At 35.6% G+C, this 57671-nt stretch carries 50 protein-coding genes, 4 pseudogenes, 1 riboswitch and 4 other annotated features (2 of these 59 running past the window's edge); of the genes and pseudogenes, 41 read left to right on the top strand and 13 right to left on the bottom strand.

What is annotated here, in order from left to right; all coding sequences use genetic code 11:
• The 6 genes from AC0IXC_RS14035 to AC0IXC_RS14010 all read left to right on the top strand — a co-directional run.
• Positions 1 to 1116, top strand: the 3' portion of a protein-coding gene (locus AC0IXC_RS14035) for a cation:dicarboxylate symporter family transporter (protein WP_002012230.1). 156 nt of this gene lie to the left of the window's left edge; the window shows 1116 of its 1272 coding nt (coding positions 157-1272); the start codon falls outside the window, past its left edge; the stop codon is at positions 1114 to 1116.
• 24 nt (positions 1117 to 1140) lie between these two features.
• Entirely contained in the window at positions 1141 to 2580 is a 1440-nt protein-coding gene (gene aspA / locus AC0IXC_RS14030; RefSeq protein ID WP_002012229.1) for an aspartate ammonia-lyase, read from the top strand.
• Positions 2581 to 2654: 74 nt separating this feature from the next.
• On the top strand, positions 2655 to 4367 hold the full coding sequence (gene malS / locus AC0IXC_RS14025) for an oxaloacetate-decarboxylating malate dehydrogenase (RefSeq protein WP_002012227.1): 1713 nt from the start codon (positions 2655 to 2657) through the stop codon (positions 4365 to 4367).
• Positions 4368 to 4431: 64 nt separating this feature from the next.
• Positions 4432 to 5730, top strand: coding sequence for a sensor histidine kinase (locus AC0IXC_RS14020; protein WP_326996421.1), 1299 nt, complete (start codon positions 4432 to 4434; stop codon positions 5728 to 5730).
• Positions 5731 to 5732: 2 nt separating this feature from the next.
• Entirely contained in the window at positions 5733 to 6665 is a 933-nt protein-coding gene (locus AC0IXC_RS14015; protein ID WP_326996548.1) for a response regulator, read from the top strand.
• Between the two features lie 119 nt (positions 6666 to 6784).
• Positions 6785 to 9991: a DEAD/DEAH box helicase gene (locus tag AC0IXC_RS14010; protein WP_326996422.1), complete on the top strand. Its 3207-nt coding sequence runs from the start codon at positions 6785 to 6787 to the stop codon at positions 9989 to 9991.
• Positions 9992 to 10126: 135 nt separating this feature from the next.
• On the opposite strand, the gene AC0IXC_RS14005 is transcribed toward AC0IXC_RS14010, so the two are convergent.
• Entirely contained in the window at positions 10127 to 10258 is a 132-nt protein-coding gene (locus tag AC0IXC_RS14005) for a DUF3934 family protein (RefSeq protein WP_000047589.1), read from the bottom strand.
• A 408-nt stretch (positions 10259 to 10666) separates the two neighbouring features.
• Positions 10667 to 10926 (top strand) — a binding site (T-box leader).
• A 70-nt stretch (positions 10927 to 10996) separates the two neighbouring features.
• Between AC0IXC_RS14005 and asnA the strand changes: the two genes are divergently transcribed.
• The 3 genes and pseudogenes from asnA to AC0IXC_RS13990 form a co-directional block, all read left to right on the top strand.
• Positions 10997 to 11980 carry an aspartate--ammonia ligase gene (gene asnA, locus AC0IXC_RS14000; RefSeq protein ID WP_471652975.1) on the top strand — a complete coding sequence of 328 codons (984 nt, stop codon included), beginning with the start codon at positions 10997 to 10999 and terminating at the stop codon, positions 11978 to 11980.
• 144 nt (positions 11981 to 12124) lie between these two features.
• Entirely contained in the window at positions 12125 to 12238 is a 114-nt protein-coding gene (locus tag AC0IXC_RS13995) for a helix-turn-helix transcriptional regulator (RefSeq protein WP_002031128.1), read from the top strand.
• Positions 12239 to 12366: 128 nt separating this feature from the next.
• Positions 12367 to 12708, top strand: a pseudogene (locus AC0IXC_RS13990) (helix-turn-helix domain-containing protein); the annotation flags it as partial.
• A gap of 289 nt (positions 12709 to 12997) precedes the next feature.
• Here AC0IXC_RS13990 and AC0IXC_RS13985 read toward each other — a convergent pair.
• A complete protein-coding gene (locus AC0IXC_RS13985; RefSeq protein ID WP_326996424.1) occupies positions 12998 to 13450 on the bottom strand; it encodes a VOC family protein in 453 nt (150 codons plus the stop codon).
• A gap of 280 nt (positions 13451 to 13730) precedes the next feature.
• Entirely contained in the window at positions 13731 to 14960 is a 1230-nt protein-coding gene (locus AC0IXC_RS13980; RefSeq protein WP_326996425.1) for an aspartate kinase, read from the bottom strand.
• A 201-nt stretch (positions 14961 to 15161) separates the two neighbouring features.
• Positions 15162 to 15348: riboswitch (Lysine riboswitch) on the bottom strand.
• 192 nt (positions 15349 to 15540) lie between these two features.
• On the opposite strand from AC0IXC_RS13980, the gene AC0IXC_RS13975 reads away from it, so the two are divergent.
• The 3 genes from AC0IXC_RS13975 to AC0IXC_RS13965 are packed head-to-tail and all read left to right on the top strand — an operon-like array spanning position 15541 to position 18696.
• On the top strand, positions 15541 to 16449 hold the full coding sequence (locus AC0IXC_RS13975) for a DoxX-like family protein (RefSeq protein WP_471652974.1): 909 nt from the start codon (positions 15541 to 15543) through the stop codon (positions 16447 to 16449).
• A 4-nt stretch (positions 16450 to 16453) separates the two neighbouring features.
• Entirely contained in the window at positions 16454 to 17065 is a 612-nt protein-coding gene (locus AC0IXC_RS13970) for a DUF4166 domain-containing protein (protein ID WP_326996426.1), read from the top strand.
• Between the two features lie 5 nt (positions 17066 to 17070).
• Complete coding sequence (locus AC0IXC_RS13965) at positions 17071 to 18696, top strand: YndJ family protein (protein WP_326996427.1); 1626 nt, start codon at positions 17071 to 17073, stop codon at positions 18694 to 18696.
• Between the two features lie 28 nt (positions 18697 to 18724).
• Here AC0IXC_RS13965 and AC0IXC_RS13960 read toward each other — a convergent pair whose 3' ends face one another.
• Positions 18725 to 19210: an 8-oxo-dGTP diphosphatase gene (locus AC0IXC_RS13960; protein ID WP_326996428.1), complete on the bottom strand. Its 486-nt coding sequence runs from the start codon at positions 19208 to 19210 to the stop codon at positions 18725 to 18727.
• Between the two features lie 137 nt (positions 19211 to 19347).
• On the opposite strand from AC0IXC_RS13960, the gene AC0IXC_RS13955 reads away from it, so the two are divergent.
• Both AC0IXC_RS13955 and AC0IXC_RS13950 read left to right on the top strand, forming a co-directional pair.
• Positions 19348 to 20610, top strand: coding sequence for an MFS transporter (locus AC0IXC_RS13955; protein WP_326996429.1), 1263 nt, complete (start codon positions 19348 to 19350; stop codon positions 20608 to 20610).
• 29 nt (positions 20611 to 20639) lie between these two features.
• Complete coding sequence (locus tag AC0IXC_RS13950; RefSeq protein WP_002135550.1) at positions 20640 to 20918, top strand: hypothetical protein; 279 nt, start codon at positions 20640 to 20642, stop codon at positions 20916 to 20918.
• A gap of 19 nt (positions 20919 to 20937) precedes the next feature.
• Here AC0IXC_RS13950 and AC0IXC_RS13945 read toward each other — a convergent pair whose 3' ends face one another.
• Positions 20938 to 21402, bottom strand: a complete 465-nt coding sequence (locus AC0IXC_RS13945; protein ID WP_002086342.1) for a hypothetical protein — start codon at positions 21400 to 21402, stop codon at positions 20938 to 20940.
• Positions 21403 to 21647: 245 nt separating this feature from the next.
• On the opposite strand from AC0IXC_RS13945, the gene AC0IXC_RS13940 reads away from it, so the two are divergent.
• The 4 genes from AC0IXC_RS13940 to AC0IXC_RS13925 all read left to right on the top strand — a co-directional run bounded on the left by AC0IXC_RS13940 (position 21648) and on the right by AC0IXC_RS13925 (position 26282).
• Positions 21648 to 23090, top strand: a complete 1443-nt coding sequence (locus AC0IXC_RS13940; protein WP_326996430.1) for a carbon starvation CstA family protein — start codon at positions 21648 to 21650, stop codon at positions 23088 to 23090.
• 90 nt (positions 23091 to 23180) lie between these two features.
• The gene (locus AC0IXC_RS13935) at positions 23181 to 23993 is read left to right on the top strand and encodes a polyphosphate kinase 2 family protein (protein ID WP_326996431.1); all 813 of its coding nucleotides are present in this window, start codon (positions 23181 to 23183) and stop codon (positions 23991 to 23993) included.
• A gap of 531 nt (positions 23994 to 24524) precedes the next feature.
• Entirely contained in the window at positions 24525 to 24860 is a 336-nt protein-coding gene (locus tag AC0IXC_RS13930; protein WP_326996432.1) for a YrdB family protein, read from the top strand.
• Between the two features lie 153 nt (positions 24861 to 25013).
• Complete coding sequence (locus AC0IXC_RS13925) at positions 25014 to 26282, top strand: MFS transporter (protein WP_326996433.1); 1269 nt, start codon at positions 25014 to 25016, stop codon at positions 26280 to 26282.
• Between the two features lie 231 nt (positions 26283 to 26513).
• On the opposite strand, the pseudogene AC0IXC_RS13920 reads toward AC0IXC_RS13925, so the two are convergent.
• Positions 26514 to 26591: pseudogene (locus AC0IXC_RS13920) on the bottom strand (3-oxoacyl-ACP synthase); the annotation flags it as partial.
• 180 nt (positions 26592 to 26771) lie between these two features.
• On the opposite strand from AC0IXC_RS13920, the gene AC0IXC_RS13915 reads away from it, so the two are divergent.
• The 6 genes from AC0IXC_RS13915 (at position 26772) to AC0IXC_RS13890 (ending at position 33016) form a co-directional block, all read left to right on the top strand.
• Positions 26772 to 27338: a cobalamin biosynthesis protein CbiN gene (locus AC0IXC_RS13915; protein WP_471652973.1), complete on the top strand. Its 567-nt coding sequence runs from the start codon at positions 26772 to 26774 to the stop codon at positions 27336 to 27338.
• A gap of 480 nt (positions 27339 to 27818) precedes the next feature.
• Positions 27819 to 29078: a GTPase HflX gene (gene hflX, locus AC0IXC_RS13910; protein ID WP_002012171.1), complete on the top strand. Its 1260-nt coding sequence runs from the start codon at positions 27819 to 27821 to the stop codon at positions 29076 to 29078.
• Positions 29079 to 29368: 290 nt separating this feature from the next.
• Positions 29369 to 30580, top strand: a complete 1212-nt coding sequence (locus AC0IXC_RS13905; RefSeq protein WP_002168666.1) for an MFS transporter — start codon at positions 29369 to 29371, stop codon at positions 30578 to 30580.
• A gap of 10 nt (positions 30581 to 30590) precedes the next feature.
• Positions 30591 to 31508: a cysteine synthase A gene (cysK, locus tag AC0IXC_RS13900; RefSeq protein WP_002189164.1), complete on the top strand. Its 918-nt coding sequence runs from the start codon at positions 30591 to 30593 to the stop codon at positions 31506 to 31508.
• 77 nt (positions 31509 to 31585) lie between these two features.
• Positions 31586 to 32098: a GNAT family N-acetyltransferase gene (locus tag AC0IXC_RS13895; RefSeq protein WP_471652972.1), complete on the top strand. Its 513-nt coding sequence runs from the start codon at positions 31586 to 31588 to the stop codon at positions 32096 to 32098.
• A gap of 93 nt (positions 32099 to 32191) precedes the next feature.
• Entirely contained in the window at positions 32192 to 33016 is an 825-nt protein-coding gene (locus AC0IXC_RS13890; protein WP_098636106.1) for a DUF4037 domain-containing protein, read from the top strand.
• 40 nt (positions 33017 to 33056) lie between these two features.
• Here the strand turns inward: AC0IXC_RS13890 and AC0IXC_RS13885 are convergent, their stop codons facing one another.
• Positions 33057 to 34691, bottom strand: a complete 1635-nt coding sequence (locus tag AC0IXC_RS13885) for a putative polysaccharide biosynthesis protein (protein ID WP_471652971.1) — start codon at positions 34689 to 34691, stop codon at positions 33057 to 33059.
• Positions 34692 to 34911: 220 nt separating this feature from the next.
• Positions 34912 to 35134, top strand: a binding site (T-box leader).
• 298 nt (positions 35135 to 35432) lie between these two features.
• Between AC0IXC_RS13885 and AC0IXC_RS13880 the strand changes: the two genes are divergently transcribed.
• Positions 35433 to 36776, top strand: coding sequence for a sodium-dependent transporter (locus AC0IXC_RS13880; RefSeq protein WP_326996435.1), 1344 nt, complete (start codon positions 35433 to 35435; stop codon positions 36774 to 36776).
• 38 nt (positions 36777 to 36814) lie between these two features.
• Here the strand turns inward: AC0IXC_RS13880 and AC0IXC_RS13875 are convergent, their stop codons facing one another.
• A complete protein-coding gene (locus AC0IXC_RS13875; protein WP_471652970.1) occupies positions 36815 to 37519 on the bottom strand; it encodes a polysaccharide deacetylase family protein in 705 nt (234 codons plus the stop codon).
• 326 nt (positions 37520 to 37845) lie between these two features.
• Here AC0IXC_RS13875 and AC0IXC_RS13870 point away from each other — a divergent pair, with 326 nt between their 5' ends.
• The 5 genes from AC0IXC_RS13870 to AC0IXC_RS13850 all read left to right on the top strand — a co-directional run bounded on the left by AC0IXC_RS13870 (position 37846) and on the right by AC0IXC_RS13850 (position 41193).
• On the top strand, positions 37846 to 38109 hold the full coding sequence (locus AC0IXC_RS13870) for a CD3324 family protein (protein ID WP_471652969.1): 264 nt from the start codon (positions 37846 to 37848) through the stop codon (positions 38107 to 38109).
• 155 nt (positions 38110 to 38264) lie between these two features.
• Positions 38265 to 38951 carry a DUF421 domain-containing protein gene (locus AC0IXC_RS13865; RefSeq protein ID WP_002126773.1) on the top strand — a complete coding sequence of 229 codons (687 nt, stop codon included), beginning with the start codon at positions 38265 to 38267 and terminating at the stop codon, positions 38949 to 38951.
• A gap of 110 nt (positions 38952 to 39061) precedes the next feature.
• Positions 39062 to 39703: a FusB/FusC family EF-G-binding protein gene (locus tag AC0IXC_RS13860; RefSeq protein WP_002012159.1), complete on the top strand. Its 642-nt coding sequence runs from the start codon at positions 39062 to 39064 to the stop codon at positions 39701 to 39703.
• A gap of 164 nt (positions 39704 to 39867) precedes the next feature.
• Positions 39868 to 40764 carry an RCC1 domain-containing protein gene (locus AC0IXC_RS13855; RefSeq protein WP_471652968.1) on the top strand — a complete coding sequence of 299 codons (897 nt, stop codon included), beginning with the start codon at positions 39868 to 39870 and terminating at the stop codon, positions 40762 to 40764.
• A gap of 228 nt (positions 40765 to 40992) precedes the next feature.
• A complete protein-coding gene (locus AC0IXC_RS13850) occupies positions 40993 to 41193 on the top strand; it encodes a hypothetical protein (RefSeq protein ID WP_471652967.1) in 201 nt (66 codons plus the stop codon).
• Between the two features lie 167 nt (positions 41194 to 41360).
• Here AC0IXC_RS13850 and msrA read toward each other — a convergent pair whose 3' ends face one another.
• Positions 41361 to 41897 (bottom strand): peptide-methionine (S)-S-oxide reductase MsrA, encoded by a 537-nt coding sequence (msrA, locus tag AC0IXC_RS13845; protein WP_002012154.1) that lies wholly within the window; start codon positions 41895 to 41897, stop codon positions 41361 to 41363.
• Positions 41898 to 41987: 90 nt separating this feature from the next.
• Positions 41988 to 42733, bottom strand: a pseudogene (locus tag AC0IXC_RS13840) (SDR family oxidoreductase).
• Between the two features lie 258 nt (positions 42734 to 42991).
• Positions 42992 to 43237, top strand: a binding site (T-box leader).
• Positions 43238 to 43304: 67 nt separating this feature from the next.
• Positions 43305 to 43543 (top strand) — a binding site (T-box leader).
• Between the two features lie 151 nt (positions 43544 to 43694).
• Between AC0IXC_RS13840 and ilvE the strand changes: the two are divergent.
• Genes ilvE through ilvA form a run of 6 tightly spaced genes read left to right on the top strand, consistent with a single transcriptional unit; the run spans position 43695 to position 50602 of the window.
• The gene (gene ilvE, locus AC0IXC_RS13835) at positions 43695 to 44594 is read left to right on the top strand and encodes a branched-chain-amino-acid transaminase (protein WP_215591135.1); all 900 of its coding nucleotides are present in this window, start codon (positions 43695 to 43697) and stop codon (positions 44592 to 44594) included.
• Positions 44595 to 44616: 22 nt separating this feature from the next.
• Entirely contained in the window at positions 44617 to 46332 is a 1716-nt protein-coding gene (gene ilvB, locus AC0IXC_RS13830; RefSeq protein ID WP_326996438.1) for an acetolactate synthase large subunit, read from the top strand.
• Positions 46329 to 46559 carry an ACT domain-containing protein gene (locus AC0IXC_RS13825; RefSeq protein ID WP_002165980.1) on the top strand — a complete coding sequence of 77 codons (231 nt, stop codon included), beginning with the start codon at positions 46329 to 46331 and terminating at the stop codon, positions 46557 to 46559. The genes ilvB and AC0IXC_RS13825 overlap by 4 nt, the downstream gene beginning before the upstream one ends.
• A 14-nt stretch (positions 46560 to 46573) precedes the next feature.
• A complete protein-coding gene (gene ilvC, locus AC0IXC_RS13820) occupies positions 46574 to 47587 on the top strand; it encodes a ketol-acid reductoisomerase (RefSeq protein WP_002012152.1) in 1014 nt (337 codons plus the stop codon).
• Between the two features lie 46 nt (positions 47588 to 47633).
• On the top strand, positions 47634 to 49307 hold the full coding sequence (gene ilvD, locus AC0IXC_RS13815) for a dihydroxy-acid dehydratase (protein ID WP_471652966.1): 1674 nt from the start codon (positions 47634 to 47636) through the stop codon (positions 49305 to 49307).
• A 32-nt stretch (positions 49308 to 49339) separates the two neighbouring features.
• A complete protein-coding gene (ilvA, locus tag AC0IXC_RS13810) occupies positions 49340 to 50602 on the top strand; it encodes a threonine ammonia-lyase IlvA (RefSeq protein ID WP_002012149.1) in 1263 nt (420 codons plus the stop codon).
• Between the two features lie 96 nt (positions 50603 to 50698).
• On the opposite strand, the pseudogene AC0IXC_RS13805 reads toward ilvA, so the two are convergent.
• Positions 50699 to 50927, bottom strand: a pseudogene (locus AC0IXC_RS13805) (hypothetical protein).
• A 52-nt stretch (positions 50928 to 50979) separates the two neighbouring features.
• Entirely contained in the window at positions 50980 to 52083 is a 1104-nt protein-coding gene (locus tag AC0IXC_RS13800; protein ID WP_215591138.1) for a CapA family protein, read from the bottom strand.
• Positions 52084 to 52296: 213 nt separating this feature from the next.
• Between AC0IXC_RS13800 and AC0IXC_RS13795 the strand changes: the two genes are divergently transcribed.
• The 3 genes from AC0IXC_RS13795 to AC0IXC_RS13785 all read left to right on the top strand — a co-directional run bounded on the left by AC0IXC_RS13795 (position 52297) and on the right by AC0IXC_RS13785 (position 55223).
• Positions 52297 to 53016, top strand: a complete 720-nt coding sequence (locus tag AC0IXC_RS13795; protein ID WP_002031194.1) for a DUF554 domain-containing protein — start codon at positions 52297 to 52299, stop codon at positions 53014 to 53016.
• 15 nt (positions 53017 to 53031) lie between these two features.
• A complete protein-coding gene (locus AC0IXC_RS13790) occupies positions 53032 to 53892 on the top strand; it encodes a GNAT family N-acetyltransferase (protein WP_471652965.1) in 861 nt (286 codons plus the stop codon).
• 116 nt (positions 53893 to 54008) lie between these two features.
• Positions 54009 to 55223 carry a multidrug efflux MFS transporter gene (locus AC0IXC_RS13785; protein WP_002086285.1) on the top strand — a complete coding sequence of 405 codons (1215 nt, stop codon included), beginning with the start codon at positions 54009 to 54011 and terminating at the stop codon, positions 55221 to 55223.
• A 55-nt stretch (positions 55224 to 55278) separates the two neighbouring features.
• Here the strand turns inward: AC0IXC_RS13785 and AC0IXC_RS13780 are convergent, their stop codons facing one another.
• Positions 55279 to 56040, bottom strand: a complete 762-nt coding sequence (locus AC0IXC_RS13780) for a DODA-type extradiol aromatic ring-opening family dioxygenase (protein WP_002012144.1) — start codon at positions 56038 to 56040, stop codon at positions 55279 to 55281.
• Positions 56041 to 56249: 209 nt separating this feature from the next.
• On the opposite strand from AC0IXC_RS13780, the gene AC0IXC_RS13775 reads away from it, so the two are divergent.
• Both AC0IXC_RS13775 and AC0IXC_RS13770 read left to right on the top strand, forming a co-directional pair.
• The gene (locus AC0IXC_RS13775) at positions 56250 to 57173 is read left to right on the top strand and encodes an alpha/beta fold hydrolase (RefSeq protein ID WP_002086283.1); all 924 of its coding nucleotides are present in this window, start codon (positions 56250 to 56252) and stop codon (positions 57171 to 57173) included.
• A 56-nt stretch (positions 57174 to 57229) separates the two neighbouring features.
• Positions 57230 to 57671: the 5' portion of a pentapeptide repeat-containing protein gene (locus tag AC0IXC_RS13770; protein ID WP_002031189.1), read on the top strand. 164 nt of this gene lie beyond the right edge of the window; 442 of the gene's 606 nt are visible here — the first part of the coding sequence; the start codon lies at positions 57230 to 57232; the stop codon falls past the right edge of the window.

Raw genomic sequence — 57671 nt, 5'->3', positions numbered from 1 at the left:
GTTATTTCAGCATTAATTGTTGCGGTAGCTGGTGTAGGTGATATGAAAAAGCTTGGGAAACTGGGCGGTAAGACAATTCTTTATTTCGAAATTATTACGACGATTGCTATTTTAATGGGATTACTTGCAGCAAATATATTCCAACCAGGTACTGGCGTTGATATGAGTAATTTACAGCAAAGTGATATTTCTTCTTATAAACAAACAGCAGATGCAACAGAGAAGAAAGGCTTTGCAGAAACGATTGTTCATATTGTACCGAAAAATATATTTGAGTCTATTACACAAGGTGACTTATTACCGATTATATTCTTCTCAGTACTATTCGGTTTAGGAGTTGCAGCAATCGGAGAAAAAGGAAAGCCTGTTTTTAACTTTTTTGAAGGTGTGCTCGAAGCGATGTTCTGGGTTACAAATCAAGTGATGAAATTCGCACCATTTGGTGTATTCGCATTAATTGCTGTTACGGTTGCAAAATTTGGTGTAGCAACACTACTTCCTTTAGGAAAACTAGTGCTAGCTGTATACGTAACTGTTATACTATTCGTTGTGATTGTATTAGGTATTAATGCGCGAATGGTTGGAGTAAATATTTTTACATTAATGAAAATTTTAAAAGAAGAACTTATTCTTTCATTTACGACAGCAAGTTCAGAAGCTGTTTTACCTAATATAATGAGAAAAATGGAAGAGTTCGGTTGTCCAAAAGCAGTTGCCTCTTTCGTAATTCCGACAGGTTATACATTTAACTTGACTGGATCAGCTATTTATCAAGCGTTAGCGGCATTGTTTGTTGCACAAATGTACGGTGTACACATGTCACTGACGGAGCAAATAACGCTATTATTCGTTCTCATGTTAACATCCAAAGGTATGGCGGGAGTTCCGGGTGCATCATTCGTTGTTGTATTAGCGACGTTAGGATCAATGGGCTTACCGCTAGAAGGCATCGCATTAATTGCGGGAATTGACCGCATTTTAGATATGATTCGCTCAGCTGTCAATGTATTAGGAAATGCATTAGCTGCCATTGTTATGTCGAAGTGGGAAGGCGAATTCGATGATGAGAAAGCAAAACAATATGTAGAAACGGTCAAACAAACAAAAGCAGCGTAAGAGATTGTTAAGGAGTGAGTAATCATGGCAACATTAACTGAAGTTAAAAATGGAGTACGAATTGAAAAAGATTTTTTAGGTGAAAAAGAAGTACCAAATTATGCGTACTACGGTGTACAAACAATGCGTGCAGTGGAGAATTTCCCGATTACAGGATACAAAGTTCATGAAGGTTTAATTAAAGCGTTAGCAATTGTAAAAAAAGCGGCAGCACTTGCTAATGCAGATGTAGGAAGATTGGAATTGAAAAAGGGTGGTGCTATCGCAGAAGCATCACAAGAAATCCTTGAGGGGAAATGGCATGATCATTTCATCGTTGATCCAATTCAAGGTGGTGCAGGTACTTCAATGAATATGAACGCAAATGAAGTCATTGCCAATCGTGCCCTTGAATTATTAGGAATGGAAAAGGGAGACTATGATTATATTAGTCCAAACAGTCATGTAAATATGGCACAATCAACAAACGATGCATTCCCAACAGCGATTCATATTGCAACATTAAATGCATTAGAAGGCTTATTACAAACAATGGGTTATATGCATGATGTATTTGAATTAAAAGCAGAACAGTTCGATCATGTTATTAAAATGGGTCGTACACATTTACAAGATGCTGTGCCAATTCGTCTTGGACAAGAATTTAAAGCATACTCCCGCGTACTTGAACGTGACATGAAACGTATCAAGCAATCACGTCAACATTTATATGAAGTAAATATGGGAGCAACTGCAGTTGGTACAGGCTTAAATGCAGATCCAGAATATATTGAAGCAGTTGTAAAACATTTAGCTACAATTAGTGAACTACCACTTGTTGGTGCAGAAGATTTAGTAGATGCAACTCAAAATACGGATGCGTACACTGAAGTATCTGCAGCACTTAAAGTATGTATGATGAACATGTCTAAAATTGCGAACGACCTTCGTCTAATGGCATCAGGTCCACGCGTTGGATTAGCGGAAATTATGCTACCAGCTCGTCAACCAGGTTCATCTATTATGCCAGGGAAAGTAAACCCTGTTATGCCAGAAGTAATTAATCAAATTGCGTTCCAAGTAATTGGTAACGACCATACAATTTGTCTTGCTTCAGAAGCAGGACAATTAGAATTAAATGTTATGGAACCAGTACTTGTTTTCAACTTACTTCAATCTATTAGCATTATGAATAACGGTTTCCGTGCCTTTACAGATAATTGCTTAAAAGGAATTGAAGCGAATGAAGATCGCTTAAAAGAGTACGTTGAGAAGAGTGTAGGAATTATTACAGCCGTGAACCCTCATATCGGCTACGAAGCAGCAGCTCGCGTTGCGAAAGAAGCAATTGCGACAGGGCAATCCGTTCGAGAACTATGTGTGAAAAATGGTGTATTGTCACAAGAGGAATTAGAGTTAATTCTAGATCCATTCGAAATGACACACCCAGGGATTGCAGGAGCAACTCTTTTAAAGAAAAATTAAAAGAAGAGGGGGACAATCCCCTCTTTTTTGTTTACAATATAGAAATGCTATATATGAATAGAGGTAGGGATGTTATGAGTAAGTTTACAGTGGCTTCTAATGGTGCATTAGAAACAACATTAAGAGGAGCAGAAGTATTATCAACACCACTTTTAAATAAAGGGGTAGCTTTCACACAAGAGGAAAGAGAAGAGTTAGGTTTAAAAGGGTTACTACCGCCAGCGGTTTTAACGTTAGAAGAACAAGCACGCCGAGCATATGAACAATTTAGTTCTCAGCCGGATGATTTATTAAAGAATGTATACTTAACAGCGTTACATGATCGAAATGAAGTGTTATTTTATCGTATTTTAACAGAGCATTTACGTGAAATGTTACCGATTGTATATACACCAACTGTAGGTGTAGCAATTCAAAGATATAGTCATGAATACCGTAAACCACGTGGCATTTATTTATCAATTAACGATCCATCAGGTATTGAAGATGCATTTGCAAATATCGGTGCAACAGCTGAAAACATTGATTTAGTCGTTGTAACGGATGGAGAAGGTATATTAGGAATTGGTGATTGGGGTGTTGGTGGAATTAACATCGCAATCGGGAAATTGGCTGTATATACGGCCGCAGTTGGAATCGATCCTAGCCGTGTATTACCGGTAATTTTAGATGTAGGTACAAATCGTGAGGAATTATTAAACAATCCATTTTATATTGGAAATCGTCACCCTCGTATAACAGGTGAAGCTTACGATGAATTTATTGATACGTTTGTTCAAGCGGTAAATAAACAATTCCCGAAAGCACTTCTACATTGGGAAGACTTCAGTTCTCGTAATGCACGAAAAATTTTAGATAAATATCGTCATGACGTTTGTACGTTTAATGATGATATTCAAGGTACAGGGGCAGTTTCACTTGCTGCTGTATTATCGGCAGTAAAAGCTTCTGGTGTACCGTTAAGTGAACACCGTGTAGTTGTGTTTGGTGCTGGTACGGCTGGAATCGGTATCGCAGATCAAGTAAGAGATGCAATGGTTCGTGTAGGCTTATCAGACGAAGAATCACATAATCGTTTCTGGTGTATTGACCGTAATGGGTTGGTTACAGATAATATGGAAGATCTTCTTGATTTCCAAATTCCATATGCAAGAAAAGAAGCTGAAGTAAGTGATTGGAAACAAAATGATGCTATCGGACTTGCTGAAGTTGTGAAACATGTAAAACCGACAATTTTAATTGGTACATCTACTGTTGCAGGCGCATTTAAAGAGGAAATTATTAAAGAAATGGCTTCTCACGTAGAAAGACCAATCATTTTACCAATGTCGAATCCAACGCCACTTGCTGAAGCGAAACCAGCAGATTTAATCGAGTGGACAGAAGGAAAAGCATTAGTTGCAACAGGAAGTCCGTTTGAACCGGTTACATATAACGGTGTAACGTATGTGATTGGACAGTCAAATAACGCACTTATTTTCCCAGGACTAGGTCTTGGTACAATTGTTGTTCGTGCAAGCGTCATGACGGATGGAATGTTCGCAGCAGCAGCAGAAGCAGTTGCAAGTATGGTAGATACAAGTCAGCCAGGAGCGCCTATTTTGCCAGAAGTTGAAGAGTTACGTAATATCTCTGAACTGGTTGCGATTGAAGTAGCGAAAGTCGCAGTTGCAGAAGGTGTTGCTAGAGAGAACTTAAGTGATGACGATATTAAGATTGCAGTAAAAGAAGCAATATGGGAACCGGAGTATCGCCAAATAAAAGCGGTAGAAAAGGTTAGAATATAGAAATAAAGCCCGTTTATAATTATAAGCGGGCTTTCACTTTTACAATTGAAAAAAAGCATAGGAAGTGGCACCTTTGAATTGGAATCAATTATGGAAGAAAGATATGTATCTTTTAATTATATTAATGGTTGTTGTTCCGATTGCTGGAGAGCTGAATTTTCATCCTTTTAATGATATGTTTCGTGTTAGTTTCGGGACACCGCTTTTCTTCTTTTTATTACTATTTTTAAGAAGAGTGCCAGCAGCAGCTGCAGGTATTCTTGTAGGTATATCTGTAGTCTTATTTCGTGTATGTCTTGACTGGGTATTGCAAGGTTCATTCCATATGACAGAATCATTTTATTTGCGTTATCCTGTGTTCTTTTATTATTTTATTTATGGAAGTCTTTTTTCGCTTTGTAGGGTGAATAAGTTTCATCAGAAGCCAATTGTGATAGGATGTCTTGGAATTACAATTGAAATTATCGCAAGTATGTCTGAACTTGCGTTTTATCATATGTTAGTGCTAGGGACAACGATAACAGTTTCTGAAGTGAATAAACTAATTATTATTGCTATTTTCCGTAGTTTCTTTGCGCTTGGTTTTTTAAATATGATGAACTTATATGAAACGAAGTTAAAAGAATCACAAGTGCGAAAAGAAAATGAAAATATGTTAATGTACCTCTCTAATTTATATGTGGAATCTGTCCATTTGAAAAAAACGTTACAAAATGCTGAGTTAATTACACAAGAAGCATATCAACTATATCGAAACTTACAAGCGAACGATGATTTAAATAGCAAAACAGCATTAAAAATAGCAGGAGAAGTGCACGAAATCAAAAAGGATAATCAAAGAATTTTTGCAGGACTATCTAAACTGTTATTAGATAAAAATGTGGCTGAGTATGTAGAAGGACATGAATTAGCGGAAATGATTGTAAGAATTAATGAGAAGTACGCTGAAATGTTAGAAAAAGATATACGTTTTTCGGAACATATAGAAGGTGAGCATGCAGAATATCATGTGTACACGGTCTTATCAATTTTTAATAATTTAGTTGCAAATGCAGTTGAAGCAATTGCGGATAATGGCGTTATTATTATTAAGTTATATAAACTTGATAACCATATATTCTTTGAAGTAATTGATGATGGACCTGGTATTGCACAAAAATATAAGAAATTAGTATTTAAGCCTGGATTTACTTCAAAGTATGATCAAACGGGAACACCATCAACAGGAATTGGACTTTCTTACATAAACGAAATGGTAACAGAGCTCGGAGGAGAAGTGAGATTAGAAGACCGAGAAACTGGCGGAGGGTGTAAGTTTGTCGTTTGTTTACCGGAGTGCAGTTTAAAGCGGGAAGGAGAATGAAGTTGTTTTATTATATCGTAGATGATGATGAAGTTTTCCGCTCTATGCTTTCACAAATTATTGAAGATGGTGATCTTGGGGAAGTAATTGGAGAATCGGAAGACGGAGCTTTTATTGAAGCCGACCAACTAAATTTTAAAAAAGTAGATATTTTATTTATTGATTTATTAATGCCAATGCGAGACGGGATTGAAACAGTTCGCCATATTGCGTCCTCTTTTTCAGGGAAAATCATCATGATTTCTCAAGTTGAATCGAAACAGCTTATTGGTGAGGCGTATACACTTGGTGTTGAATATTATATTACTAAACCATTAAATAAAATTGAGGTTATATCTGTTGTACGTAAAGTAATGGAACGTATTCGTTTAGAGCGCTCTATACATGATATTCAAAAATCATTGAATAACGTTTTTAAGTGGGAACAGCCGCAAGTTCGAAATGAGCCAATGCAAGAAGGAAAAAGAATAGCAGATTCAGGGCGCTATTTATTATCAGAACTCGGTATTGCGGGAGAGAATGGAAGTAAAGATTTACTTAGTATGTTGGAATATTTATATGGACAAGAAAAAGAGCAAACGTTTGAATTTGGATTTCCTGCGCTAAAAGATATCTTTTACCATATAACTATAAGAAAATTAGAGAATATAGCTTCAGATGCAGATATAGATAAGGAGAGAAAAGCATCTGAACAAAGGGTACGTAGAGCGATTTATCAATCGTTAAATCACTTAGCTTCCCTTGGATTAACAGACTTTTCAAATCCGAAATTTGAAAGCTATGCTCCGAAATTTTTTGATTTCACTGTAGTTAGAAAACGAATGACAGAAATGACAAAGGATGAAGTAGCAACTTCTGGCCATATACGAATTAATACGAAGAAATTTATTCAAGTGTTGTATTTTGAGGCGAAAAGGTTGATGGAGATAGAGTGAAAAAAGGTGCTTATATACAAGCATCTTTTTTTATTAAATCTACATTTTATATTTTCTCTTGGAGCATGTAAAATGTTAGTTAAGAGAAACTGGTTTTAAAGTAAGGAAGTGTCAAAACAATGGGTTTTACATTAAATAAATCGATTATTAAAGAAGTATGCGGAGAAACCTCATATAAAAGAGGCGAAGCTTATTATAAATCAAATAAAGTAATAATAAATCATTATGATGAAAATAAAGAAATTTGCGAAGCGACGGTAAAAGGGAACGAAGATTTTCATGTTACAGTAGAAAAAGCTAAAAAAGGTGATGTTGTTGCGAAATGTAGTTGTCCTTCGTTAGCGTCTTTTCAAACATACTGTCAACATGTTGCGGCAGTATTGATACAAATAAATTATAATCAGCAAACCGGTGGAATGGTGCCTATTAGTAGCGGGAATATGAGTGGAAATGATCAATTAACAAGCGGGATGTTTCATTTATTTGCAGAAAAACCATTAAGACCAAAAAGTAAACAACACCGTTTTGATACACGTGAAATACTTCATGTTGAATTTATATGTACGCCAGTAGTTACGAAAAATGGTGGGGCACTGCTAGGTATTCAGTTTAAACTCGCCAAGATGTATTTTGTAAATCATATTAGAGAATTTCTTTCCAATGTGGAGAAAAGAGAGTCCTATAATTGTTCGAATGAATTTACATATACACCAGATGTACATAGCTTTAAGCAAGAAACGGATGCGATTATTCAGCAGCTCATTAAAATTTATCATAATGAAAAAATGTATGAGGATACACTGGAAGTACATGCAAAACAAGATGATAGTATGATTTTAATACCGCCAGCTTCATGGAAGGATATGCTTTCTTTACTTTCTAAAGTTGAGTTTGTGGGACTTAATCAAGATGGAAAATCTTTTCACGGTTTACAAATTTCAAAAGGGCTACTTCCTTTACATTTTGAGTTTAATAAAGGGAGTAACGGTGGGTTTACACTTTATATTGACGGCTTACAACAAGTAGAAGTAATGGATACGTATAGTTATGCTCTATTTGGAGGGAAACTGTATCAGTTGAATGCTGAGGATTGTAAGCGACTTATCGAATTACAAAAAATGATGAATCGTTCTAGTAGTAACCAATTGTATATTCCAGCAGATAAGATGGAGCACTTTGTAGCAAAAGTTGTACCAGGGTTAATGAAGCTAGGAACTGTGCGAATAGATGAGGTAGTATCAGATCGTGTTGAAACACCCGCATTAAAAGCAAAATTGTATTTAGATCGAGTGAAAAATCGTTTGTTAGCAGGTCTCGAATTTCATTATGGAAACGTCGTGATTAATCCGTTAGAAGAGGATGGGCAGCCATCTGTTTTTAATCGTGATGAGAAAAAGGAAAAAGAGATTTTAGACATTATGAGTGAAAGTGCCTTTGCGAAAACGGAAGGCGGTTATTTTATGCATAATGAAGAAGCTGAGTATAACTTTTTATATCATGCTGTTCCAACGTTAAAAGGTTTAGTTGATATTTATGCGACGTCAGCCATCAAATTACGAATTCATAAGGGAGACACAGCTCCTCTTATAAGAGTTAGAAGGAAAGAGAGAATTGATTGGTTATCATTTCGCTTTGATATAAAAGGTATTCCAGAGGCAGAAATTAAAGGGGTATTAGTGGCACTTGAAGAGAAACGAAAATATTATCGTTTAGCAAGTGGTGCTCTACTATCACTTGAGAGTAAAGAGTTTAATGATATTAATCAGTTTATAAAAGAATCTAGTATTCGAAAAGGATTTTTAAAGGGCGAAGAAATAGATGTCCCTCTTATTCGTAGTGTGAAATGGATGAATTCACTGCAAGAAGGAAACGTATTAAGTTTAGATGAGTCTGTTCAAGAATTGGTAGAGAACATTCAAAACCCTAAAAAGCTGAAGTTTGCGGTACCAAGTGGCTTAGATGCGATAATGAGAGAGTATCAAACATACGGATTTCAGTGGATGAAAACACTTGCCTATTATCGTTTTGGCGGCATTTTAGCTGATGATATGGGACTGGGGAAAACGTTGCAAAGTATTGCTTTTATAGACTCTGTTTTGCCGGAAATTCGAGAGAAGAAACTGCCTATATTAGTTGTTTCTCCGTCGTCCCTCGTTTACAACTGGCTTAGTGAGTTGAAAAAATTCGCTCCACATATTAGAGCAGTTATTGCCGATGGAAATCAAGCAGAGCGCCGAAAAATTTTAAAAGATATAACGAAATTTGATGTTGTCATTACGTCATATCCTCTACTGAGAAGAGATATAAGGTTATATGAGCAGCCATTTCATACGCTATTTCTTGATGAAGCACAAGCGTTTAAAAATCATACGACGCAAACTGCAAGAGCGGTAAAAACAGTGCAGGCGGAGTACCGTTTTGGATTAACAGGAACACCTGTAGAAAATTCATTAGAAGAGCTATGGTCTATCTTCCACGTCGTCTTCCCAGAATTATTACCGGGAAGAAAAGAGTTCGGTGATTTAAGACGTGAAGATATTGCGAAGCGGGTAAAACCTTTCGTGTTAAGAAGGTTAAAGGGTGATGTATTACACGAACTCCCAGAAAAAATTGAGCACTTGCAATCATCAGAACTTTTACCAGATCAAAAGAGGCTTTACGCAGCTTATTTAGCAAAGTTAAGAGAAGAAACGTTAAAACATTTGGATAAAGATACGTTACGTAAAAATAAAATTCGGGTTTTAGCTGGTTTAACGAGACTACGGCAAATTTGTTGTCATCCTGCTTTGTTTGTTGATGACTATAAAGGTAGTTCAGCTAAATTTGATCAGCTGCTAGAAATTTTGGAGGAATGCAGAAGTACAGGGAAGAGAATTCTTATCTTTTCCCAATTTACGAAGATGCTTTCGATAATCGGACGTGAATTAAATCGTCAAGCAGTTCCATACTTTTATTTAGACGGGAGTACACCAGCGCAAGAACGTGTAGAGCTATGCAATCGGTTTAACGAAGGAGAAGGGGATCTATTTCTTATTTCGTTAAAAGCTGGTGGCACAGGACTAAATTTAACAGGTGCAGATACAGTTATATTGTACGACTTGTGGTGGAATCCAGCTGTTGAACAACAAGCTGCGGATAGAGCGTATCGAATGGGACAAAAAAATACAGTGCAAGTGATTAAGTTAGTAGCACATGGAACAATTGAAGAAAAAATGCACGAGTTACAAGAGAGTAAGAAAAATTTAATCGCTGAAATTATCGAGCCGGGAGAAGAGAAGTTATCTTCTATTACGGAGGAAGAAATCCGCGATATTCTTATGATTTAATATGCAAAAAGCTATGCTTTCATAGAGATGAAAGCATAGCTTTTTTGTTGTAATAATTATATTTTGTTTTGTACAAAGTAAAGAGATAAAGTGAAACTTTAAATAGTGGGAGTTGTTCGTCTCCCACTATTTATTTTATTTCTTTGTACCTTTACTTTTGTATGGTTTTGCAGCTTTCTTTTTCGCACTTGATTGCCAACGGTTCCATCCTTTACTTCCTGTACCTTGTCCTACACCTTTTTTCGGTTTTGCTTTCGTTTTACTCATATGATCACTCCGTTATATAAAAAATCTGATTTGATAATAGCCAATGTTTTAGAAAAATACTATCGATAAATGACTATGCTTGCTTTAAATAAAAACAAACTGCTTGAATGCTATAGTATATCATGAAATTGCGAGTAAACTGAAAGGAATTATAAAGAAAATGAAAATAATAAGAAATACTGCGGATTCTATATTTCGAACAATCACACTAGTTGTTGTATATATGTTAGTTTCAATTAGTGAAATGTTTTTTGGATTGAAGAGACAAAGGAAATAAAAATGTTATATTAAGAACAGTCGGTAAAGGCATAAAATAAAGAATTGAAAAAAATTTTAAAACTTTTTGTTGACTTTATCGATTTTTTGTATAGAATAATCATTAATAAAATGTTTCAGAGATGTGACAATAAAACGACTATGAAAGGACGAGTAGTAGTAGGATGTAGTTTAAGCGAGTCAGGGACGGTGTGAGCCTGATACGAAGCCTATTATGAAGAACCTCCTGGAGTCGCTAACCGAAATCCTTTATAGGAAAGTAGACTTAGCCGGGAACTTCGCCGTTACAAGAAGAACAGTATCGAGATTTTTTAATCTCCGTATTGTATAAGTGAGCAACCTCTGTTGCTAATTTGGGTGGTACCGCGGAACCAAAGTCTTTCGTCCCAGTTTTTTGGGGAAGAAGGGCTTTTTTTGTTGGCTTCTTTTCACAACATCCAAACATTTTAGGAGGAAACCACCATGTATCAATCATTAATGACAGTAAGAGAGACTCAAATCGCAATTAAGGAAGTTAAAACATTTTTTGAGGATCAATTAGCAAAACGACTTGAACTATTCCGCGTATCTGCACCATTATTCGTAACGAAGAAATCAGGATTAAACGATCACTTAAACGGTGTAGAACGTCCAATTGAATTTGATATGTTACATTCAGGAGAAGAATTAGAAATTGTACATTCACTAGCGAAGTGGAAAAGATTCGCATTACATAAATACGGATATGAAGCTGGTGAAGGTTTATATACAAACATGAACGCGATTCGTCGTGATGAAGAACTTGATGCAACGCATTCCATTTATGTTGACCAATGGGATTGGGAAAAAATCGTTCAAAAAGAATGGCGTACTATCGATTACTTACAAAAAACAGTACAAACAATTTATGGAATATTCAAAGAATTGGAAGATCACTTATTTGAAAAGTATCCGTTCCTTGGAAAGTATTTACCAGAAGAAATTGTTTTCATTACTTCTCAAGAACTGGAAGATAAATATCCAGAATTAACACCGAAAGATCGTGAACATGCAATTGCGAAAGAACACGGTGCAGTCTTTATTATTGGAATTGGTGATGCACTCCGTTCAGGTGAAAAGCACGATGGACGCGCGTCCGATTATGATGATTGGAAATTAAACGGTGACATTTTATTCTGGCACCCAGTACTACAAGCTTCGTTCGAATTATCATCAATGGGAATTCGTGTTGATAGTAAAGCACTTGATGAGCAATTAACGAAAACTGGTGAAGACTTCAAACGTGAGTATGATTTCCATAAAGGTATTTTAGAAGACGTACTACCATTAACAATTGGTGGTGGTATCGGCCAATCAAGAATGTGTATGTACTTCTTACGTAAAGCACATATTGGTGAAGTTCAATCTTCTGTATGGCCTGATGATTTACGTGAAGCTTGTAAGAAAGAAAACATTCATTTGTTTTAATATAAGTGAGAGGGAGAATGGCTCGAAAATAGAGTTACTCTCCCTTTTTTATTGTGTAAACTGGTGGTTTACAGTGAGTGTTACTAATAGTTTCTTTCTTTTTTATCTCCTTTTATGTAATAATTTGTTAAAGGAGGGGGCGTTATGAACTTGGGAGAACAATTAAAAAAATTACGAGAATCAAAAGGATTTTCACAAGAGGATGTTGCAAAGAAAATTGGGGTAACTAGGCAAGCGGTGTATAAAGTGAAACTTTAATCAGTGGAGCGATTTATCCCACTGATTATTAGTTGAACCAATCGGGCTTTTATAGGCAGTTAATCCCATCTGGATTCCTTGATGTATGTAAAAGCTACGATGGGATTTAGTGCCTGTTAAAGCGGGATAAGTGGGAAAATGATAAAAGTTACCCTGACATTGATAATTTAATTTTATTGAGCGAAATGTACAACGTTACGCTCGATGAATTAATAAAAGGGAATCAAAACTTTAAAGAGAAAATACATATTGATGAAGAAGATGAGGATTTTGAGAAAGAGAATGAGTTTGGTTTTTATATTGGATTTGGTTTGCTAATTATGAGTGCTTTCATTGATTACGAAGGAATTCAAGAGATTTTATTAGGGGCTGCGCTATTCATGATGGTCTTTTATTCCGACGTGAAGAAAGTTATTTTGAATGAATTTCGCTCGTTATTTAAAGGGAAAGATATATATGATAAGAAGTGAGAAGAGTCCGTTATATTTCCTAGGAAAAGGTATTGCGAATAATTTAATTATTTTATAAAGATTTTTAGATATAGGTAATATGTTAAAAAGCTGTTTGTATAGAGTCTTGAAATCTATGTGTAAAATGATAATAAAGTTATTTAATTTTAAAAGCTCAAACGAGTATAGCCCCGTTCTAAAGTTAGGACGGGGCTGAAAATTTAAGTTTTATGGAGTAAGAATGTGCTTCAAATATTTTTAATTCAGTAATGAATATTTCAGTAAAGGCTTTTTATAAAACATCACTTACTTATTTGTTATCGAGTTCTTCCGCCAAACCAATTAGAATTCCTTCGGTTCCACGAATGTAGCAGAGTCGATACGAGTTCTCATACTGAACTACTTCTCCAACGAGCTGAGCACCATGCTTAGTAAGTCTGGATACCATTTCGTCAATGCCCTCGACGGTGAACATGACGCGCAGATAACCGAGGGCGTTTACAGGAGCTGTCCGGTGATCTGCTATAGTAGGTGGGGTGAGAAATCGCGAAAGTTCAATTCGGCTGTGACCATCTGGCGTAACCATCATAGCAATCTCTACGCACTGAGAACCGAGTCCAGTTACGCGACCAGCCCATTCACCTTCGACAGTAGCTCGCCCTTCGAGTTTTAATCCAATCTCCTTGAAGAAAGAGATTGCGTTATCAAGAGATTCTACAACGATGCTGACATTGTCCATTCTTAGTAATCTGTTGTTTGCCATAGTCTTTATCTCCTTATGTGTAAAAATTTATCCCGCTATTTGCGGGCAATAAGACTCCCACCTCAAAATTCGGCGAATGCGAGGAAGTTAGGTGGGAGATAACTGCCCGATTGTTGAATAGAATGACTTGCTTCCGTTTTTTAACAATTTTATTGTTCTTCAAACGACTTGATTTTAAACTAAATAACCTTTTTCTCACTTTCCACTATGCAAACAGCTTTCTATTTATATAGGAAGGAAATAGATTCATATAATTTGTTGTAAGTTTTACTGGTGGAAATTAAATCATTTGCACTAAAGGTTCAATTTTCGCCATAAATGATTGATGAAGTGCTTCAACACCCGTTACTAAATGAAGACGGTCAATAACGACAGATACTTTAATTTCTGATGTACTTACCATTTTAATATGAATATCTTCTTCTTTTAAAGTAGTGAACATATTCGCAGCAACTCCTGGGTTAGATACCATACCAGATCCTACAATTGATACTTTTGCTAAATGATTTTCATGTTCTACAGATTCGTAGTGAAGTGCTTCTTGATGTTGTTCCAATACTTCTAATGTTTCTCTTAAATCATTAGAATGGATTGAGAAGGAGAGGTGAACAGTTCCTTCATTTGTAATACTTTGAATAATAATATCCACATTAATATGTGCTGCTGCTAATGTAGAGAAAACTGTTGAAAGTGCACCTTGTTCTAATCCTTTAATTGTGACGCGTGTAATATTATCCTCAAATGCAATACCTTTAACGATTGATTGTTGTTCCATGTTACATTCTCCCCTTACAATTGTTCCGTTTTCTTGTTCCATACTTGAGCGAACTTCTAAAATTACATTATGATTTTTAGCAAATTCAACAGCGCGTGGGTGTAATACGCCAGCACCGAGGTTGGCAAGCTCTAACATTTCGTCATAAGAAATTTCATCTAATTTATAAGCATCTTGTACAACTCGTGGATCAGTCGTATATACGCCGGTCACATCCGTATAAATATCACATTTTTTTGCTTTTAGTGCAGCAGCTAATGCGACAGCAGTCGTATCAGAGCCACCGCGGCCAAGTGTGGTAATTTCATTTTCTTCACTTACTCCTTGGAAACCAGCTACTATAACAATCGTGCCTTCAGTAAGGTGAGACTGAATACGAGTAGTGTTAATGTCAATAATCCGTGCACTACTATGTACAGATTCTGTCGTAATACCAGCTTGCCATCCTGTTAATGAAATTGCGTTATAACCTTTTGTTTGTAGTGCCATTGTTAATAATGAAATGGTTACTTGTTCTCCTGTAGATAGGAGCATATCCATTTCACGTTTACTTGGATTTTCAGTAATAGCGTTAGCAAGTGCTACAAGTTTATCCGTACTTTTTCCCATTGCTGAAACGACAGAGACAATACTATGTCCTCGTTCATATTCTTCAATAATTAAATTTGCTACATGTTGAATGCGTTCGACGCTTCCGACAGAAGTACCGCCAAATTTTTGTACAATCGTTTCCATTACGAATTCCTTCTTTCGTCCATTTTTAAGAATAGGTTAGGACATATACAAATCCCAATATTCCTGTAGTTACCAGAGAGAAAAACAAAAAACACCATCTCAAATAAGTGAGGATGGTGCTGTTACAGGAAAAGGGAAACAGAAAACGGAGCTAATAAAAAAACCGCCAAAAAAGGAATATCATAAAAATGATATCTCTTTTTTGTAGATAGCTCTTCATACGTACACGTCTGTACATATGACAGTTCTGTTTCTATTCGAAAACAGCCCCAATTGATAAATGCAGAGAAATTTATCAATTTCGGCAACACTTCCTTTCCTCTAAAATCATAGACATCTCTGTGTCTCCTTTAGAATACTTATAAGCGTTGCAACCTCTATCTCACGTTTTAGGCGAGAGTGTATGATTTATGAAGTTGTTGGTAACATTTGTTTTATAATAATTTAAATTTTTCAGGGAATCAAGTGTTTTTTGTATTTTTTTGAAATTCTATCTTTTTATTAAATTAGTTTGTGAAAAATGTAGCAAAATCGATTCATTGCATGTACATTGAAAATATAGCGCATGGGAGGTGGAAGGATGGGGAAGAAAAAGCCTATTTATGTAGCCACAGAAATGAACACAACAATGGAGAAACTATGGGCATATACACAAGAGCCTGATATACATACAGAGTGGGATGCTCGTTTTACTGAGATTTCGTATTTAGAAAAAAAAGAGGGAGAACCACAGAAGTTTTTATATAAAACAAAGATCGGATTTGGACTTGAAATAGCCGGAGAAGGGGAATCGATAGGTGAAATAAGAAAAGAAACTGGAGAACGCATTTCCTCTTTAAAATTTTGGACAGACAATCAATTATCACTTATACAAATAGGGCGTGGTTATTGGAAGTATACACCGAATGAAGAACATATTCATTTTGAAACGCAATATGATTATGATACGAGATTTGGTCGTATAGGAAATGTGATAGATTTATATGTTTTTCGTCCACTATTAGGTTGGGCGACAGCATGGAGTTTTGATGCTTTAAAATTATGGTTAGAAAAGGGACTTCATCCTAAGTTGCTAATTAGAAGAACGATGACGTATTGGCTAGTTTGCTTTTTATTTGCTTTCGTATGGTTATATCAAGGGATTGTACCGAAATTGATGTTTACTCATTCAGAAGAAGTAAAGATGCTTTCTGCACTAATCGGATCGAATGAAAGTAGTATTTTTATACTTAAAATAGTTGGATTTTTAGAAATAATATGGGGTGTTATGTGGCTATTTCCACTTCAAAAGCGAAAACTATTTATATTGCATATTATATTGTTGATAGTTTTAACATTAGCGGCAGGATCGACGAATATCGCTAGTTTTACGCAACCGTTTAATCCGATTACATTAAATTTTCTTCTAATAGGGTTATCGATTGTCGGTTATATAAATAGCACGAATTTGCCAAGCGCAAAAAATTGCAAGAGGACGAGAAAGGGATAAGTATATGGTTAATATTTATGAAAGATTATTAGGGGATTCTTATAAAAGGCTTCATCCAAAATTGCAGGAACGATATGCGATAACAAAGGAAAATAGCTTTATTGGGGAAGGGGAAATGGATGAAATTTATGGAGGATCTTTTTTCGTTAAATTAATATTAAAAATTACATCGAAGTTTCGAATGTTTTTCTCTGAGCGAGGGCAAAAAGTTTCGTTTGTGATACATAATACCGCTGAGCGAGATGAACATGGAAATGAGTTTGTACGGTGGAATCGTACTTTTTATTTTCATAATAAGAAAAGATATTTTAACGCTGTTATGCAGTTGGATGAAGAGAATAATGAAATTGTAGATTATTTTGGTGAGCCACATTTACTCGTTTCTACATTGAATTTTTATATTGATGAAAAAGGCGGGATGCATATTTCTTCAAAGAAACAATGGTTTTTTATGTTTGGAAGAAAAATCCCGTTACCAAAATTTTTATATGGAGAGGCAAAAATTGTTGAAAGTTATGATGATGCACTGCAATGTTTTCGAATTCATGTACAAGTACGGAATCCGTTAATTGGTTCGTTATTTTCATATAAGGGAACATTTGTGGAAAGGGAATAAACGATATGAAAAATATACTATTTGGGCTTGCTTGCTATATTATTTTTCTAATATGTGAGTGGTCAAATGTAAACCCAGTTGAAGCAATTATTTTATTATCTATTTTGTTATTTATACCGATGTCTTTTTGTATTATTGATAAGAAAAAAAGAAATGGATCGTATGTATTATTTTATAAATTTGTATCGTTTTTATATCCAATTGCAGCAATCAGTGCAATGCTAGCTTTCGTAACAAATCACTATTTCTTTGCGCTACTTTGGTTTGCATATACAGGAATCATTGCGTTATTTGGTGTAAGTAGATTGTTAGAAAGAGGATGGAAACCGATAGAAGAGACGGCTATCGATAGTGCATTTATTTATTTGTTTTTAGGTGGTTTTTGGTTTTTTGCTTCAGTAGCAAAGGTTTCAATTATGCACTTTAGTTCTGACATTGTTTTACTTACAGCGGCACACTTTCATTACTCGGCATTTCTATTGCCGTTATCAGTTGGTTTACTTGGAAGGAAAAGAGAAAAGAGAAGTAAAGTGTATGATGCTATTATGTTTATCATAGTCATTTCACCTATGACAGTTGCGATAGGAATTACATACTCAAGGATATTTGAATTTTTTGCAGTGTTCATATATTTATGTGCGATTTATGGATATGGAGTTTACGTGTGGAGAACGAAATTCAATGCTATAAGTGCGAAGGTACTTTTAGTTCTTTCTTCTAGCACACTTATGGTAACAATAATGTTTTCACTCATATATTCATACGGAAATTTCAAACAAGTAATGACGATTACAATTGCACAAATGGTTTGGATTCACGGTGTTGTAAATGGAATTGGAGTAGCGTTACCAGCATTTGTTGGTTGGATGATTGAAAAGAGTACTCCGAATTATAAATATTACGGGAAAACAATGAGCAGGTTAAGAGGAAATGCGACAGTTGGTGAAGCATTTTTACATAACAGAAATTTAATAGATCGCAAGGAATACAAAGGTTTAGTTGATAAAATGAATGATTTTCATAGTGAGGCATTTGACATGGCGAAGATTCCTTTAAGTATTATTCGTTTTTATGAAAATACAAAAGAGTATGAGTTACAATCGCATATAAAATGGACTCGTTGGTTCCGTCCGGTTGCATTTTGTTATGAGAAAATGAGTAAGCGTGTAGGACAAATACATTTAGGAATGGGCGGCAAGTGGGAAACGATGCATGGCTCTATCATTGGGATAATAGATGAGAAGGATGGAAGAGAGAATGTAAGGGCTTGGCTAAGAAAAAATGAAGCAGGGGAGACAATTTTTGTAGCTCTTTATTCAAAGCATACATACAAGAAAGATACATATATGAATATCGCATTACCTTTACCATATTCGAATATGACTGGTATTTTGAAGTTATGCAATGATGATAATGCTTTAATCATTACAAGTAAGTTAAGAGAGAATGGCAGGGGAGATGAGGGGATTTATTTACATACTCGTTTCTTTACAATACGTTTACCATTAGCAGAGACTTTTATTATTAAAGAGCGCAACGATCAAATATTAGAAGCTAATCATAGAATGTGGATATTTGGAGTTAAGTTTTTAGAAATTGATTATGAGATTAAGAAAATAGAGGGAAAGTAAGAAAAGCTTGGAGAGATTCCAAGCTTTTTTATGTATGGGTAATTGTCATAGCAACTTGTTTATCCAAGTCTGGGTCCCAGACACGCTGAATTTCAAACGTACCTTTTTCAAAAAATAATGGGAATCTCTCTTTAAACCAATCTTGCATAGGAAGATTGAGTGCTGTATCAATTGGCACCCATAATAATTCGCCTTCAGGAGGATTCAAAAGGAGTTCACCTTCAAATGAATCTGTCCAATAGTTAAATACCATATATCGAACATTTTCCTTAGGATTTACATATTCGTCTAACCCCTTGAAAATTAAATTAGAAACGTGGAGTCCGGTCTCCTCTTTCGATTCTCGTATAGCAGCTTGTAATATGCTTTCTGGGAAATCTACTTTTCCACCAGGAGCTATGTAGCCAGGAAAACCTCGATGGTCGGGGCGTTTTATAAGTAAAGCGTCATTATTTCGCTGGATCATACACATTGTATAGATGCGGTGCTCGATATTATGAGAATTTTGAGGCATAATAATGTATTCTCCTTTATCTTTTTTTGATAATTTTACCATAATATAATAGTTTCTTATATAATTAAAAATAGAATATTATTAATTTTCAGTTATTTATTATAAAGTCTATAATCATTTGAAAAGAGGAGAGAGATATGCAAGGAGAAATACCAACAGAGAAAAATTTAGGTTATGTCGGTAAATTGTTATTGCCAGTTAAAGTGTCACCGCACTTTAAGTTTTTATGGATTGGGCAATTACTTTCGACTTTAGGTAGTTCGATAACGATGGTTATTCTGCCAGTCGTTGTGTATTCATTAACTGGTTCAACAGTTGTAATGGGAATGACTATGGCAATATACATGCTTCCTAATATTCTTGCGTTACCGTTTGCTGGATTAGTCGTGGATCGAATTGACCGGGTGAAATTGATGTTATTTACAGATATAATTCGCTGTATATTAATGCTCTTATTTGCAACACTTATATTTATGGACATTTTAACAATTCCACTTTTATATGTACTTGTTGCATTATATGGACTTATGGAAGGGATATTTCAGCCGGCATATTCAGCTGTAAGAGCGAAAGTATTTGTACCGGAAATTCGAAATGCAGCTAGCGCATTAACGCAAATGAGTAATCAGGGTATACGATTAATTGGACCGGCTCTTGGAGGGTTGATAGTATCAGTTACATCTGCAGGGATAGGCTTCGGACTAGATGCAGCAACGTATTTGTTATCATTTTTATGTTTATTATTTTTAAAAGAAATAAAGTTTAATAAAATACAGAAATTTGAAAGAAATAAAGTCAATTACAAACAAGATTTTATGGAAGGGATTCTTGTTCTAAAAAGCCATCCGTGGTTGTGGATTACTATTCTAGTCTTTTCTTTCGTTAATATTTGTTATGCAGGCATTATCGTTGTATTAATTCCATGGTTGTTTAATGTTCATCATCATTTTGAAGCTTACGTATATGGATTGGGTATGGCTGCTTCTGGTGCTGGAGCTGTAATTGCAGCGCTAATTTTTGGTGGGAGGCAGCAGTGGCATAAGAGAGGATTACTTGCGTATGGCGGTGTTTTAATAAGTGGAATGGCACTATTAATTATGCCTTTCGTTTCTTGGGCACCTGTCTTAATTGGATTAATGGCAATTGAAGGATTCGGTATTATGATATTTGGGCTCATTTGGGAAACAAGTTTACAAGAGCTTGTACCAGAAGAAGCATTTGGAAGAGTGGCAAGCCTTGATATGTTAGGTTCATTTGCTTTATTGCCATTAGGATATGTGGTTGTAGGCTGGTTAGCTACTGTAATAGGTGGAAAGATAACAATTATAATGCTAGCTATTTTAGTACTCATAACAATTGGAATGGCATTGTCTGTACCAAGTATTCGGCGGTTCGATTGATTATGTAGGCAAAAAGGGGGGGATGGTATATGACTATAGAAAATCTACATGATTTAGTAGTACATGAGTTGGGATGTAAATACGTTTTGGGAGAAAAGGTATTTGAAGCAAGGAATTTCACGGTGTATATTGCTACTCCTATAGAAAATAAAATGACATATAATCGATTCATCTTAATTAAGCATTTGTCTAATGAAGAGCCTTCCGTACATGTTTGGGACAAAAAAATATGTGTAGACGCTACAAAAATACATATTGCAAAAGAAGTGACAGAAGCAATTCAATCGGGTTTTGTAAATAAAGAGTAAGCCCTAATCAAATTAGGACTTACTCTTCATTAAACACAAATGTTTGCTTCATTTTTTTACTCTCATGTACTGGATGACCGTTGTAAGAGAAATTCTTTTCTTCCCAAGTAATGACAACTTTAAAATTATGGCTATTAAAGTCTAATGGGAATACCATGTAGTCAAAGCTTGTATGACTTTTTGAAACGTTGTTATTAGATGAAGTAGGATTAAAGGTAGCTTTAGATGTAGGTGTGTTATCAAGTATTTCCACCGATACATTTGCAACATCATTACCAATATTTTTTAAGAGTAAACTATACGTATCATATACACCTTGTTTTGGCTGCACGGCTTGCTTGTTTGAGTTATGAGATTTGTCAATTTCGATATACCACTGTTTAGACTTTGACGCAATTGGTAGTGATTGAAATGTGTATGCACTAGCTTGTATTGGTAGTGCTAAGCAGATTAGTGCAAAGAGAGAAAATATTTTTCGTTTCATCTTTAGAGAGCTCCCATTCTTTAAAGGATTTATTTGTTATTATCTTCTCTTAGTGAAAAAATATACCATATAATGTAAGGGGGTATTGTAAATAAGAGAGGCTGTTTTTTTTATCTTATAAAAAGAATATGCTAAAAATTCTGTATAAAACGTTTATTTAATATAGTTAAACATGCTAGAATAAATTGAAAGCGATTTCTTATATAGAAATAAGAAAATGCTTTCTGAAGGGGGAGGGGATAGAAGTGATTACATTTTTAGTGTCAATCGTCGTATTGATAATCGGTTATTTTACATATGGAAAGTTAATTGAAAAGATATTTGGAGTAAATTATTCGAGAAAGACACCGGCTTATGTGAATCAAGATGGGATAGATTATGTACCTATGGATAGGCGAAAGAATTCTATGATTCAATTACTTAATATTGCAGGTACTGGTCCTATATTCGGACCAATATTAGGTGCTTTATATGGTCCAGTTGCATTTGTCTGGATTGTGATAGGAGCGATTTTTGCAGGAGCCGTTCATGATTATCTTACAGGGATGATTTCTATACGAAATAAAGGGGCGCATATTCCTGAATTAGCAGGGAAATTTTTAGGGAATGCAATGAGACATATTGTAAATGTTTTTTCATTGTTACTTTTAGTATTAGTAGGAACTGTATTTATAACAACGCCAGCATCATTACTTGATATTGTATTGCAAGGAAAATTGTCAATAACTATTATTTTATCTGTAATTTTCATATATTACATTTTATCGACTATCTTACCGATTGATAAAATTATTGGTAAAATTTATCCGGTATTAGGTGCATTATTGCTAATAAGTGCTATTGGCATAGGGGGAATGATGATAATAAAAGGTTCTCCTATTCCAGAGCTAACGTTTGAAAATATGCATCCAGACAATGCACCTATTTTCCCATTATTAATGTTGACGATTACGTGTGGTGCCTTATCAGGATTCCACGCAACACAATCACCAATTATTTCACGTACACTTCAAACGGAGAAACATGGCCGTTATGTATTTTTCGGTATGATGATTGCAGAAGCGATAATTGCAATGATCTGGGCAGCTGCGGCAATGAGTATTTTCTCTTACGGTGAATTAAATGAGCTAATTAAATCGGGTACACCAGCTGCGGTTGTAAGTGAAATCTCGAAGACGATGTTAGGTGCTGTGGGTGGCACAATAGCTGTTCTTGGTGTCATTGTATTACCAATTACATCTGGAGATACAGCATTCCGTGCGGCACGTTCTATTATTGCGGATTACTTCCATTTCAATCAAACAAAATTAAAAAATCGCTTAATTATTGCGATTCCATTATTTGTTATTGCATATGGTTTAACGAAAATTGACTTTACACTATTATGGAGGTATTTCTCTTGGGCTAACCAATCGACTGCAGCCATTGCGTTATGGATTGGAACGATGTATTTATTTATAAAAGGAAAACAGTATATCGTTTCTTTAATTCCAGCGATATTTATGACGCTCATGACAGTTGTTTATATTTTAAATGCAAAAATTGGTTTTAATATTCCGCTAAATACATCGTATATTGTAGGTGCGGTTATTACAGTTATTTTAACTGCTGTATTCTTTATGAAAGCTGTAAGGAATAGAAGAGAGAATATTGAGGTGGATGTACAATTAGAGAAAGAAGCTGTGTAGAGATTTTCTACACAGCTTTTTTGGAACAAGAAAAAATTACCAATAAATATGTTAAAATAACATTGTCATATAACAAGGGGGATTCGTTTGATGGAAAAAGAGCATCTTGCTAAAGTAGATTTAACGAAAAAAATTGAATCAAAATCTAAGTACAATAAGAAACTTGAAAAATATCAAATGCGCTTATTGGCACTACAGCAAATATTAAAAGAAGAGAAAATAGCCGTTATGATGGTTATGGAAGGTTGGGATGCGGCAGGTAAAGGCGGAGCGATTAAGCGAGTAACTGAACATCTTGATCCGCGTGGATTCCAAGTAAATCCAATTGGGGCGCCTGCTCCTCATGAAAAACGGTATCATTATTTACAACGTTTTTGGCGGAAACTTCCTCAATATGGGCAAATTACTATATTCGACCGTTCATGGTATGGGCGTGTATTAGTTGAACGTGTTGAAGGTTTTGCTACAAAAGAAGAGTGGACGAGAGCGTATGGTGAAATTAATGATTTCGAAAAACTATTAACTGATGATCATTACATAATAGGAAAGTTTTTCTATCATATTAGTAAAGACGAACAGTTAAAGAGATTTACAGAAAGAGAGAACAACCCTCTTAAAAGGTGGAAAATTACAGATGAAGACTGGCGAAATCGTGAAAAATGGGATGAGTATGTCGAAGCAATAGAAGACATGTTTGAAAATACAAATAAGCCGAATGCAAAATGGCATATTATCGCGAGTAATGATAAATTATACGCCCGTTTGAAAACATTGAAAGTAATTATTTCATTAATTGAGGATTATTTCTTAGAGCATAATATAGAATTACCTTCTTATTATAATGAAATAAAAGAAGGAAAGAAAAAGAAAATTGAATCTGTGCAAGATGCAGGAGTCAAATAGTAAAAAGGTTTGTATAGGAAATATGAAGGGAAGCTGTCTTTTAATTTGGTAAACCCAAATTAAAAGACAGCTTTTTAGTTGGAAGTATTTTATATATTTATATAAAGCGAGTGTACCAATTATTTTAGTTTGTGCTGTAGTAAGTTTGTTGTTTTAGGAAGGGGAAACTTTAAGAAAGAGTAGTAGGGGAATAGGCTAAATATGAATCGCATTTTAATTATGGAACGTTAGCTGCCAAAAAAATTTATAGAATTATTTTGGGAACTCCTCGGTAATGGGCGAAACGTAAACCGTGGAGTTCTTTATTTTGTGATTATAGGCATATGTATCACTGTCATTAAATATTTGCTTTCATTCATTATCCGTCAAGATCAAGTTTTCGAAGTTTAGAAAGATAAACTAAATAATATTAATAAGATGTATAATTGTTTTTTACATGTCATGAATGGGCACGTATCAAGTTCAAATAACGGATGCATAATATTATTTTCATAGGATTTTAAATATATTTTTCAAAGGGGTGTTCTTTAAATGTTTATAAAACCTATAAATTTAGCGATTCGATTTTTTCTAGAATTAGGTGCTCTTGCATCACTATGTTACTGGGGCTTTCAATTTTGGGAAAGTGTATATGTGAAATTTATTTTTGGCATTGGCTCACCACTACTTTTTGCGACAATATGGGGGATTTTCATTGCACCTAAAGCATCATTAAAACTGCCAGAACCATATAGGTTTATGTTGGAAATCATATTGTTTGGAGTTACCTCAGTTGCTCTATATGTTGTTGATCAAATAACCTTAGCTATTATTCTTGGAATGGTATTTGTAATAAATCGTACTTTAATCATTATTTGGAAACAATAATTTTTTGCTAAGTTTCTTCACGAAAGGAACTTAGCATTATTTAAGATGTAGGAGTAACGAAATATGGATAAATTTAAGCGCTTTCAATTTTGGGATTTTGTTGTTTTATAGTACATTAACAAGAGATATTAGTTTCATAGGAAGGGTGAGGAAATGATAGATATAGCAGATGCTTTAATAAGTAAGCGTATGTATACAGAAGAAGAGCAACAAAAATTATATAAACGAACGTTAATAATCGTAAGTATTTCACAAATGTTTGGCGGAGCCGGGTTAGCCGCTGGAATTACAGTAGGTGCACTTCTTGCGCAGCAAATGCTTGGGACGGATGCGTATGCAGGATTACCGGCTGCTATGTTTACAATGGGATCTGCGGTAGCGGCTTTCTTTGTTGGGAAGTTATCGCAAAAATATGGTCGCCGAATAGGACTTGCAACAGGGTTTATAGTAGGAGGACTAGGAGCTATTGGAGTTGTATTGGCTGCGTTAACAAATAGTATTATTCTATTACTAGTTTCTTTACTCATATATGGTGCGGGTACAGCGACGAATCTACAAGCTCGTTATGCTGGTACCGATTTAGCAGATAAGAAACAACGAGCAACTGCTATTAGTATTACGATGGTTATGACGACTTTTGGTGCGGTAGCTGGTCCAAATTTAGTAGGCGTAATGGGAGATTTTGCCCATTCAATTGGAATTCCTAACCTTGCTGGTCCGTTCATATTATCAGCAGCGGCATTTATACTTGCGGGTCTTGTACTTTTTGTTATGCTTCGTCCAGATCCGTTAATTATTGCTAACATAATAGAAACATATAAACAAGAACATACATATAAAGGGCAACCAGTAACAGAAGAAATGATAGAAAATAAACGTGGTGTTACTGTTGGAGCAATCGTAATGATACTTACTCAAATAGTGATGGTTGCGATTATGACGATGACGCCAGTTCATATGGGGCATCATGGTCATGGTTTAAGTGCAATAGGGCTTGTAATTGGTTTTCATGTAGGTGCAATGTATCTTCCGTCTCTCGTTACAGGAATGTTAATTGATAAAATCGGCCGAACTACGATGAGTATAGCTGGTGGAGTAATTTTACTAGCGGCGGGTGTCATAGCTGCGATAGCGCCGAGTGATTCTTTATTATTATTAATTGTTGCTCTGTCTTTACTTGGGTTAGGGTGGAACCTCGGTTTAATAAGTGGTACAGCTCAAATTGTTGATGCAACTATACCTTCTACACGTGCAAAAACACAAGGAAAAATAGATGTATTTGTTGCGTTAGCTGGAGCTTCTGGTGGAGCGATGTCAGGTATGGTAGTAGCTAATTCAAGTTATGCGGCATTATCATTAGCGGGAGGGGCTGTAGCCTTACTGCTTATTCCAGTTGTGATATGGTCTCGGACAGGTGAATAAGCCTAAGATAAAAGAAGCAGCATTCAAAGGGAGGTAATCAATCTTTGAATGCTGTTTTTTGCGATTAACTAATAGTTTAACTGGAATCGTTGATATAATTTCATTTACCGTAATGTTAGTTGTATAAAAGGAAATTTCAGTTTAAATCCCACTCCACAATAAGCCCTAAATGCATACATCCATCGCCAAATCCCTGCAGTAAAAATGTATCTCCATTATTTAATTTTCCTTCTTTTCTAAATCGTTATTAGATAATATTTGATCTGGAACATAAGTACCAATTGCAGTAATACGAGATTGAGAATTCATAAGAACATCTCCTAACTTATTTTTTATAATCGATACTAATATTAGATCGTAAAAATATTGATAAAGATTTTCTGTTTAATAAAATTAATATATTTTAATAAACGGAAAGGGATTTGAGGAGTGATGTCCAAATAATATACGGAAAGCTTCTAAATTTGATAATGAAGGGGTTTGAGATTCTTGAAAAGAATCGTATATGTATTGTCTCTTGTTTTAATTTGTAGCTTTACTTATTTTATTTTACCAGAGAAATCTTATGCTTGTGATTGTACTAAAGCATCACCAGAAGAGAGGTTACAACAAAATGATGTAGTGTTTGAAGGTAAGGTATTAGAAGTTCAAGAGAAGGACGGAAGAATGAAAACATTATTTGAAGTGAAGAAAATTTGGAAAGGGACAAGTTCTTCGCAAATTATTATATATACAAGCAGTAGTAGTAGTAGTAGTAGTAGTTGTGCGTTTCGTTTTGCAGAGGGAGGAGAGTACCGAGTGTTCTCTTCTCATAGAGGAGAAGTGAAACTGTTGGAGACATCTAGCTGCAGTGGAACGAAGAGATTAGATGAGGCAGAGATAGAGAAAATGGCTTTACGTCATATTGCAAAAGAGTCTGTTCCGAAGAAGAAAGTGGATTTAAAAGATGAAATGGTAAGCGGTTTAAGTTGGTGGCAAGTAACTATCATTTCTATAGGTGTGTTATTGTTAATTGCTGTTGTTATTTTTATTGTGAGAAGAACTCGCAAAAAATGACGATTAAAGTAAAAATATAAAGATTTTCTTTCGGTTTCTATAGGTGGTTTAATCTTGTGAAAGCGAATTACTTATGCTACACTTTATGTAACTTAAAATGAACGGAGGGGCTTCCTTTGATCTTAATCAGATTACGTCTCAATACTTTGTGCCAATAATTGAATAGCGCTCAAAGGCTCTGTCTGTGTACAGAGTGAACGGGATTGGTCTGCCTATTTTAAAGGAACCCTTTATTAAGCTTATATGTGAAAAAGAGGGAGGGACGAATACGCCCTCTTTTTGTTTTGCCTTTATAAATAGAATGGGATAGTATAGGTGAACACTTGTTGGATACGTATACTATCTTGGGACTTTTTGACCATGTATAGGACGAAAGCACTGCTTTCTTCTATTTCTTTGGTGAACCCTTATCCGTTTACGAAAACACAGGCAGTGACCTGTGTTTTTTATTTTGCGTAATCGAAATGGAGGAATAAATATATGGAAGAATTATTACAAAGAGCAATATTAGTTGGAGTGAATTTAGGTAAGGAAGCTGATTTTGCATATTCGATGGAAGAGTTAGCAAATCTTACGGAAGCTTGTGATGTGGAAGTAATCGGTCAAGTGACGCAAAATTTACAACGAGTAAATCCGTCGCATTATATTGGAAAAGGGAAGATTGAAGAAGTAGCAGCGTATGTGAAAGAAGCAGATGCAAATATGGTCATCTTTAATGACGAATTATCTCCTTCACAAATTCGAAATTTAGAAGAGGATTTAGATTGTAAAGTAATTGATCGTACCATTTTAATTTTAGATATTTTTGCGCAACGTGCGAAAACGAAAGAAGCGCAGTTGCAAGTAGAAGTGGCCCATCTTCAGTACATGATGCCTCGTTTAATCGGTCTTCGTGAATCTTTAGGAAGACAAAGCGGGGGAGTTGGCACGAAAAATAAAGGTGTCGGTGAGAAGAAGTTGGAATTAGATCGTCGTAAAATTGAAGAACAAATTGCGGCTCTAAATAAAGAATTAGAAGCACTTGTTGCACAGCGCCAAACGCAGCGTAAACAACGTAAGAAAAATGAAATTCCAGTTGTGTCGTTAGTAGGATATACGAATGCAGGTAAATCAACGATAATGAATACAATGCTTGAAATTTTTAATGGTACTGTAGAGAAACAAGTATTTGAAAAAGATATGTTATTTGCGACGTTAGAGACATCTGTACGAAATATTGATTTGCCGGATAATAAATCATTTTTATTAACGGATACTGTTGGATTTGTAAGTAAATTACCGCATCATCTTGTGAAAGCATTCCGTTCAACTCTAGAGGAAGTGGCGGAAGCAGATTTACTTATTCATGTTGTAGATTACTCAAATCCCAATTATGAGCAATTAATTGATATTACAAATGAAACGTTAAAGAAAATTGGCGTGGAAAATATCCCGACGATTTATGCATACAACAAATCAGATTTGGTAGATGTTGAAATTCCGAAAGTGCAAGAAGATCGCGTTTATCTATCTGCGAAGAAACATGTTGGAATTGAAGAGCTTGTAGAAGTAGTTCGTTCACACATTTATAAAGAGTATACGAAGTGTGAAATGTTAATTCCGTATGATCAAGGGCAGGTAGTTTCGTATTTCAACAATCATGCACACGTTTTATCTACGAGTTATGAAAACGAAGGTACGAAAATGGCACTAGAATGTAAGACGAGTGATTATGAGAAATATAAGCGTTTTTCTATTTAATAAAAAAAGGCGATCCTAATATGTTTTAGGATCGTCTTTTTCTTCATAGTTGCAAGCCTTCCTTTCGTCCTGCCTTAGTATAAAAGAAAATACAAAGAGTTCATATAAATAAATCCGACAAAGCACATAGAAAAAATATATTTTTTTAGAAGTTGAATTTCTGGAAAAAGAAATGAAACCAGTATAGAATAGAAATGTTTCAAAACTCAGAATTTATTCTGATTAAAGTCTAAATTTATTACAATAACTGTAATAAATATACATTTTGTACAGGAAGGAGAAATACACATATGCAGGCAGTTTCACAAAAAAATACAGTAGAAACACCGACAATATATCGAATATTATTTGCGATTAGTTTCGGACATTTTTTGAATGATTCGATGCAAGCAGTTGTGCCAGCGTTGTTTCCTATTTTGGAAAAAACGATGAATTTATCCTATATGCAAGTAGGGTGGATTGCGTTTGCGTTAAATATGACGTCATCGATTATGCAGCCGGTTTTTGGGATGTATTCAGATAAGAAGCCGTCACCATTTTTATTACCGCTCGGTATGTTTTCGAGTATGCTTGGGATGATTGGACTTGCATTTGCACCGAACTTTATAGTTGTTATTATTTCTGTTTTATTTATTGGATTAGGTTCCGCGGTCTTTCATCCGGAGGGCGCTCGTGTTGCTTACATGGCAGCCGGTGCAAAAAGAGGTTTAGCACAAGCGATTTATCAAGTGGGGGGAAATACAGGGAATTCTCTAGCACCTATTTTTACAGCATTAATTTTCGTTCCGCTCGGTCAAATTGGTTCTTTAGGTTTTACAGCCTTTGCAGCAGTTGGAATTGTATTACTAATTTTCGTATCAAATTGGTATAAAAATGAATTAGCCACTGGTGCTGTAAGAAGGAAAAAGAGGGCTGCACTTGAGGCTGAAAATGCGATTGTAAGTACGCACATTAAATTTGTTATTATACTTCTTGTTTTTCTAACATTCGTACGTTCTTGGTACGGTGCTGGTATCGGGAATTTCTATCAATTTTATTTAATAGAGCATTACGGTTTATCTATAAAAAATGCACAGTATTTCGTCTTCGCTTTTATGATTGCTGGTGTATTAGGCACTTTCTTTGGTGGTCCGCTTGCGGATCGATTCGGTAAGAAAAAGATTATTGTCTTTTCAATGCTCGGTTCAGCGCCACTTGCACTATTGTTACCTCACGTTTCTCTTATGTGGGTTGTACCGTTATTTTTATGCATTGGATTTATTAGCTCTAGTAGTTTTAGTGTAATCGTTGTATATGCACAAGAACTTGTTCCAGGGAAAGTTGGAATGGTGTCAGGATTAATTGTCGGTCTTGCGTTTGGTCTTGGAGCATTAGGTGCTGTAGTCCTTGGGAAATTGGCTGATATGTATAGTCTTCAGTTTATTATGCTATTATGTAGTTGTTTACCATTAATTGGACTGACTTCATTGTTACTGCCAAATGATAAGAAAACGATAGAATAGGAGATGTGCTATGAAAGTATGTGAAAACGTTACAGAATTAATAGGAGATACACCTGTCGTTCGATTATCTAAATTTATTCCAGAGGACGCGGCGGATGTGTATGTAAAACTGGAAATGTTTAATCCGTCACGCAGTGTGAAAGATCGTGCTGCCTATAACTTAATTCATATTGCCGAGGAACACGGCCTCATTAAGCCGGGTGATACAATTATTGAACCGACAAGTGGAAACACAGGAATTGGCTTAGCGATGAATGCAGCTGCTAAAGGATATAAAGCTATTTTAATTATGCCAGATAATATGTCCAAAGAGCGTATTAATTTATTGAAAGCATACGGAGCAGAAGTAGTTTTAACACCAGCAGAACAAAGAATGCCAGGAGCAATTGCGAAGGCGGTAGAGTTACAAAAAGAAATTCCAAATAGTTTTATTCCGCAGCAATTTGAAAACCCAGCAAATCCGAATATTCATCGTTATACGACTGCACTTGAAATTTATGAACAAATGGATGGAGAACTTGATGCATTTGTAGCAACCGCAGGAACAGGCGGAACAATTACAGGGACCGGTGAAACGTTAAAAGAGAAACTACCAAACTTATATATTGCCGTAGTAGAACCGAAAGGATCACCAGTGTTATCTGGTGGTGTTCCAGGCCCTCATAAACTAGTCGGAACAAGCCCAGGGTTTATTCCCAAAAACTTAAATACAGAAGTGTATAACGAAATTATGCAAATTGCAGATGAAGAGGCATTAACTACAATGAGGAACTTGGCAAGACAAGAAGGATTACTAGTAGGGCCATCTTCAGGAGCTTCTGTTTACGCCGCAATAATGATAGCGAAGCGTTTAGGTGCTGGTAAAAAGGTTTTATGTATTGCACCTGATACAGGGGAACGTTATTTGAGTATGGGATTATTTGAATGAAAATGATAGAAACCCCTTAATGGTGAAATAGAGCTATTAAGGGGTTTGTTGTAGGTTATTAAGAGAGGGGAAGCGCAATGAAACTATTAAAACCAACAAATGAATATAGTGAACAAATTATGGAATATCGGGAGGTGTTTTTACATGCAGGAGAACAACCACACGGCAGTAGCTCTTTACAAAATTTTGATTCACTAGATGAATGGTTTGAAAAAGTGAGTATACAAGAAGTAGGAGAAAACTTACAAGCAAATCGAGTGCCATCTAGTCAGTTTTTAAGTTTTGAAAAAGGAGAACTTATCGGTTTTGTGAATATTAGACATCGATTAAATCCAGAATTATTGCTGGAAAGCGGTCATATCGGTTATAGTATCCATCCGAATAAACGTCGCCTAGGTTACGCGACAAAACAATTGAAACTTGCATTAAGTGAAGCGCAAAAGTTAGGGTTGAAGAAAGTGCTAATAACTTGTGATAAAGCTAATATTGGTTCGGCTAAAACGATTCAAAAGGTTGGCGGTGTGCTAGAAAATGAAGTAGTTTCTTCTAATTCTGGCGAAATTGTTCTGCGTTATTGGGTAGAAATATGATTTAGTGGAAATTTGAAAAGGTAATATAATGTTTAATATCGAAATAGATAAATGAAAAGTAAGGGGAGTACTGCAGTTTTAGGGGGAAATGCAATGGGATTAAAAGAGAAAGCGATAGAGATGTCGGAGATTTATAGGCAAAACCAGAAAGTCGAAGCTATTATTTTAGCAGGATCTGTAGCGAGAAAGTTAGAAGATGAACATTCAGATATTGAATTACATATTTTATGGTCAGAACCACCAGAGGATGAAGAGCGTCTAGGTCCAATTAATAATATTGGTGGAACGATTTTGTCATATCATCCTTACGAGGACGAAGAATGGTCGGAAACGTATTTGACGAAAGAAGGAATTAAACTAGAGATTAGTAACTTTTTAACATTAACAGTAGAAAAAATTATTTCAGAAGTTATAGAGCAGTATGATACAAATTATGAGAAACAATGTATTGTATCATCGGTTCATGATGGTGTGAGTTTGTATGGAGAAGTAAAAGTACATGCTCTAAAAGATAGAGTTGAAGCATATCCAGAAGAACTGGCGAAAAGGATGATTTCAGAAAAACTTTGGTTAAGCAATCGTTGGCATAATCGAGAGGCGCTTTTAAAACGAAAAGACTGGCTTATGCTTTATGATGTTATTTGTGAAGTACAAAGGGATTTATTCGGTGTTTTATTCGGTTTGAATAGAATGTACGTGCACCATCCTGCGTTTAAATGGATGCCATATAATGTGGGACGAATGAGTATTAAACCTGAAAATTTATATGAGCGTATGGCGAATACGTTGATAGGGAAACCGGAGTATAGTGTACAGGAGTTAGAAGTGCTAATTGAAGAGGTATTACATTTAGTAGAACAATATGCTCCGGAGTTAAATATCGCTGAACAACAAAAGCGTATTCAATATGCGAAGTAAAAAACAAGAGATGTAACAACGCGTTACATCTCTTGTTTTTTTATTTTACTAACTTTCCTAATACAGGTAATCGTTGAATCCTATCACCGAGAATATGCGAAGCAAGTCCACTCGTTAATACGAATAAAAGATAAACAAGTCCTCCTGCTGCGGCGCATATAAACACAATGATCAGTGATTCTATATAAGATTGTCCAGGAATAATCCAGCTTATAATTGCTCTTAATGCAATTACAACAGCAGACATTGCTGCGGAGTAAATCGTAATAAGAAATACTGTTTTTGCTGTTTCGCCAATTTTAAATTTCGCAAACTTAACGATGCAGTACAACATAATAATATTTGAAACGAGATATCCAAGAATTGTTCCAAGTACAGCACCATGTCCACCGAATAAATGTAAGAGCGGTGTGTTCACCACAATTTTAACGAGAATACCGGCTGAGAATGCAATCATTGTTTTTCTTTGATAATCAATTCCTTGTAATATAGCGGCTGAAACTGTGAAAATTGCACTTAATACAGCAGAAGGTGCAAATGAAATTAAATATTGTGATCCACCAAGTGCAATTTCAGGATTTACATAAACCATGCGGAATGCATCGTAAGCGATACTAGCAAGACCGAATGCGGCTGGGATAGTGAAGAATAACAACACTTGAAATATCTTTGAAATTTGTCCTTGTAATTCATCTAGCTTCCCGCTTGTAAATGATTTCGTTATAGCCGGAATAATTGTTAATGAGAATCCAGTTGCAAGTGAAGCCGGAATCATAATTAACTTTTGGGCATAGTTCGTTATATAAGCGAAAACTGCATTCGCGGTTTCTAAAGGTTCTCCCATCGCTCTAAGGACATCAGCTACGGTATATTGATCTACTAATGTATAGAGCGGGATTGCAATGCCTACAAATACAATTGGAATTGCATAACGTAGTAATTCCATATAAATACTTCTTAACGGAATGTTTGATGATCTCGTTTTCAGCTCACCTTCAGGAGGTTTTAATCCATTATATTTTTTCCAGTACATCATTAAAATAGAGACGCTTGCAAGTGCCCCGATAACAGCACCAAATGTAGCAACTGCAACAGAAGAAGCTACTGAACCTCCTAATAGTTTTGAGACGATAAAACTACCAACTAAAATGAAAACGACACGTGCGATTTGTTCTACGACTTGAGAAACAGCACTTGGTTTCATATGTTGAAAACCTTGGAAATAACCACGTGTAACACTCATAGCTGGTACGATAATAAGCGCGAAGCTTAATGCTCGCATTGTAAGTGTTACGTCTGCGATAAATTGTGGATCTGGTGTTTTCGAGCGAATAATAAATTGTGATATGTACGGTGCTCCAATAAATAAAGTTAAAAATCCTAAAAAGCCCATAAACATCATTAATTTTACGCTCGAGTTATACAATTTTTTACTTGTACTATAATCACCAAGTGCATTATGTTTTGCAACAAATTTTGAGACGGCAATAGGAATACCAGCTGTTGAAAAGCTTAATAAAATACCGTACCAAGAGTATGCGTATCCATATAAAGCGACCCCTTGCGTTCCAACTAATAATTGAAAGGGGAAAAAGTATATAAAACCTAAAATTCGTGAAATCATTGTTGCACCACTTAATAAAGCGGTACCTTTTAAAACTTTTGAAGTAGACAAAATTCTTTCCTCCTACTCGTGCTGTCTTGCATTTATCGTATACTACTATAAACCTGCTAGAGAAGTTAATACAGTATAAACCATAAATGTTCTAATACTATTCATACAAAAGTCATATTTTGAATTTTTAAATAGAATGTAATACATAAAATTTCAAAATATAAGTTGACACTATTTTTAATGTATGATAAAAATGATAGTAATCAATTCGGAAAATAATATTTGGGCAATGAAAGGGTATAGTAGTGAAAATCTCCCTATTTCAGAGAGCTGATGGTTGGTGTGAATCAGTATATAGATTATTCATGAAGTTCGTCCTGGAGCATCTTTCATAAATCTCACATTATGAGGAAATGAAAGACGGTAGTTTATACCGTTATCAAATAAAGTGGTGAAGATTGTTTCACAACTAGGGTGGTACCGCGATATTTATCGTCCCTACGTATTTACGTAGGGACGTTTTTTATTTAGGTCCTAATTTTGGTGTGGCTTCATAACTAGGGTGGTACCGCGATATTTTATCGTCCCTACGTATTTGCGTAGGGACGTTTTTTATTTAGGTCCTAACTTTGGTGTATCTTCACAACTAGGGTGGTACCGCGATATTTTTGTCGTCCCTACGTATTTACGTAGGGACGTTTTTTATTAGGGAGGAAGTGAACGTATTAGAAAAGAGTATGGATAGAACAATATAAATACCGGATTGTAAAACAGAAAAAGATAAAGAGAGGAGATTAACAAATGAATTCACAGCAATGGACATCGAAATTAGGTTTCGTATTAGCTGCAGCAGGTTCAGCGATTGGTCTTGGAGCGATTTGGAAGTTCCCGTATATGGCCGGAATTGGAGGAGGCGGCGCGTTCTTCCTTATTTTCATCGGTTTCACATTATTAATTGGTTTACCGCTATTATTAGCTGAATTCGTTATCGGAAGAAGTACACAAAAAGAGGCTGTTGATGCGTATAGCGAAATCGCACCAAAAACACTATGGCCTTGGTTAGGTAAATTAGGGATTGTAACTTGTTTCATATTACTTTCTTTCTACAGTGTTGTAGGAGGATGGATTATATTATACTTATGGAATGCAATTACAGGTAGACTATGGGAAGGAAATGGAGCATACGAAGCTACGTTTGGTGAAATCATTTCCAATCCGTATTTAGCAGTTGGATCACAGCTATTATTCATCCTTATTACTATTTTTATCGTAAGTAAAGGTGTACAAAATGGTGTTGAAAAAGTAAATAAATATTTCATGCCAGCATTATTCGTTTTATTCTTCGTATTAATTGTTCGTGCACTTACGTTAGATGGTGCCGGAGAAGGAGTTCGATTCTTCTTACAACCTGATTTCTCAAACGTAACATCAGAAATCATTTTATATGCAATGGGGCAATCGTTCTTTTCGTTATCTGTCGGGGTAGCCGTTATGGTAACGTATAGTTCGTACTTACCGAAAGAAGAAAGCTTACCACGTTCAGCATTTTCTATCGTAGCTTTAACGCTTGTGATTACATTACTTGCAGGGCTTGCAATTTTCCCAGTAGTGTTCGCATTTGGGATGGAACCATCTCAAGGACCAGGGCTATTATTTATCGTACTGCCAGCTATTTTCAGTAAAATGGCGTTCGGGAAGTTATTCTTCATTGTTTTCTTATTACTATTCTTCTTTGCTACTATTACATCAGCAATTTCGATGTTAGAAATTAGTGTTGCGTCTTTAACAACTAAAGGTAAAAGTAAAGGGAAACGTGAAAAAATGGCATTAATTGTTGGCTTGTTAATCTTTGTTGTAGGGGTTCCATCAGCCTTATCATTCGGTTTGTTAAGTGATGTGAAACCATTTGGGAAAACAATTTTTGATTTAGCAGACTATGCGGTTAGTAACATATTAATGCCGCTTGGTGTTTTATTAGTTTCCATCTTTGTTCCGTTGAAAATGAAGAAAGATGTATTAATGAAAGAGCTTGGTGTAAGTAAAAATAAAGGCTATAAACTATTCGTATTATGGTTATTCTTACTTCGCTATATTGCACCAATTGCGATTATTATCGTATTCCTAAATGTGCTTGGAATTATATAAAAGAAAGGTAGCGTATCGAGATATGATACGCTACCTTTTTATTTTGCTTTTTTTTGCAATTCGTTTACTGTCACGAATTGATAGCCCTTTTTAGATAAAGAGTCTAAAATACCTTCAATAGTTTGCAGATTTTCATTAGATTCATCGTACATAGGGTGCAATAAAATGATAGAACCTGGTTTTACATTTTTACTAACATATTCAATTTTATCAGCTGTAGATGTATAAAAAGTATCAGGTTCAAGGTCCCATGTGATTGTTTCGATATTGTTTTTATTTAAATAATAGGGCAGACCAATTAGCTTTTTACCGTTAGGTGGTCTAAAATCAATTCCATCTGTATATCCTGTTTGACGGATTATCGAGTTCGTTTTTTCTATTTCTTCTTTAATAAAAGAAGGCGTTTTGAAAACCATTCTGTTATGAGAGTATGTATGGTTTCCAATTTGGTGTCCAGATTGTACGATATCTTCTCCTAACGATAGGTTTTTCTCTAGTTCATTTCCGATTAAAAAGAAAGTAGCTTTTGCATTGTATGTATCTAGTAGTGGTAATATTTGTTTTACATTGTTCGTAGGGCCATCATCAAAAGTTAAAGCAATCACTTTTTCATTTGTTTCTACTCGGTTTGTTAAACCTCCAAACAATTGAAAACTTCTTGCGTTCATCAATTTGTATGTTCCGAATAATGCTACAGTAATAATGAATAATGTAACGATTGTAATGATTATATTCTTTTTCATAACGCAACCTCACTATACTTTTGGATTGGACTAAAAAGTATTATATCAAACTAAGTAACTTCGTGCTTTAAAAAGGATGTGGATGCAAGGGGAAGAAATTTATCATATAATAAAATGCAAAAGGTATATTAGGAGGTGTTTATATGGCGATTATAATTCAATTGCCAGACACTGCAGCGTCTCATGCAAAGCCAAGTATGGAAATGGCGATACTTTGCGTGGGGTAGACAAGTAATATACAATCGCCTAAATGAGCTCGTATCATTTTTTATATTTGGCTTTGCACCTTATTGAAATGAACCATAAAAAATAAGGGGCGAGCAGAAATGAAATACGTTAAAGCTGCGACGGTTTTACCAGAAATTTTAATTGCTGAAATTCAAAAGTATATACAAGGTGAAACAATTTACATTCCAAAACAAGAAACAAAACATTGTAAATGGGGTACACAATCTGGAGGAAGAAAACAACTAGATGAAAGAAACAAAGCTATTAAAGAAGCGTTTAAAAGTGGAATTTCCATTCATCAACTTGCGGAGGAGCATTTTCTTTCCGGAGAAACGATTAAAAAGATTGTGTATTCTAAATGAAAATAAAAGAGTCTAGTTCAATTATTAAATTGAACTAGACTCTTTTTGTTTTGTATCTATTGGATATGAATGGGCAAGATAATAGAAAAAATGTGCCGGCTTTTTACTAAATAGAATATAGAGCATTTGAGTGAAAAGCAGAAAGGTGAGCATATATGAATCATCTAGGACAAATAACGATAGAACTATTTTTTGGTTTTTTTGTGCTATTGATTGCTACTAAAATATTAGGGAAGACACAAATATCTCAGTTAACGCCATTTGATTTTATTTCTGCCATAGTTCTCGGAGAATTAGTAGGAAATACTATATATGATCCGGAAATAAAAGTATGGTCTATTTTATATGCAGTACTTGTATGGGTAGTGTTAATTTATACAATAGAAGTGATAACGCAAAAATTTAGGGGGACGAGAAGTTTTTTTGAAGGCTCTCCGTCAATCATTATCCGTAATGGATATATTGACCGGGAACAACTAAGTTCAAATCATTTGGATATTAATCAACTACAACAAATGCTAAGACAACAAAAAGATATATTTTCAATCCGAGAAGTTGAATATATGATTTTGGAACCTAATGGAAACATAAGTGTTCTGAAGAAAAGCAAATATGAATCTCCTACTATAAATGATTTAAGCTTAAAACATAAACCTGTATACTTACCGATTTCATTAATTAGTGATGGAAAAGTAGTGAAAGATAATTTGAGGGAAGCAGGTTTTGATGAAGGATGGCTTTATAAACAAATAAAGCAAAAAGGGATTACTAAATTTGAAGATGTATTATATGCAGAATGGAAAACAGATGATGGTTTCTTTTGTCAGGAAATGCCTCGGTAGAACATAGTCAGAGTATGTAATGTTCATTTCTAAGTTATCTTTTACATATCAAAAAGCTGAATCATTGTATACAATAAGACTAGATCAACAATTTGTATGGAGTGATAAAGATGGAAGCTTTTATTAGAAGTGATCAATATAATTTTATAAAATCACAAGCTTATATTTTAGCAAATGGGCACGCAACGGCAAATGATAGAGGTGTAATTCAAGCATTAAAATCACTTGCGATTGAAAAAATAATACATGTATTTGAAAATTTAACAGATGAACAGAAAGAGTTAATTGATACGGTATTAACAGTTCAAAATAGAGAAGATGCAGAATCGTTTTTACTGAAAATAAATCCGTATGTCATTCCGTTTCAGGAAGTTACAGCGCAAACGTTAAAGAAATTATTTCCTAAGGCGAAAAAATTAAAACTTCCTGATATGGAAGAACTGGACATGAAAGAATTATCTTATTTAAGCTGGATTGATAAAGGGTCAAGCAGGAAATTTATTATAGCGAAAAATGATAAAAATAAGTTTGTTGGTCTGCAAGGAACGTTCCAAAGTTTAAATAAAAAGAGCATTTGTTCATTATGTCATGGACATGAAGAAGTAGGGATGTTTTTAGTTGAAATTAAAGGTAATATACCAGGAACTTTCGTGAAAAAGGGAAACTATATTTGTAAAGATGGTGTAGCTTGTAATCAGAATATGAAATCTCTTGATAAATTGAATGATTTTATTGAACGATTGAAGAAATAAAGAAAAAACCTCTAGTATTTAAACTGGAGGTTTTTATTTTTTGAAGAAGTAGTAATAGGCTTTTTTTATAGCTGTAAATTTATAAAAAAAGTCGGGTCATTTATAATGAAATTAGATAAAAATATCTATTTGGATACAGTTGCTTATTTTGAAGGAGGTAAAACATGAATTACATTTCACCGAAAGAAGAGATATTAAAAATGAAACGGTGGCCTAAAGATACGATAGCGGCGGGGCGTGGTCATACTGTTGGTCTTAAATCGGATGGTACAGCGGTAGCAGTGGGGCGAAATAAAGAAGGAGAATGCAATGTAAGCAGTTGGTGTGATATTGAAGCAGTCGCTGCGGGCAATGTTCATATGGCGACGAACACTGGGAACGCTCATACAATCGCTCTTAAAAGTGATAATACTGTGGTAGCTGTGGGTTGGAATAAGCATGAACAATGTGATGTAAATGATTGGAATAATGTTGTAGCGGTTGCGGCAGGGTGGCGTCGTACCATTGGCCTTAAACCGGATGGCACAGTAATAGCAGTGGGGCGAAATAAAGAAGGAGAATGTAATATAAGTAGCTGGAGAGATATTGTGGCGGTCACGGCGGGTGACTGGCATACAGTCGGTCTTAAAATGGACGGCACAGTGACGACTGTGGGTAATAATCGATATGGCCAATGCAATGTAAGTGGATGGCGTGGTATGGTGGAGTTGGCGGCAGGTTATCTTCATACTGTTGGTTTGAAATCGGATGGCAAAGTGATGGCAGTGGGTAATAATAAACTTGGTCAATGTGATGTAGGCAGCTGGAAAGATATTATGGCAATAGCAGCTGGTACGAATCATACAATCGGACTTAAATCAGACGGTACCGTGGTGGCAGTCGGCTGGAATGAGTATGGTCAATGTAATGTAAGCGATTGGCGTGATATTGTAGCGATAGCGGCGGGTTGTGCGCATACGATCGGTCTGAAATTAGATGGCACGGTGGTAGCAGTAGGTGATAATACATACGGTCAATGCGATGTAGGTAGTTGGCGCAGTATCCGATTGCCCGGTAAATAGTTTTTAATAACTATTTGTTGATAGATAATTTACAATAAATCACCAGTAATATTATTCTATTTTATGAGTAATTATGGAATAGGATATGTAGATAAGAATCCCTTTTTAAAAGAGGTTCTTATTCTTTTTCCGTAAAATGAGTGTCTAAATGGAATTTTTGAACAAACTTTATTTCAAAGCTACAGTAGAAAGTATAAATTACAAATAAAGCATAGGAGAGCTGAAGAAATGCTTAAAAAGTTTTTGCTTTCTTTACCGGATGTTTTACTTGTATGCATTGTTATCTACATAACATACACAACTACTCTTAGTTTTGTACAGATGTTAGTAATTTCAATTGCAATCGGAATCGTCGGTGGTTTTGTTATAAGCATTTGTAAGGATGTATTCACGTATATAAGGTGGACAATTAAACAGAGGAAATCTTGAATACGTTGTATTGCTATTAGGAGGAGATGAAATGACTAATAAAAAGAATAGAGTAAAAAACGAGATAGTACTTTGGACATTAACAGCGGTTGTTCTTTTAATTGTATGGTACTTTTTTCAAAGATAAAAACGCATCGCACTTTGAAAAAAAGCACGATGCGTTTTTATTATTTTTTTTGCCAATTTTCTTTTATAAAGTCTTCACGGCCAGATTCTTTTTGCTCAGTAGCATATTTCTCTGGATTCTTTTTATAGAAATGTTGATGGTATTCTTCGGCCTCATAAAAAGGTGCAGCCGGGCGAATTTCAGTCACGATTGGATCTTTAAACATACGGCTTTCTGCTAGCGTTTGCTTCGATTTTTCTGCAAGCTCTTTTTGTGTTTCATTATGATAAAAAATTGCTGTGCGGTAAGAGGGACCACGGTCAAAAAATTGTCCGCCATCATCAGTCGGATCGATTTGTGGCCAATATAAATCTAGTAATTTTTGATACGGGAAAATAGAAGGATCGAATGTAATTTGAACGACTTCTAAATGGCCAGATGTTCCAGCTTTTACTTGTTCATATGTTGGATTTTCTATATGACCACCTGCATAGCCAGAAAGTACTTTATGAATACCAGGAAGTTCATCAAATGGTTTTACCATGCACCAAAAGCAACCACCTGCGAAGGTTGCGAGTTCGTATGTTTTTTCGGACATTGCTGTAATCCTCCTAAATGTATATGTTTTATATAGTATTATATAAATTGTTTTATTGCGCAATAAAAAAGATTTGAAAATATATGTTTTTTATAAACAAGATCCTCCGCTCACATCAATTAATTGTCCAGTAACCCAGCGGCTGTCTGGAGAGGCAAGAAAAGCAGCGGTATCGGCAATATCTTCTACTTCACCTAAGCGATTGAAGGCGGAAATAGTAGTAGCGTACTTTTTCATCATTGGGTCGCTCAATAGTTCTGCATTCATATCTGTTTTAATAAAGCCTGGAAGTATTGCATTTACTGTTATTCCTCGTGCTCCGAGTTGTTTTGCAAGCGTGAAAGTCATCGTGTTAATTGCACCTTTCGTCATACTATATGCAACGAAATGCGGGTGGCAGCTGATGAAATATTAATAATTCGGCTATTATCACGTAAACGTGGTAGTGCTTGTTGAATGATAAAGAATGGTGCTTTTGCATTTACTGAAACCATTCTATCAAAAAATTGTTCAGTCGTTTCTTCAATAAAAGCACCAGGACCGATTCCAGCGTTGTTTATTAAAATATCAAATTGTGTTCCACCAGTTCTTTTTTGTAGTTCGTTATCTAGAGAAATATACAGGTTATCTACACCGTGTAAAGATTCAAGATTTGCACCGATAGAAAAAGCTGATCCGCCATTTGATTGAATTTCATGAACAGTTTCTTCAGCATCTTCTTTTCGATTTCCATAATGAACAGCAACTAATGCACCGTCGTTTGCTAACCGTTTTGCGATAGCATGTCCAATTCCTCGGCTTGCTCCTGTAACTAATGCTATTTTACCTTTTAACATAGTTTTCTCATCTCCTCATAAATTGTATATGTTTTTAAGTTGTTTTTCTTTATGTAGTAATGCGAACATACTTAAGTAATATATGAGTATGTGTAAGAAGTTCATTCCGATTTTGTTTTGAGAAAAAATAAATATATTTCTGGTAAATAGAATGAATTTTAATGTTTTTCTAAAAACATGTTGACAATGGAAAGAACCGCGTCCTATAATACGTGTAACAAATAAAAGTTAATTAAGAATTTTCTAACTTTATATGTTGTATATGCAAAGAAGAGGAAAGTAGATGATTATGGTCGTTTCAGAGAGCTACTCCTAGGCTGTGAGAGTAGTAGCAATCGAATCATTGAAGATCACCTCGGAGCATCGCTTGCGAAAGGGAAACTGAGTAGAGGGCGGCGGCATCGTCTCCGGTAAAAGGACGGAGGTCTGATTGGACCTATGAAGCTTATATTTCGTGAGAAGTATAAGGAAGCTGAGTGGTAACGCGAAACTCTCGCCTCAGCAATCAAAGCTACTAATTTGTAGTAGTTGATTGCTGAGGCGAGAGTTTTTATTTTAAAAAATAGAATAAAAGAATGCGAGGAAGAGGAGAGTAAATGATAAAGATTGTTTCAGAGAGCCGCCCAAAGGCTGTGAGGGTGGTAACAATTGAATCATTGAAAATCACCTCGGAGCACTGCTTTTGAAGTTAGTAAAAAGTAGCGGAGTTGTTTCCGATAGAAAAACAAAAGTCTAATTGGACTTGCAGAGCTTATATTTCGTGAGAAATGTAAGGAAGCTGAGTGGTACCACGAGTCTCTCGTCTCAGCAATGGATTGCTACAAGTGTGTAAGTAATCGATTGTTGAGACGAGTATATTTTTAAAGTTAGTATACTGAATATTCTGTTAAAAATACTCATCTCAGCAATCGATATAGAAATAGGTTGCAAAAATAGAGAGAAAAAAGAGGAGAGATGTGAGATGGGAAACCAGTACATTTATATGAATGGGGAATTTGTAGAAAAAGAAAAGGCAGTTGTTTCAGTATATGATCACGGCTTTTTATACGGGGACGGTGTATTTGAAGGGATTCGTAGTTACGGAGGAAATGTATTTTGTTTAAAAGAACATGTGAAACGATTATATGAATCGGCGAAATCTATTTTACTTACAATTCCAATGGCGGTTGACGAAATGGAAGAAGCAGTTTTACAAACATTGCAAAAAAATGAATACGCGGATGCCTACATTCGATTAATTGTTTCAAGAGGAAAAGGTGACTTAGGACTCGATCCGAGAAGTTGTGTGAAACCGAGCGTAATTATTATTGCAGAGCAATTAAAGTTATTCCCGCAGGAATTTTATGATAATGGACTAAGCGTTGTATCTGTTGCATCAAGACGTAATACACCAGATGCATTAGACCCACGTATTAAGTCAATGAACTATTTAAATAACGTACTTGTGAAAATTGAAGCCGCACAAGCAGGCGTACTTGAGGCACTTATGCTCAACCAACAAGGATATGTTTGTGAAGGATCTGGAGATAATGTTTTCATTGTGAAAGATGGAAAAGTGTTAACACCTCCTTCGTACTTAGGGGCGCTAGAAGGTATTACGAGAAATAGTGTGATTGAGTTATGTGAGCGACTTAATATTCCGTGTGAGGAAAGGCCGTTTACTCGCCATGACGTATATGTAGCAGATGAAGTGCTTTTAACAGGAACTGCAGCGGAACTAATTCCTGTAGTGAAAGTAGATTCAAGAGAAATTGGAGATGGAAAACCAGGAGATGTAACAAAAAGATTAACCGAAGAATTTAAAAAATTAACGAGAGAAAGAGGAGTACGTGTTCCAGGATTGGCGGAAAGTTTAGCGTAAATAGGGAGAGGAGTTAATTGAAATGGAGGAACAGTATACAGCATATGATGAACTGCAGAGTGAAGAAGCTACAGGTGCTGGACACGTTATTCAATGTTTGAAGAAATTAGGTGTAACGACTGTTTTCGGTTATCCGGGCGGCGCGATTTTAACAATATACGATGCGTTATACGAAAGTGGTTTAAAGCACGTGTTAACTCGTCATGAACAAGCTGCCATTCATGCGGCAGAAGGATATGCGAGAGCTTCGGGAAAGGTTGGGGTAGTCTTTGCTACCTCTGGCCCAGGGGCGACGAATTTAGTTACGGGTTTAGCAGATGCTTATATGGATTCGATTCCTTTAGTTGTCATTACAGGGCAAGTTGCAACGCCTTTAATTGGTAAAGACGGATTTCAAGAAGCGGATGTTGTCGGAATTACAGTACCTGTTACGAAGCATAATTACCAAGTTCGTGATGTAAATCATTTATCACGAACTGTGCAAGAAGCTTTTTACATCGCCGAAAGCGGGCGACCGGGACCGGTATTAATTGATATTCCAAAAGATGTTCAAAATGCAAATGTAACAAGTTTCTTTAATGAAGAAGTGGAGATTCTAGGATATAAACCAGAACCTTTTCCAGACAGTTTGAAACTGAGAGAGGTAGCAAAATCAATTTCAAAAGCAAAACGCCCACTCCTTTATATCGGGGGAGGCGTCATTCATTCAGGCGGATCTGAAGAACTCATCAAGTTTGCGAGGGAGAATCGTATTCCAGTCGTTTCAACTTTAATGGGACTGGGGGCATATCCGCCGGGAGATCCGTTGTTTTTAGGAATGCTCGGTATGCATGGAACGTACGCTGCAAATATGGCAGTAACAGAATGTGACTTATTACTGGCGTTAGGTGTTCGTTTCGATGATCGTGTAACAGGGAAATTAGAACTTTTTTCTCCGCATTCGAAAAAAGTACATATTGATATTGATCCTTCTGAGTTCCATAAAAATGTAACTGTAGAGCATCCGATTGTTGGTGATGTGAAAAAGGCGCTACATATGCTGTTACATATGTCTATTTATACACAAACAGATGAATGGCTTCAGAAAGTGAAGAAGTGGCAAGAAGAATATCCACTTTCATATAAGCAAAAAGAATTTGAGTTAAAACCACAGCATGTTATCAACTTAGTAAGTGAATTAACGAATGGTGAAGCGATTGTCACGACAGAGGTAGGACAGCATCAAATGTGGGCTGCTCACTTTTATAAAGCGAGAAAACCACGGACTTTTCTAACATCAGGGGGATTAGGGACGATGGGATTTGGTTTTCCAGCAGCAATTGGCGCTCAGCTTGCAAAAGAAGAAGAACTTGTCATCTGTATTGCTGGTGATGCTTCTTTTCAAATGAACATTCAAGAGCTGCAAACAATTGCTGAAAATAATATTCCTGTCAAAGTATTCATTATAAACAACAAATTTTTAGGAATGGTAAGGCAATGGCAAGAAATGTTTTATGAAAACCGTTTGTCGGAATCGAGAATTGGGTCACCAGATTTTGTGAAAGTAGCAGAAGCTTATGGTGTAAAAGGGCTAAGAGCAACAAATTCGTTTGAGGCGAAAAAGGTAATGTTAGAAGCGTTTTCTCATGAAGGTCCTGTCGTAGTTGACTTTTGTGTAGAAGAAGGTGAGAACGTCTTTCCAATGGTTCCGCCAAACAAAGGGAATAACGAAATGATTATGAAGAGGTGGGAAGAATGAGTCATACTTTTTCATTAGTTATTCATAACGATCCGAGCGTCTTATTACGTATAAGCGGAATTTTTGCTCGGCGTGGTTATTATATTTCTTCTTTAAATTTAAACGAAAGAGATACAAGTGGTGTTTCTGATATGAAACTAACAGCAGTTTGTACTGAAAATGAAGCAACGTTACTTGTCAGTCAGTTGAAAAAATTAATCAATGTACTGCAAGTAAATAAATTATAAGGAGTGTATGGAATATGAAAACTTATTATGAGAAAGATGCAAATTTAGAGCTATTAAAAGGGAAGACAGTTGCGGTAGTTGGATATGGATCTCAAGGTCATGCTCAAGCACAAAACTTACGAGATTCTGGTGTGGAAGTTGTAGTTGGTGTTCGTCCTGGTAAATCATATGAAGTAGCAAAAGCAGATGGGTTTGAAGTAATGTCCGTTTCAGAAGCGGTTCGAACCGCACAAGTTGTACAAATGTTATTGCCGGATGAACAGCAAGCGTATGTATATAAAACAGAAGTAGAAGAGAATCTTCGTGAAGGACAAATGTTACTTTTCTCACATGGATTTAATATTCACTTCGGGCAAATTAATCCGCCAAGTTACGTAGATGTAGCGATGGTCGCGCCGAAGAGTCCAGGTCATCTCGTTCGCCGTGTCTTCCAAGAAGGAAATGGTGTTCCGGCATTAGTCGCAGTGCATCAAGACGCAACGGGAACAGCACTACATGTAGCATTAGCGTATGCAAAAGGTGTAGGTTGTACACGTGCAGGTGTAATTGAAACGACATTCCAAGAAGAAACAGAAACAGACTTATTCGGTGAGCAAGCAGTGCTTTGCGGAGGAGTAACAGCACTTGTGAAAGCTGGTTTTGAAACGTTAACGGAAGGTGGATATCGTCCTGAAATTGCATACTTTGAATGTTTACATGAATTAAAGTTAATTGTTGATTTAATGTATGAAGGCGGATTAACGAATATGCGCCATTCTATTTCAGATACGGCAGAGTTTGGAGATTATGTAACAGGATCGAGAATTGTTACAGATGAAACGAAGAAGGAAATGAAACGTGTTCTTGCAGAAATTCAGCAAGGTGAATTTGCGAAGAAATGGATTTTAGAAAATCAAGCAGGGCGTCCAACGTATAATGCGATGAAAAAAGCAGAACAAAATCATCAGCTAGAAAAAGTAGGAGCAGAGCTTCGTGAAATGATGAGCTGGATTAAGGAACCAGAAAAGAAAACGTTAGTAAAGAAATAGATTGAGAGAATATAAGTGAAAAATACGTAAGAGGGGATTTGACAAGATGAGAAGTGACATGATAAAAAAAGGTTTTGATAAAGCGCCACATCGTAGTTTATTAAAAGCAACTGGTTTGAAAGATGAGGATTTTGATAAACCGTTTATTGCGATTTGTAATTCTTTTATTGAAATTATTCCAGGGCATAAGCACTTGAACGAGTTTGGGAAACTTGTAAAAGAAGCCGTTCGTGCGGCAGGCATGGTGCCATTTGAATTTAATACAATTGGAGTAGATGACGGTATTGCGATGGGTCATATCGGTATGCGTTATTCGCTTCCGAGTCGTGAAATCATTGCAGATTCAGTAGAAACGGTTGTAAATGCACACTGGTTTGATGGAATGATTTGTATTCCAAACTGTGACAAAATTACACCAGGTATGATGATGGCTGCACTTCGAATAAACATTCCAACTGTTTTCGTTTCAGGTGGTCCGATGGCAGCGGGGAAAACATCTAAAGGGGAAGTTGTCGATTTAAGTTCTGTTTTTGAAGGGGTAGGAGCCTATCAATCTGGGAAAATTTCAGAAGAAGAATTAAAGGATATTGAAGATCATGGCTGTCCATCTTGTGGTTCTTGTTCCGGTATGTTTACAGCGAACTCTATGAACTGTTTATGTGAAGTGTTAGGTTTAGCTCTTCCTGGTAACGGGAGTATTTTAGCGATTGATCCAAGACGTGAGGAGTTAATTAAACAAGCAGCAGAAAAATTAAAAATTTTAATTGAAAGAGATATTAAACCACGCGACATTGTAACAGAAGAAGCAATTGATGATGCGTTTGCACTTGATATGGCGATGGGTGGATCAACGAATACAGTATTACACACGTTAGCACTAGCACAAGAGGCGGGGTTAGATTACGATATGAACCGCATTGATGCAGTTTCAAGGCGTGTACCGCATTTATGTAAAGTAAGTCCAGCTTCTAATTGGCATATGGAAGATATCGATCGCGCAGGCGGGATTAGTGCAATTTTGAAAGAGATGAGCCGAAAAAAAGGGGTACTTCACCTTGATCGTATAACTGCTACTGGGCAAACATTAAGAGAAAACATTGCTCATGCAGAGATTCAAGATAAGGAAGTTATTCATTCTCTAGAAAATCCTCATAGTGAAGAAGGAGGATTACGTATATTAAAAGGAAACCTTGCGAAAGACGGAGCGGTTATTAAAAGCGGAGCAACAGAAGTAAAACGATTTGAAGGACCTTGCGTTATCTTTAATTCACAAGATGAGGCGCTTGCCGGCATTATGCTTGGGAAAGTTAAGAAAGGAGATGTAGTTGTTATTCGCTATGAAGGACCAAGAGGCGGACCTGGTATGCCGGAAATGTTAGCACCAACATCAGCAATTGCTGGTATGGGATTAGGAGCAGATGTTGCACTTTTAACTGATGGTCGCTTCTCTGGTGCTTCACGTGGTATTTCGGTAGGGCACATTTCACCAGAAGCAGCAGCTGGCGGAACGATTGCACTTCTTGAACAAGGAGATATTGTATGTATTGATGTTGAGGAACGCTTGTTAGAAGTGAGAGTTAGTGATGAGGAATTAGAGAAGCGTAAAAAAGGGTGGAAACGACCAGAACCAAAAGTGAAAACTGGGTGGCTTGGACGTTATGCACAAATGGTAACATCGGCGAATACAGGTGCAGTTCTGAAAATCCCGAATTTTGATTGAGCCAATATAAAAAGAGATAAGGATGATATAAAATGGTGCAAAATGTAAAGGAGAGAGTGAAAATTGAAGATATCTTAATGGCTCATAATTGCATGAAAGATATCGTTATTAAAACACCGTTACAACGAGATTCAGTTTTATCTGAGAAATATGAATGTGACGTATATGTTAAGCGAGAAGATTTACAAGTTATTCGTTCTTTCAAAATTCGTGGTGCGTATAATTTAATTCAAAGTTTACCGAAAGAAAAGTTACAAAATGGTGTTGTTTGTGCAAGTGCTGGTAATCATGCACAAGGAGTTGCTTATACGTGTAATTTATTGAAGATTCCGTCAAAAATTTTCATGCCGACAACGACACCTAAGCAAAAAGTATCACAAGTTGAATTTTTCGGTGGTGATTTCGCAGACATTGTATTAGTTGGTGATACATTTGATAGTTCTTTCCAAGAGGCGCAGCGCTATTGTGTAGAAAATAGGATGACATTTGTACATCCGTTTGATGATCCGTATGTCGTTGCTGGTCAAGGAACAGTCGCTGTTGAAATTATGCATGATATGGAGAAACCAGTTGATTATATATTTACAGCAATTGGCGGTGGTGGATTAGCATCTGGTATTGGTACATATGTAAAGGGGGTTAGTCCTACTACAAAGGTAATCGGTGTAGAACCGATGGGAGCTGCATCTATGAAAGAAGCTTTTCTTCAAAATGAAAATGTTGCATTAGAAAAGATTGATAGTTTTGTTGATGGAGCAGCTGTTAAGAAGGTAGGAAAGTTAACTTTTGAAACATGTAAAGATGTAATTGATGACATAGTTTTAGTACCAGAGGGAAAGGTTTGTACGACGATTTTAGAACTGTATAAGAAAAATGCAATTGTAGCAGAGCCAGCTGGTGCGCTTTCTATTGCGGCACTTGATCTATACAGAGATGAAATAAAGGGAAAAACAGTTGTATGCACGTTAAGTGGTGGAAATAATGATATTGATAGAATGCAAGAAATGAAAGAACGATCCCTTATTCATGAAGGATTAAAGCACTATTTCATCATTGAATTTCCGCAACGTTCAGGAGCACTACGAGAGTTTCTTGATAAAGGATTAGGACCGGAAGATGATATTACTCGCTTTGAGTATATTAAGAAACATAATAAAGAAAATGGTCCAGCTTTAGTGGGGGTAGAATTAAAGCATAAGGAAGACTATGAAGCTTTAATTACTCGTTTTCAAGAAAATAACATTCAATTCGTGGAGCTTAATAAAAATCCTGTGCTGTTTGATTTACTTATTTAATAAAAGAAAAGAGTTAACATACAATTCTACTTGAAATAAAAAAGATAGATACAGGAGGGAAATCCTGCTTGTTCTATCTTTTTTATTCTTTGAAAGTTAAACGAAATACGCTCCATATTCAAGAAGGATAAAGCTAGTTAACCAAAAAAGTATTGCAATACGAATGATTACATACATTGTAAATTCAAAGGGAGTAAGTTTTCTCTCTCGCTTTATTTTTTCTTAGAAGTCTAACAGAAAAAAATGAACATAAAAGCAGGATCGCTATAGATATTTTATACACGTTTTCTAACAGACTTATATTTTCTAATAAGTTTTTCAGCATATTCATCACCTATCCCGTAATGTATGTTACAGAGAAATGAATTTCGTGCTGTTTAGTTGCGTTTGTTTATTATTTTCCCAGTATCATCAATTTCTACATCAGCTGAAACCGTTTGTAAATATTGCAGTGCTTTTTTCTTTTCTTCTTCATTTACAGGAGAAACTTGGTTGTTGCGAATGATGTAAGGATTGAATGACATTTGGACATCCTTACCTTTAAAGGTTAAAGTTAATACGCCTGTTTCGGCACTCTTTCCATTTACATAATTCGGGAATAAAAAGTTTCCTAACGAGTATGCGATAGGAACTTTATTGTAATACTCAAATCCTTGTAACCAATGCGGGTGACTTCCAACGATTGCATCAGCACCCGCCTCTACCATTTTTGGAACATATTGTTTCTGGTATTCTATTGGACGATTAGATTTTTCGACGCCCCAATGCATATAGACGATTACATAATCAGCATCTTTCTTTTGCTCTTGAATCGTTTTTGTTACAAGATCTAGGTCATATCCGTTTGCAACGCCGGGTTTATTGTCACCAGCTACCCAATTAAAGTTGGGCATAAAGCGTACAAAGGAAAGAAATTTAAACTTTTTTCCTTTTACAGTTAGTTCACGAGCAGTATAAGCATCTTCAGCATTTTTTCCGGCTCCAGTGTAAGGTAGTTTTAATTTTTCGACGTGAGAAATGGTGTCTAGTAGTCCATCTTGCCCATAATCAAGCGTATGGTTATTGCCAATGTTCACGATGTCATATCCGGTGTTTTTAATGGCTTGTAGTGTGGATGGATCACTTTTAATCCAAAATTGTTGCCCAGGTACTCTTTTTTCTCTCGTTGTAAATGCTGACTCTAAATTAACAAAAGAAATATCAGCTTTCGTTATTTCTTCTTTTACGTGTTGGAATGGATAATCAGCCCCATTTTTTTCGATTACGGGACGTAATTGCCAATCGAACATTGTATCACCAGAGAAGGTGAGTGTGATTTCAGGGTCTTCGGTTTTCTTTTCGCTTTTTGAAGCTGTTTTACTAGATTTGTTTTGCATATCAGGTTTGTCTTTCGCTTTTGAAATAAAAGAGTAGTTGATTAATAAAACAATTGGTGTAATGAAAAAGGCTATTAACAGAAATCGTTTTAGTAAAGTTTTCATAAATACCTTCCCTTTTGAGTTTATCCCGCAATTAGATTAATAATGAATCTACTAAAGGCAATCGGTTTTTGTATAGTTACAAAAAAATAGTGGGTTATGTAGTGAAAAACGTTTGTTAATATTCACAATATTACGTTAACATATAGGTAACCTGTAAATCAATGTATAAACCAAAATATAGAAATAAAGAATTCGAAGGGTGAAGAATGAGAAATGGTTATATTAGGAGCAGTTGTAAATGGGATTTGTATTATATTTGGTACTTTACTTGGTAAATTATTTAGTGCGATTCCAGAAAGTATGAAGGGAACAATTATGCATGCAATTGGTTTAGCGGTTACTGTACTTGGACTTCAAATGGCATTAAAAAGTGAAAATTTTCTTGTTGTCATACTAAGTTTAGTTATTGGTACGGTAATCGGAGAATGGCTACAATTAGAAGAAAGGTTAAAACTGTTAGGGGATTGGCTAGAAAATAAAGTTGGATCGAAAGGGAAAGGGAGCATATCAGAAGGCTTTGTAACAGCCACGCTTATTTTTGCAATCGGAGCGATGGGGATACTTGGTGCATTGGACAGTGGGATTCGCGGAAATCATGATATTTTATTTACAAAGGCGATTATCGATGGATTCATTTCTATTATATTAACGACAACTCTAGGAATTGGAGTGGTATTTTCAGCAATTCCAGTGATTTTATATGAGGGAGGTATTGCAGTTTTTGCAACACAAATTAATAGTTTTGTACCAGAGAAATTAATGAATCAATTTATAGTTGAAATGACAGCAACTGGTGGTATTATGATTTTTGCAATTGGATTAAACTTACTTGGATTCATTAAAATTAAAGTAGCAAATTTACTTCCAGGGATATTAGTAGTTGGAATAATTGTTTCAATTATATATATTTACGGCTTGATATCAAGTTATTAGGGGGAAGTGATGTATATGGAGGAATTTCAATTTACAAAACGTGCACATAAAATATTGGAGATTGCAACGCGAGAGGTTGAGTGTAATAAAGGTATTATTCATCCTATGCATCTATTTATAGGAGCTTGTAAGGAAGGTACTGGAGTTTGCGCGGAGTTACATATGTATTTATTTCACACGGTGGGTATGGATTTTTCAGCAAAAATATCATTGCTCCAACAATATTATGCAAATGAAATAGAATACATAAATGTTGGGGAGTTTAAAGTTTCAAATAAGACGATAGAAGTTTTACAAGTAGCAAAGAAACGGATGGACCGTTTTCAGCAAGTATTAATAAATGAAGGGCATGTTTTATATGCACTGTTTCAAGTTGATACAGTTATTGAAAAGGTTATAAGTAAAAACGTGCAAAAAGAGCTGTTGAGTATTACATCTGAGTCAAGAGACTTAACCGTTGATTTAAAAAGATTTAATCCTATTTATAATAATTTTAATGTTAGAAGAGCTGTCTTTTCTGATTTTGAAAAGTTGGCACGTTTTGTTAAGGATGAATTTGGTGAACGTTGGTTAAAATCTTTAGATTATGGATTTCGGACATATAAAGAGGAGTTACCTATTTTTATTGCTGAGCAGGAAGGAGCAATCATTGGTTTCGCTTGTTACGATGTTGTGAGAGGAAAAAAAGGGTTGTTTGGCCCGATGGGTACAGCGAAACATAATCGTGTGAACGGTGTTGGGAAGACGTTATTGAATCATTGTTTATATAACATGAAGAAAAGCGGATATGATTATGCAATTATAGGACAAGCAGGTCCGATTGAGTTTTATGAGAGGTGCTGTAATGCACGTTTAATACCCATAGGAGATAATTAACTCTATCCCTTTGCAAAGAATGCAAAGGGATAGAGTTTTATTATGTATAAATCAAATTACTAAACTTTTTCCAGGAAACGGTGTAGAATGGGTATCTAATGAAAGAAGGTGTGAAAATGGCCAGCTGGAAACGAAATTTAATGATTTGTTGGCTAGGTTGTTTTACCACTGCAGCCGGTATGAGTTTAGTAATTCCTTTTTTATCTTTTTATATTGAGGAATTAGGAGTGACTGGCACTTCTAGTATTGCACAGTGGTCGGGACTTGCATTTGGTGTAACATTTTTAATGGGTGCGATCGTATCACCGATATGGGGAAAGCTCGGTGATATACATGGACGGAAATTGATGCTTATACGTGCTAGCCTTGGTATGGCGATAATTATGACGCTTATGGGGTTTGTGACAGATGTGTATCAATTAGTCGCACTTCGGTTTTTAATGGGATCGGTATCAGGTTTCCTTTCTACAGCGATGACACTTATTGCTGCAGAAACTCCGCAAGAACATTCAGGTTGGGCAATTTCTACAATCTCAACTGGAGGCGTGAGCGGTTCGTTACTTGGGCCGATACTCGGAGGTTATTTGTCAGAGTTAATCGGAATGCGCCATGTTTTTCTAGTTACAGGAGCTTTCTTATTCCTGTCCTTTCTTATCGTCTTTTTCTTCTTACATGAGGAGAAACATTCTGCTAAAGAAAAAAAGGCACAGCCGAAAAAAGTATGGACGATGGTCCCTGCAAAACATTTAATAATAAGTTTATTTGTAGCAACGTTTATTATTCAGCTTGCAAATATGTCGATTCAACCTATTATTACGTTGTATGTAAAGCATTTGGCAGGACCAGGAACAGATCATATTGAAATGCTTGCAGGTGCAGTCATGTCTGCGACAGGATTAGCAGTTATTTTAGCAGCTCCTAAGCTAGGAAGATTATCAGATCATATTGGACCTCAAAAAACGTTAGTTGTAGCGTTGTTTGCTGCAGGAATTATTTTTATTCCGCAAGCATTTGTAACCTCAGCTTGGCAACTATTAATTCTTCGCTTTTTATTAGGTATTGCACAAGCAGGACTATTACCTTCCGTACAAACTCTACTAAAACAACATACGCCAACCCATGTAACGGGACGAATATTTGGATATAATCAATCATTTCAGTTTTTAGGAAATATGATTGGGCCAGTACTTGGTGGACAAATTGCAGCTCATGCAGGCTTCCAATATGTTTTCTTCTCTACATCATCACTATTATTTATTGCGTGCATTTGGGTTTATTTTCATAGTAAGAACGAAGAGGTATCAGAGAAACGACATTTGGAAGTTAGTTAACTATGTGAATGAAAAACAGAAAAAGGATGAAGCAATATTGCTTCATCCTTTTTCATTAAAATTGAAGGCAAAGATAACTTAATGTACCAAGCTCGTAGCTACGGTGAATGACCGTACCGTCGTTCTCACCACTACCCATCGCGATAAATAGAGGAACAAAATGTTCCGCTCTTGGTACAGCTAATTGTGCATGAGGAGCATTTCTTTCCCAGTTAAACAATGCATCTTTATCGCTAGTATGCATATGATTTATAATCCAATCATCAAATTCAATCGCCCATTGTTCCGGAGTTGTTTCATTCCACTTTAATGCTCGTAAATTATGAACAGTAACTCCGCTGCCGATTACTAAAATATCTTCTTGTCCAAGTCCTTTTAGTGCTTCTCCAATTTCAAATTGTTCTTTTGCAGGAAGGAATGGATTTACTGATATTTGTACGACAGGAATATTGGCTTCTGGGTACATACGATGCAGGAGTGTCCATGAGCCATGATCTAAACCTCTCGTCATATTATGATGGACTGGAATGCCTTTGTTTTTAAATTTTGTTTCTAGCATAGACGCAATGCTAGAAGAGCCTTTCGCATGATATTTGATTTCGTATAACTCAGGAGGAAAACCTCCAAAGTCATAAATTGTTTCATATACTTCATCTGAAGAGGAGATCGTTAATACTTCACTTTCCCAGTGAGCGGTAAAAATAACAATAGCTTTCGGTTTATATGTTTCTCCAAGTGTCTTTAAAAAGCGTGTATAGTCTGTATCTTGAATAGCAAGCATAGGTGATCCATGTGCTAAAAATAGTGAGGGCATCATGATTAAAACCTCCTAAAAATATATTAATTACTTTATGTAAGTAACTATATAATTTTATTTTAAATTCGTCAAGATAATAGTTTAATATGTAATCGGAAAAATAGATCATTTGTCATAATGAAAGCAATTGCATATAATACATAATAAGAATAATGAATGTTTATTCATTATAAAAAAAGATATACATAATAGATTTGGAGGCTGTCGGAATGAGCATACAGGAAAATTTCGTTACGGCATTGGATAAATCGGAAATTTACTTGCGTAAATGGTTACCAGAAGGAAATCCGCGGGGAATTGTTCAAATTGCACATGGTATGACAGAACATGCAGGTGTTTATACAGAATTTATTGATGCTTTATTAGAAGCAGGATATGGTGTTTATGCTCATGATCATAAAGGGCATGGAAAAACAGTGAAAAGGGAAGAAGACTATGGTCATTTTGAACCAAATGTAGGTTGGAATCAGGCTGTGTCTGATGTTATCTTTGTTTCGGAAATGATAAAAGAAGAGCAGACATGCCCGTTATTTTTACTTGGACATAGTATGGGTTCTTTTTTATCAAGACGTGCTGTACAACTTAAAGGTGAATTATATGATGGATTCCTTATTTCAGGAACTGGTGGAAATCCAGGGCTTTTAGGAAGTATCGGTCATAAAGTAGCGACAATTGAGATGAAACTTCGCGGAAAGAAAACGAAAAGTCCGATGCTGAACTTCTTATCTTTCGGAAACTTCAACTCACACTTTAAGCCAAATCGTACGAAATTTGATTGGTTATCTTCAGATATTCATCAAGTTGATAAGTATATTGCGGATCCGTTATGTGGATTCATTTGCACGACTAGTTTTTACCGAGAATTGTTTCATGGAGTTCTAGAAGTAAATAAAATAGAAGAATACAAGAAGACACCAAAAAATCTTCCAATACATATATTCTCTGGTGATCGTGATCCTGTTGGGGATATGGGGAAAGGTGTAAAAGAAGTATACGAAAACTATAAAAAATGTGGTGTGAAAGATGTAACACTTCGTTTATATGAAAATGGTAGACATGAAATGTTCCATGAAGTGAATAGAGAAGATGTATTTCAAGATTTGATTTCATGGTTAGATGAGCATATTGTATAAGAAGAAACCTCACTTCATGCTGAAGTGAGGTTTTTTGAAAAATTGGAGGATTGATTATGAGTGAATTTGTAAATAAAGAATATGTAGAAATAGATTTTCAAGATGTCTGGATAAAAGACGAGGAATTGAAAAATTGTACCTTTATAAAATGCCGTTTTAGAGGGATAGATGCATCAGAAGTTTTTACTAAAAATTGTAATTTCATAGAATGTGATTTTACTGGTACTCTTTTTAATGCTTCTATCCATCAAGGAACTACGTTTGCTAATTGTAGGTTTTTTGGTGCGAATTTATTTGTATCTAAGTTTGAAGAATGTAAAATGACTGGTTCGGATTTCGAAGAGGCGAATTTAGACGGAATAACAATTATATCAGGCGATTGGTCATATACGAATTTAAGGTTTGCAAACTTAAGTAAACAAATGTTAAAGGGTATTCGTTTAATTGAAGCTGACCTATATGAATGTAATTTAGAAAAAGCAGATTTGCGTGAAGCGG

It is taken from the genome of Bacillus sp. AC266 (genome assembly GCF_979253805.1).
This window is presented reverse-complemented; position numbering and strand designations above follow the sequence as displayed.

Coding starts and splice junctions, on each gene's coding strand:
- cysK (WP_002189164.1), top strand. CDS start 30,591: ATGAAAGTATGTGAAAACGTTACAGAATTAATAGGAGATACACCTGTC.
- AC0IXC_RS13890 (WP_098636106.1), top strand. CDS start 32,192: ATGGGATTAAAAGAGAAAGCGATAGAGATGTCGGAGATTTATAGGCAA.
- AC0IXC_RS13975 (WP_471652974.1), top strand. CDS start 15,541: ATGGGGAAGAAAAAGCCTATTTATGTAGCCACAGAAATGAACACAACA.
- AC0IXC_RS13795 (WP_002031194.1), top strand. CDS start 52,297: ATGGTTATATTAGGAGCAGTTGTAAATGGGATTTGTATTATATTTGGT.
- AC0IXC_RS13875 (WP_471652970.1), bottom strand. CDS start 37,519: ATGAAAAAGAATATAATCATTACAATCGTTACATTATTCATTATTACT.
- AC0IXC_RS13995 (WP_002031128.1), top strand. CDS start 12,125: ATGAACTTGGGAGAACAATTAAAAAAATTACGAGAATCAAAAGGATTT.
- AC0IXC_RS13950 (WP_002135550.1), top strand. CDS start 20,640: ATGACTATAGAAAATCTACATGATTTAGTAGTACATGAGTTGGGATGT.
- AC0IXC_RS14010 (WP_326996422.1), top strand. CDS start 6,785: ATGGGTTTTACATTAAATAAATCGATTATTAAAGAAGTATGCGGAGAA.
- ilvA (WP_002012149.1), top strand. CDS start 49,340: ATGGTGCAAAATGTAAAGGAGAGAGTGAAAATTGAAGATATCTTAATG.
- AC0IXC_RS13925 (WP_326996433.1), top strand. CDS start 25,014: ATGATAGATATAGCAGATGCTTTAATAAGTAAGCGTATGTATACAGAA.
- AC0IXC_RS13825 (WP_002165980.1), top strand. CDS start 46,329: ATGAGTCATACTTTTTCATTAGTTATTCATAACGATCCGAGCGTCTTA.
- AC0IXC_RS14005 (WP_000047589.1), bottom strand. CDS start 10,258: ATGAGTAAAACGAAAGCAAAACCGAAAAAAGGTGTAGGACAAGGTACA.
- AC0IXC_RS13930 (WP_326996432.1), top strand. CDS start 24,525: ATGTTTATAAAACCTATAAATTTAGCGATTCGATTTTTTCTAGAATTA.
- AC0IXC_RS13935 (WP_326996431.1), top strand. CDS start 23,181: ATGGAAAAAGAGCATCTTGCTAAAGTAGATTTAACGAAAAAAATTGAA.
- AC0IXC_RS13980 (WP_326996425.1), bottom strand. CDS start 14,960: ATGGAAACGATTGTACAAAAATTTGGCGGTACTTCTGTCGGAAGCGTC.
- AC0IXC_RS13860 (WP_002012159.1), top strand. CDS start 39,062: ATGGAAGCTTTTATTAGAAGTGATCAATATAATTTTATAAAATCACAA.
- AC0IXC_RS13800 (WP_215591138.1), bottom strand. CDS start 52,083: ATGAAAACTTTACTAAAACGATTTCTGTTAATAGCCTTTTTCATTACA.
- AC0IXC_RS13960 (WP_326996428.1), bottom strand. CDS start 19,210: ATGCCTCAAAATTCTCATAATATCGAGCACCGCATCTATACAATGTGT.
- AC0IXC_RS13965 (WP_326996427.1), top strand. CDS start 17,071: ATGAAAAATATACTATTTGGGCTTGCTTGCTATATTATTTTTCTAATA.
- asnA (WP_471652975.1), top strand. CDS start 10,997: ATGTATCAATCATTAATGACAGTAAGAGAGACTCAAATCGCAATTAAG.
- AC0IXC_RS13790 (WP_471652965.1), top strand. CDS start 53,032: ATGGAGGAATTTCAATTTACAAAACGTGCACATAAAATATTGGAGATT.
- msrA (WP_002012154.1), bottom strand. CDS start 41,897: ATGTCCGAAAAAACATACGAACTCGCAACCTTCGCAGGTGGTTGCTTT.
- AC0IXC_RS13870 (WP_471652969.1), top strand. CDS start 37,846: ATGAAATACGTTAAAGCTGCGACGGTTTTACCAGAAATTTTAATTGCT.
- aspA (WP_002012229.1), top strand. CDS start 1,141: ATGGCAACATTAACTGAAGTTAAAAATGGAGTACGAATTGAAAAAGAT.
- AC0IXC_RS13905 (WP_002168666.1), top strand. CDS start 29,369: ATGCAGGCAGTTTCACAAAAAAATACAGTAGAAACACCGACAATATAT.
- malS (WP_002012227.1), top strand. CDS start 2,655: ATGAGTAAGTTTACAGTGGCTTCTAATGGTGCATTAGAAACAACATTA.
- AC0IXC_RS13985 (WP_326996424.1), bottom strand. CDS start 13,450: ATGGCAAACAACAGATTACTAAGAATGGACAATGTCAGCATCGTTGTA.
- ilvC (WP_002012152.1), top strand. CDS start 46,574: ATGAAAACTTATTATGAGAAAGATGCAAATTTAGAGCTATTAAAAGGG.
- AC0IXC_RS13970 (WP_326996426.1), top strand. CDS start 16,454: ATGGTTAATATTTATGAAAGATTATTAGGGGATTCTTATAAAAGGCTT.
- AC0IXC_RS13880 (WP_326996435.1), top strand. CDS start 35,433: ATGAATTCACAGCAATGGACATCGAAATTAGGTTTCGTATTAGCTGCA.
- AC0IXC_RS13780 (WP_002012144.1), bottom strand. CDS start 56,040: ATGATGCCCTCACTATTTTTAGCACATGGATCACCTATGCTTGCTATT.
- ilvE (WP_215591135.1), top strand. CDS start 43,695: ATGGGAAACCAGTACATTTATATGAATGGGGAATTTGTAGAAAAAGAA.
- hflX (WP_002012171.1), top strand. CDS start 27,819: ATGGAAGAATTATTACAAAGAGCAATATTAGTTGGAGTGAATTTAGGT.
- AC0IXC_RS13865 (WP_002126773.1), top strand. CDS start 38,265: ATGAATCATCTAGGACAAATAACGATAGAACTATTTTTTGGTTTTTTT.
- AC0IXC_RS13855 (WP_471652968.1), top strand. CDS start 39,868: ATGAATTACATTTCACCGAAAGAAGAGATATTAAAAATGAAACGGTGG.
- AC0IXC_RS13785 (WP_002086285.1), top strand. CDS start 54,009: ATGGCCAGCTGGAAACGAAATTTAATGATTTGTTGGCTAGGTTGTTTT.
- AC0IXC_RS13775 (WP_002086283.1), top strand. CDS start 56,250: ATGAGCATACAGGAAAATTTCGTTACGGCATTGGATAAATCGGAAATT.
- AC0IXC_RS13955 (WP_326996429.1), top strand. CDS start 19,348: ATGCAAGGAGAAATACCAACAGAGAAAAATTTAGGTTATGTCGGTAAA.
- AC0IXC_RS13850 (WP_471652967.1), top strand. CDS start 40,993: ATGCTTAAAAAGTTTTTGCTTTCTTTACCGGATGTTTTACTTGTATGC.
- ilvB (WP_326996438.1), top strand. CDS start 44,617: ATGGAGGAACAGTATACAGCATATGATGAACTGCAGAGTGAAGAAGCT.
- AC0IXC_RS13945 (WP_002086342.1), bottom strand. CDS start 21,402: ATGAAACGAAAAATATTTTCTCTCTTTGCACTAATCTGCTTAGCACTA.
- ilvD (WP_471652966.1), top strand. CDS start 47,634: ATGAGAAGTGACATGATAAAAAAAGGTTTTGATAAAGCGCCACATCGT.
- AC0IXC_RS13895 (WP_471652972.1), top strand. CDS start 31,586: ATGAAACTATTAAAACCAACAAATGAATATAGTGAACAAATTATGGAA.